Below are 41,591 nucleotides of genomic sequence, written 5' to 3' on the forward strand. Positions count from 1 at the left end.
GAAAAATGCGTACTTCAACAGGTAACATCAACGTGATGAAAATCATCCAGAAAAACAGCGTACGACAAGGAAAGCGGAACCAAACAATGGCAAAGGCTGATAGCATTGAAACCGTTATTTTGCCTATTGTAATCACTAATGCCATAACGGTACTGTTAAACAGCATTAGCCCAAACGGAGCGCTATTTGCCGAAACACCATTTTTCCAAATATAACTCATGTTTTCCCATAAATGGCGATCAGGAATTAAGGTAATTGGCGTTTCGAATACAGCTTGGTTGTCCAATGTTGCGGCGACAAAGGCGACATATAATGGAAACAATACGGCAAGTGTGCCAAGAATTAGTATTGTGTGGCTGAAAATAGTCAGCCCGCGACGATTCTCAATCATTGGTAGCGCACCTTACGTTCGATAAAACGAAATTGAACAATTGTTAAGATAATCACCAAAAACATCAGAATGACAGATTGTGCAGCTGAGGCAGAAAGGTCTAATCCAGAAAAACCTTCGCGATAGATTTTATAAATTAGCGTGGTGGTTGCTTGCATTGGTCCGCCGCCAGTCGCTGCATCGATAACCGGAAACGTATCGAAAAAGGCATACACCAGATTCACTACTAACAAAAAGAAGCTCACTGGTGCAATAAGCGGGAGAGAAATGCGGAAAAATCGACGTATTGGCCCTGCACCATCAATGGCAGCGGCTTCAACGAGTGAACGAGGTATTGATTGAAGCGCAGCAAAGAAAAATAGAAAGTTGTAGCTGATTTGCTTCCATACTGACGCTAATACTACGAGAAACATAGCTTGGCCGCTATTTTGTGCGTGGTTCCAGTGATAACCCACCTGCTCAAGCGCATGCGTAATAAGGCCACGCCCGGGACTAAACAAGAACATCCACAGCACCGCAGCAATGGCTGGTGCGACAGCGTATGGCAGTAGCATTAATGTTTGATAGAAACGGCTACCTCGAATGACATAATCCACTAATGCAGCAAAGAGCAGTGATACCAATAAACCACTACCAGCAACTAATCCGCTGAAAATCATTGTGGTGTAGAAAGAGTCGAGATAATAACTATCATGGAATAGTTGAATGAAGTTATCGAAACCGACAAATTCGCTGGAAAAACCAAATGGGTCAATATTCTGCAAAGAGTACCAAAGTGCTTCAGCAGCTGGCCAAATAAAAAAGACCACCGTGATAATCAACTGTGGCAAAACGAGTGCATAAGGCAACCAACGGGAGCGGAACACAGGACGAGATGATGACATATAATGGCTCAACTTGTTTTGAATCAGGTGATGCTTTGTTCTTCAACCCAAAAATCTCGAATCATCCCTCTTCTTTAAAAAGAGGGATGAGGTAAAGATGATTACGAATTACTGGGTCGACTTTTCGAAGCGGCGTAATAATTGATTACCACGCTCAACTGATGAATCTAAAGCTTGTTGCGGTGTTTTTTTACCGATCCACACGGCCTCTAATTCTTCATCAACAACAGTACGAATTTGTGGCATGTTCCCTAAGCGTAAGCCTTTGGTATATGGCAATGGTGGTTTATTCAACATTTGGCGTGTTGCAGTATCAGCACCTGGGTTTTTATCGTAGTAGCCTGATTGGCGAGTTAAATCATAAGCGGCAGTCGTAATCGGTAAATAACCAGTTTTTTGATGCCATTCAGCTGCATTTTCAGGTGTGGCTAAAAATTGCATAAACTCAGCGACACCTTTATAGGTTTCTGGGTCTTTACCGCCCATAACCCATAAACTAGCACCACCAATAATGGCATTTTGTGGTGCGCCTTTAACATCGCCATCATATGGCATCATGCCCACACCAAAATCAAATTTTGCATGTTTACGAATATTCGCTAATGAACCAGAAGATGCGGTGATAATAGCGCAATCGCCATTGTAGAATTTTTCAGTAGATTCATCTTTACGGCCTAAGTAACTGAAATCACCTTTCTTATTCATATCTTGAAGTAATGCGATATGTTTTACTTGTTCCGGTTTATTAAATTCGAGCACTGCATCCGTTCCATCGAAGCCATTATTTTTAGAGGCGATTGGCAACCCATTCCATGCACTGAAGTTTTCAATTTGAATCCAGCCCTGCCAGCCGCTTGCATAGCCACATTTCATACCTGATTCGCGTAATTTAGCACTGTAATCAGCGAGATCTTGCCATGTTTTCGGTGCTTGTTCGGGATCTAATCCTGCTTTTTTGAAGGCTTCTTTATTGTAATAAAGTACAGGCGTAGAACTATTAAAAGGTTGAGAAATTAAATGACCCGTTTTTGCATCACTGTAATAGCCAGAAATAGTGGGTACGAATTGGGATTCATCAAATTCGATGCCTGATTCTTGAAACACTTCATAAATTGGTTTAATCGCTTTTGAAGCCATCATTGTTGCAGTACCAACTTCATACACTTGCAATATTGCAGGCGCATTTCCAGAACGGAATGCGGCAATACCCGCAGCAAGATTTTGGTCATAGCTACCTTTATAAGTCGGCACAATTTTATAATCAGGATGTGTTTTATTGAAACGAGAGGCTAGGGAGTTAACTTCCTCACCGAGTTCTCCTTCCATTGAATGCCAGAAGGGAATTGTGGTAACGGCTATCGCTTGACTGGCAAAAGCCAAACTCAGCGTGAACGCTAAAGTTGAGTGTCGTAACAATGTCATTTAAGTTTCTCTCTTTTGTGCCGTGTGTGCTAAATCGCAAATAATATGTTCGTTAAATCACGGTACCATGAGCGAATGACAGAAATATTGCTGAGATGTGACAGAATAATGACGGTGAAATGAATGCAATGTCTCAGAGATAGTAATGTTTTGTATCGAATGAGACGGTAAAATAGGCTGTGAATTTAAGTTGATTATGATACTTTTATTAAATTATTGAAGTTATGTCTCTATTTAATGTTGCATAATACATATTATCAATATAGCGTTGTGCTAAGTGTTCGACTTGTATTGTTATTATATCTTTAAATGACGATTAACTATTCTTTAAATGATATCCAGATTATCTTTTGGTTTTAATTAATTGCTTTTAAATCGCTGAATAATTGTTAGATATATATGAAGTATGACGAGTATAATTAGTAAAAACGCGTTATAGTATTCACAGTAAATAAATTTTTAATTCATAAAATGATGACTAAAATTATCTTGAACCTAAACTTAATTCGAAAATACCGTCTCATAATTAGCCTAAGTATAGTGACTTTTATGTTGACGGGATGCTCACAAGTCCACTCACCATTGTTTCCAATGCTGGGCGCTTATTTTCCTTATTGGATGCTATGTGTCCTTATTGGGCTCGTTGGTACTCTACTTGTGCGCGTATTGCTTATTTACTTGGATATTGATGATAAATTGCCATTACCCTTAGTATTTTACTTTTGTGTTTTATTATCAATTACCTTAATAGTTTCCTTACTTTATTTTTCTTATTAAATGATGAATGCAAAAATCAAAAAAAAGTAGCCGTTATAATCACATGCGTTGTGTTCGTTATTTTGTTGCTTCTATTGTGGAAAAAGCTTGAATCAACAACGCTTAATCCGTTAAGTGAAGACGCAGTGATTGACGCCAACAAAATTAATATCTCTTCTATTGTGCCGGGGCGAATTATCTCTTTTCATGTCAAAGAGAACGCTAAAGTCAATAAAGGGGATTTACTCTTCACTATTGACCCGACCATGTATGCACTTAGAGTGAATCAAGCAAAAGCAGAGCTACTCATTGCAGAGGCAGGATTAAAAGATAAGAAGAGAGTCATTGTTGCTGAGACATCTAATTCTGAAATTGCCGAAGAGCAAATTAGTCGAGCGCGCGTTAACTTGGCTTTAGCTACGCAATCCCTTAATCGATTAGAGCCTTTGTTAGCTAAAGGGTTTGTGACCGCACAACAAGTCGATGATGCAAGAACATTGAAGCGTGATGCCGAAGTTAGCCTTAAACAAGCGTTAAAACAAAATGTTGCCTCTGAAGCGTTAATTAATAATACCGATTCTACAGAAGCGCTTGTTGAATCATTAAAAATCTCGCTTGCAATGGCTGAGTGGGAATTAGGTAATACTGAAATTAGAGCGCCGAGTAATGGCTATATTGTTGGGTTGACTGTGTCACCGGGTGAATTTGTACTTTCTGGGCAATCTGTCTTTACGTTAATTGATACCGATTCATGGTATGCCTCCGCTTATTTTAAAGAAACAAGCTTGAGCAATATTAAAATAGGAAGTTGTGTTGTTGTTTATTCAATGATTGATAATAAGCAGCCTCTGAAAGGTAAGGTTCAAGGGATTGGTTGGGGGGTGATGTCGACGGATTTATTGAATATACCGAGAGATTTGCCTTATGTGCCTAAGGCATTAAATTGGGTTCATGTTGAGCAACGTTTCCCTGTGAGAGTCATTATTGATAGCCCACCAGAATATTTAATGAGAGTTGGCGCAACAGCAACGGTTAATATTGTGTCTAAAGATGATGACTGCTAAAGCTTCCCTGGTTATTAAACAAATACAGCAAGACTTGTTGCCATTCAAATTCCGAATGGCGACAACATGGCGAATTGCATTGCTCTGCGCATTAATGGCAGGAATTGCGATGTTATATGAAATTCCAGAGTCTGCGATAAGTTGTTACCTGATTATTTATCTGGTTAAAACGAATGCCGTTGAAAATATCTTAATATCAGTTGGTGTGATTATTTTATGTTCTTTGGCGGTTTTTATTGTTTTTGTGCTTTTTAATCTGACGATTCAAAATGTCGTATTAAGATTTTTTTTAATGGCGTTATTTTCTGGCTTATTTATGTATTTATCTTCAGCCAGTAGTCTTGGTGATGTTGGTAACTTAGTTGCCCTCGTTATCGCCTTCTTAATGACATTAATTGATGATGTGCCGCTTGCTGATGTGGCAACTAGAGGCCTGCTATATGCGTTATTAATGGCAGTATCACCGATGCTATTAGTGATTATCTTTAATTATTTTTTTGGCATTAGCCCTAAAAAATTATTAATGAATAAATTGTCTGAGCGGTTGATGACGGCCAATCAATTTTTTTTAGGGAAAAAAGTCAGTCAACTTGAGATAAGTGAAGTACTGAGTACACAAACAGAATGTAAACGCTATCTGATGATGATGAAGCTACTTTACCTCAGAGGAAAGCAGGAAATTCTGATGCTTGAAAATATGGTTGATAATTCGTATGAAGTATTGATCATGTCACTGACTCTTCCAGAAGATACTCCTACCTCAGTGCGGCTAGCATTATCTGAAAAATGTAAATGTGTTGCAGAATATTTTTCAAGTAATGATTTGAAAAATATACAAACTTTAGTTGAACATCAACCTGTTAAGTCTGGCTCTAATAAGTTTATCGATGACTTTGAGCAACTATTATTTAAACAAAAGATTATTGTTCCGATAAAGAAAAAGAACCCTTTTTTTGTTGATGATGCCTTTACCAATCCGAATCATAAGTACTTTGCGATTAAAACAACCTGTGCTGCGATTCTATGTTATCTGTTTTATGACTATTTTGAGTGGCAAGGTATCCATACCGCGATGATCACTTGCTATGTCGTGGCATTAACATCAGTTGGTGAAACCGTCCATAAGCTAACATTACGCATTATCGGTTGCTTAATAGGTGCGTTGATCGGGATAATTTCATTGGTTTATATTATTCCGAATCTATCGGATATATTTCAGCTGATGGTGTTAATTTTCTTCTGTATGCTGCCTGCAGCCTGGGTTGCTGTTGGAAATGATCGAATTTCCTATGCTGGTGTACAAGTCGGGCTAGCTTTTTTATTAACGGTATTGCAGGGCTTTAAACCGAGCTTTGAGTTGGATGTTGCCTCTGACCGAATTTTAGGTATTTTGCTTGGTAATATTGTGATGTACATCATATTCACTAAGGTATGGCCAGTCAGCATCATGAATACGATTTATAAACAGCTGAAATCCATTTTAGATAATTTTGCTGACCTCAAGTTTTCATCAAATAAAACAGAAACAGAAGCACTTGATTTGGTTTCATCCATTAATGAAGGGATCACTAAATCAAAAGACGATATTAACTTGCTGATGTTTGAAAAAATGAATCCGGTACAACAGAAAGAACTCATATTATCGTTTAAAAAAATAATGAACGAAATGTCGAGTGATAGCTATCAGGGTTATGCGCAAAAATTTATGCCATTCCCTGTCGCAGGGGGATCATTTATTGATTTAAACAACCTGTCAGAGAATGACTTTAAACAAAATATTTTAAATACCGTATTGGCAACATTACCGGCTCAGGAAAAAGAGTTGGTAATCCGAAAATTAATCAGTGAAAAGTGATGACTATGATGCGATTAAATATGGGTGATAACAAAAAATTCTTATTAGCCCCTTTATTCTGCTTATTTCTGGTTGGTTGTGTCGATACTAGCCGTTCATTTATGCAAAATGCTCAGCAGCCATTGCAGTATGACAATGCAAAATATATGTCTTCGCCGGAAGAGAATCTCTATACCAACGATAAAGAAACTATAAAATCAAATTATGGATTGGCTGATTTAATTGATGTTGCGCAGAACAATAATCCTGAAACGCGTATTGCTTGGGAGCTTGCAAAGAAAGCAGCAACCAATATAGGTATGGTTGAAAGTACTTATCTACCAGTTATTACTGCAACTGCATTGAGTGGGTACCAAAAAGGAAAGATAAACTTACCACGTAATGAGCTAGTGGATAAAGTTGAGGTTTCGAATCGCTTTTTTGTTCCTGCTCTAACATTTCAGTGGTTGCTGTTTGATTTTGGCCAACGAGACGCATTAGCTAAAGCGGCAAAACATGCTTCATTAGCGAGTGATCTTAACTTTAATATCATGCATCAAAAGGTCATTCATGATGTATCTGTAGCGTATTATAGTTATGGAGCAGCACAGAAAAAAAACAAAATTACCCAAGAGTCGCTGGTAAGAAGTCAGGATGTGTTATATGCCGTTGAACAAAAACGTGTTCGAGGTTTAGCGACTGTGCTTGATGTTGCATTAGCAAAACAGCAAGTGGCACAAATGGAGCTTCAAGTTGTATTGGCTAAAAATCATGAAAAAGATCAATACCAATTCTTACTTTCTGCCATTGGTATGTCACCGTTCCAAACAATTAATATTGAATATACTGATGAAGGTGCTCTACCTGATGATAGTGCGCCATTAACGCATGATATGATCAAACAAGCGCTTTCACAGCGACCAGATGTTTTGGCCAATTATGAATTAGCGCAAGCTGCAGTAGATACTTCTCGCTCGGTTGAGTCGACCTATTTTCCAAGAGTCTATTTAGCAGGTGCTGTGGCTGGTGGAAGTAATAGTTTAGGTGTACAAAATTTACCGGATATTAATCAGAGTACATCATCAACTAATATTTTTATTGGCGTTAGTATCCCATTATATGAGGGTGGTATTCGACAAGCACGAATGAAAAATGCGCAGTCAGATATCTTTATTGCTCAAGAAAATTTGAGAAAAAGCCAAGATGTCGCTATTAGAGAAATAACGGTGACAGAAAACGCCTTAAAATCTGCGCTAGAAGCAAATAAAGCAGCGAAGAACTTAATTGATACAACGGAATTAACCTACACGGCCAGCGTTGAATTCTATCGAAATGGATTAGGTACTGTGACGGAAATGAATGCCGCTGAAATTGTCCTGCTTAATGCAAAAATAGCCTATATTGATTCGCATACTGCATCATTGGTTGCTGCGGTTGATTTAGCCTTTGCGTTAGGGGATATTGAAAAGGCATTACCGAATATTGAAGCTTATTGAATCGAATTGTTAGCAAGGAGGTGAGGAATCACCTCCTATTAAATAAATGCTTATGCAGAAATCTCAATTTTTTCGAAAACAGGCTGAGTGGCATCTTTAAATTGCATAAACGAATATTCTTGATAATTAATGTCGCTATAGCTTCGGATATAGACCACTCCGTTGCTTAAATCCGTTAAGCAAGTCCAAACGGTATATTCAGTTTGTCTTTCTGATCCGCTCGCGTTACTTTCACCTAAAGTGTCCACCGAAATATTTTTTGTTCGGTCAAACTGATTCATAATATGCGCAATGGTATAAACAGCTTCTTTTGACGAATTAGTTTTCGGAGCAAAGGTCGTATAAAACGCAGCGCGAATAAAACGCCCAACTGCGGTATCGGATGATGGTAGGCTTGTTGTCGCTATTCCACTATCAGGTTGTACAACATCGATATTTGCAAAGCGAGCTGCTGATATATCGACATTAGAAAGATGGGTATAGTTATTTAAGTTGGTTAAATGCCACGGGAAGTTAGGTCCATTAGTCAAGACACGAGTAGGGTTATCAAATACACGTAATTTTCCCTCTACAGCTTCAACAACAATACTTCCGCCTGTTTTATCATAAAAGGCATAATGGAAGGGTGATGTTAAATTCCCAAAATTTTCTAATAGTGGTGACCAAAAATAACCATTTTCAATAGCTTGCTTAACTTCCTCAACATTGGCAAAACAAGATAATGCCCACCCGCCGATAGCGGTTACCGGAAGTGATTTTTCATAATATTCAGCTTCAATTGGGGTTAGTTCAGAATTATTAAGCATGTTTGCGCTAAATGTAAGTCCTGCGCTGTTAACTGCTTGCAAGATATTATGGTTATCGCCATCAAAATAAATATCAGTGGTAATCGCAAGCATATCAAATTTAGAACTGTAGCTCAGGCCATTGCTACCATCAGGTGCTTGTTTTTGAAAAAAAGTATTTTTAGGATAATAACTTATCCATGAAGGCAAATTTTCTGTTAATTCAAGCGTTCTTCCTTGATAAATATTCTTTTGATTATCTGTTATGGCTAAACTAGTACACATTTTTTAAGCCTCTTGAAGTGATGTAGCGCTGAAATATGGTGATTACTTGTTATTATTACTTGTCGATTATTTTAATAAGAATATGCACACCAATCTATTGATAAATAATACAATAAATTTATTGTAATCACAAAACCAAACGGCTAAAAGTTGTTCTATTTTTTCTCGCTATCTAAAACCCCCATTATTTAGAGAGCAGAATATCCAGTCGAAATTAGATATTTTTTTGAGTTATAAAGAAATAGAGTTATTTAGATAAAATTAATGGGAAAGATAATTTAATTTTAGTCGGTATTAGTTTATACGGCTTTTATTTTGCCATATACGTCCATTTAGCAAATTAACGAACATATTATTTTGGGGTTGATAAAATAACGTATTCAAAAATAAAACAGCTCACCCATAATTAGCGGGTGAGCTGGAAATTCTAACTGTTATCGTTCAGAGGAATATATCCGTAACGGATAGTCTCAGGTTGTTCTAGCTGAATTTGTGTTACTGCAAGTTGCGTATTGGCGATTACTCGGCCATCACGAATTGAATAACGTACAGGGACTTGGCGGCGTACCGCATCAAATCCATTGTCGGCCGGAAGAATAAGCAGACTTGCACGTTTTCCTTCACTTACGCCATAATCCTGTAAATTCAAAGTACGTGCGCTGTATTCACTAATTAATTTTAACCCATCATTAATCTGACCATAGCCCATCAATTGGCAAACATGCAGCCCCATATGCAGGACTTGAAGCATATTGGCTGTGCCTAACGGATACCATGGGTCAAAGACATCATCATGCCCAAAACAGACATTGATATCCGCAGCAAGCATCTCTTTAACGCGAGTTATTCCACGGCGCTTTGGATAGGTATCAAAACGACCTTGTAAGTGAATGTTCACTAACGGATTTGCAACAAAGTTAATTCCCGACATTTTCAATAGACGGAACAGACGAGAGGTATATGCCCCATTATATGAATGCATTGCTGTGGTATGGCTTGCGGTAACACGAGCACCCATGCCTTCGCGGTGAGCGAGTGCAGCCACGGTTTCGACAAAACGTGATTGTTCGTCATCAATTTCATCGCAGTGCACATCAATTAAGCGGTCATATTTTTGTGCAAGAGCAAAGGTTTTATGCAGTGATTCTACGCCATATTCACGGGTAAACTCAAAATGTGGGATCGCACCGACGACATCGGCACCTAATCGCAGTGCTTCTTCTAATAAAGCTTCACCATTTGGATAAGACATGATGCCTTCTTGTGGAAATGCAACAATCTGTAAGTCTATCCAAGGGGACACTTCTTGTTTTACTTCTAGCATCGCTTTGAGTGCTGTCAGCGTTGCATCAGAAACATCAACGTGAGTTCGAACATGTTGAATACCGTTGGCAATTTGCCATTTTAATGTCTTCCAAGCGCGAGTTTTGACATCTTCATGAGTCAGTAATGCTTTACGTTCCGCCCAACGCTCAATGCCTTCAAATAAGGTACCGGACTCATTCCAACTTGGTTGGCCTGCGGTTTGTGTGGTATCCAGATGAATATGTGGTTCGATACAGGGAGCAGTCACAAGACCGCCTTCGCCATCTAAGCTATCCGGCAGAACTTCGCCTACAGGTTGAGGAACGATAGCTTTAATCTTTTGATTTTCAATATCGATACGCCACAAGCCATCACGCTCCGGTAAGCGGATATTTGAAATATGTTTTAAATTCTTATTAAGCACGGCTCATCTCCGAGTCTGTTGCACGACGGCGGTTAAATAATGGATTGAGAATAGCGTAACATACAGCTCCGCCAAGTACGGCATTGATAGGTACAATACCTGGAAGCCAGCTACCTGCAATTACGCCTACTGCGACGGCGAGTATAGCGCTAATGTTTACATCACGCATTTTACTCAAGTCAAACGCCGCATAGCGGTGACGATACATTAAGTAATCAGCAATAATAATTCCGCCAATAGGTGGAATTGCAGCAGATAAAAATGTTAACCAGCCGACAAAATTGTTATAGAGCCAGAGTGCGAATAGTGTACCGACCAGCCCATTTACGACAGATAAAGTTTTACTGGATAGACCGGTAATATTGGCAAATCCTAAACCGGAAGCGTAGAGGGCGTTATCATTTGTTGTCCAAATATTGAGACCCAATACGATAATTGCAGGTAATAAAAGACCTTGTGCAATCATCACATCTGAAATATCAGCCATCCCTAGTGATGCGGCACCCGCTGCTCCAAAGATAAACATTAATGAGTTACCAAGGAAAAAGGCGATAAGTGCCGTCAGTACAGCGATTTTCGGTTTTCGCCCGAAGCGCACAAAGTCCGCAGTCAATGTTCCCGCACTAATAAATGAACCGACCACCATAGCTAATGCGAGATTGAAATCGATAGGCTGGGCCGGAATGACATCTTTTAGAACACTTAAACCACCAACATCAGTCACTGCCATATAAACAGAGTAGCTGCCAAGTATACCAATGGCTGGTACAGCGATAATTGAAAGAATGGTAAGTGCCGATATCCCGAAGAAAACCGTTACTGTCATCAATATTCCAGAAATTCCTATTATCCAATTGATATCTAAACCTGTTGCTTTACTCACGGGAACGGCAAACATAGCAACACCAACCCCAAACCAGCCGACTTGTGTACTGCCAAGTAAAAAAGAAGGGAGCCATGAACCTCGAATGCCGAAGGAGTAACGAGCGAGAAGGTGAGTTGTTAAGCCTGTTTTAGAACCAATATAGCCAAGAAAAGCGGTGTAAATACCAAGAATGAGATTACCGATGAGAACTGCGAGGAAGAAATCGTTAAAGCTAAGACCAGTACCGAGAGTGCCACCGGTCCACATACTTGCGGAAAAGAACGTTAAACCTAACATAACAAATGTTAATGCTAGTCCGCCTTTTCTCGCGGATATGGGGACAGGCCCATGACTATAATTTTTATCGCTGGACACAGCTGACTCCTATTTTGCTTTTCTTAGACAAAAAAATCCGACGCAGTTTATAGCCATCAAAATAAAAAGCAAACGTTTTCGTATACTGTTAAAAATAATTAATCATTGCTGGTTTTTTCATCAGATCTATGTGGTTTTTCTCAGTAAACTTATGTTTAATTATTATATAATCAGGATGTTAATTCTTAATATAAATTATATTCTTAATTTTAAAGATACTATAAATATATTCAAAGAGATGAGGTGGCATTGGAATTAAATGATGTTTTGTAGGAGTTTAAAGATATTATAAAATTAAATTATTGACGTTTCATTGATTACTTCTGATTTTAGATTGATTGTTAGTATTGTTATTTATAATGGTAAATAAAAATTTCAAAACTAATATATTGATGATTTTTTACTAAAGCATTATAAATGGTCAAAAATATTTTTTATTATCATGTTTTTAATGCTCGTTTTAATATAAATCACATAGTAAATTAATGTATAAAGGGAAATAATATCTCACGATATTCTGCAATATGAGCAAGTCATATATAAATTCCAATAGGCACATCTTTATAACTAATTGATTATAAATAATATATATATAGGGTATCAAGCAATTTCATTATTTTTGCCAAATACCCTCTATTTCTTTGATCTCAGCTTAGGATATGTTTACTTATTAGCGCGAAAATAATCTTCTGTATGGTGAGAGGGTATATCGGTGAAAAACGGAATACAGTTGCGGATTAAAGGCAAAGTACAAGGGGTTGGTTTTCGGCCTTATGTATGGCAACTTGCTCATCAATGTCATCTTAATGGAGATGTTTGCAATGATGGTGAGGGTGTTCTGGTTAGATTATTAGCCAGCGCAGATATTACCGAGTTTACTCAATTATTATCTCAACATTGCCCTCCATTGGCGCATATCGACAGTATTCAACCACAGTCGTTTGACTGGGATGAATTACCTGAAAAGTTCTCGATAAGGCACAGTGGAGCTGGGCGGATGGATACGCAGGTGATCCCCGATGCGGCAACTTGTGGCTCTTGTCAGCATGAATTATTTGAACCTGCTAATCGTCGCTTCAATTACCCATTTACCAACTGTACCCATTGTGGCCCACGTTTTACCATTATTCGCCAGATGCCCTACGATCGACCTAATACCGCCATGGCTGATTTTCCATTGTGTCCCGAATGTCACCAAGAATACGAATCGCCAGCAGATCGCCGTTTTCATGCCCAGCCGAATGCCTGCCCTGTTTGTGGCCCTGAAATTGAACTCTGTGATCAAACAGGGCATGTTTTAGCCATAAAGCAGGCGGCTTTAGAGCAAGCAGCTCAGTGGTTGCTGCAAGGAAAACTCGTCGCCATTAAAGGGCTAGGAGGATTTCATCTTTCTTGTGATGCCACTAACGATGAAGCAATACAGCAGTTACGATTACGCAAACATCGACCAACAAAGCCGTTAGCCGTGATGATCCCATCAGTTGAATGGTTAGAAGAACATAATGGTGAGGTTAATGATGGTTTATGTGCTTTGTTAAAAAGTGCCGCAGCACCGATTGTGTTAGTCAAACAGTGGGAGAATAGCGGTTTAAGTGATCGAATTGCACCGAAATTACGCGAGTTAGGTATTATGTTGCCATCGAATCCATTACAGCATTTGTTGATGGCGATGGTGAAACGTCCACTCATCATGACATCGGGAAATGCTTCAGGTAAACCTCCCGTTTTAATCAATCAACAAGCGCGAGTTGATTTAGCCAATATTGCGGATGTATGGCTGATACACAATCGCGACATTGTCCAACGTGCGGACGATTCATTAGTTCGTTATCACAATGGTCAGGCAGAGATGATACGTCGTGCGCGGGGCTATGTACCTGATGCAATTAATTTACCTGCTGGATTTGAGAAATCTCCTGCGATATTGGCGCTGGGGGCAGATTTAAAAAACACATTCTGTTTGCTGCGAAATCAAAGCGCCGTTATGAGCCAGCATCTTGGCGACCTTGATGACGTCGATATTTTTCAGCAATATCAAAATTCGATTGCGTTATTTGAATCAATTTACCGCTTCACTCCATCAGTATTTGTCAGTGATATGCATCCAAATTATGTCAGTCATCGGTATGCTAATCAGCTGTCTGAACAGCTGGAAATTCCATTAATTCAAGTTCAGCATCATCACGCGCATATTGCAGCGGTTATGGTTGAGCATGGTATTCCATTGGGTGATGAAAAAGTGATTGGCATAGCACTTGATGGTTTAGGATATGGGGATGATCATCGTCTATGGGGTGGCGAATGCTTACTCGTTGATTATACAACTAGTCAATATTTAGGTGGGCTTCCTGCGGTGGCTATGCCCGGTGGTGATATAGCGTCTCGTCAACCATGGCGAAATTTGTTAGCCCATTTACAACGCTTTGTGCCTGATTGGCAAAACCAAGAGATTGCTTCTGTTCTTTCACCTTACCCTTGGCTCACGTTACAAAAAGTGATTGAGCGAAAGATCAATTCTCCCTCCGCATCTTCTACCGGGCGGTTATTTGATGCCGTTGCGGCTGCATTAGGTATTTGCACCACAGAAGTGAGCTGGGAAGGCGAGGCGGCTTGTCAACTTGAAGCATTAGCATCTAGTTGTGTACTTACTGAGCACCCCGTAACGTTACCTTTAATTGGCCAACATTTTGATTTAGCAACCTTTTGGCAGCAATGGCTAGATTATCAAGCGCCAGCCGCGCAACGTGCTCAGGCTTTTCATCAAGCATTAGCCCAAGGTTTTGCTGACCTTGCACAACAAGCGGCTTGTCAGCATAACGTTAATCGGGTGGTTTTATCGGGTGGGGTAATGCATAACCAGTTGCTGAAAAAGTTGCTGATCGAAAAATTACAGCCATTGGATGTGCTATATGCGAGCCAACTACCAATGGGAGATGGTGGGTTAGCATTGGGGCAGGTTGCTATTGTTGCAGCTAAGCTTAATAACTCATCATGTAATTGAGATGATTAATCCTTTCTGTATTGTGATTTTGTACCTATATCGATGGGATGTTGATCACCGGTTTATATTTTATAAAATTAACAAAATAAGAATTTTGATTTTTTGATATTGATTCGCATTAGCTTTATTTTTTATAATTCAAAAAATAATATTTATTAATATATCAAGAGTTACTAATTAGATATCGAAAAAAGTAGAAACTATTAAGGTGTCTTTTTATTAAAATACTTCCCATTAATAATTCATTATTGAGGTAACAAGCTTCTCTCAATTAATTTATTTTGAACCAGAGCTGAATCGATTTTCCTATTGAATATATAAAAAATACCTGCTTATTTTATTTCCTGTTGATAAAGATCAAATATTTGAAAATAAGGAGGATTAGGATTGTTTCCAATATTCATATGCCTCGAATGATTCAAGTTGCATCTAGGCGACAAGTGAAGCTATTCCTATAAAAAATTCTGGGGGAGCATAAATAACTATGTGACTCAGGTAGCTGAAGGTCATCAACAACGATACGATTTGAAGAATTATGGGTATATACCCATAACTATAGGAAAACCGAATGACAGGGGATAGCGCTTTTGTTTCGCCTCATGGCATCAATCGCCGTGATTTTATGAAATTATGTACAGCATTAGCAGCAACAATGGGACTTAGTAGTAAAGCCGCCGCTCAAATGGCTGATGCAATTAGTGATACAGACCGTCCCCCTGTTATTTGGATTGGCGCACAAGAATGTACAGGCTGTACTGAATCATTACTCTGCTCGACTCACCCAACTGTCGAAAACTTAATTCTCGATACCATTTCTCTTGAATATCATGAAGTGCTATCCGCTGCCTTTGGCGAACAAGCGGAACAAAATAAGCATAATGCGGTTGAAAAATATAAAGGTAAATACGTGCTTGTTGTTGATGGCTCTATTCCATTAAAAGATAACGGCATCTATTGCATGGTTGCGGGTAAACCGATTGTTGAGCATATTCGTGAAGTCGCCGAGCACGCAGCCGCAATTATCGCGATTGGTTCTTGTGCTTCATGGGGAGGGGTTGCCGCCGCGGGGAGTAACCCAACCGGTGCTGTGGGTCTTAATGAAGTTATAAAAGATAAAACCGTCATTAATATTCCGGGCTGCCCTCCTAATCCACACAATTTTTTAGCGACAGTTGCTCATTTAATTACCTTCAATCGTCCACCAAAATTAGATAATAAAAACCGTCCATTATTCGCCTATGGGCGTTTAATTCATGAACATTGTGAACGTCGCCCACACTTTGATGCCGGTCGTTTTGCCAAACAATTTGGAGACGACGGCCACCGTGAAGGCTGGTGTTTATATCATCTAGGCTGTAAAGGGCCAGAAACCTATGGTAACTGTTCAACCTTACAATTTTGTGATGTTGGCGGTGCTTGGCCTGTTGCTATTGGTCATCCTTGCTATGGCTGCAATGAAGAAAATGTCGGTTTCCATAAAGCTATCCACCAGCTAGCAAATGTTGAAAATCCAACACCACGAGTCAATAAACCAGATGTAAACAATCGTGAAGGCGGTGAAATTTCGTCAACAGCCGTTGGCTTGATTGGTGGCGTTGTTGGTCTTGTTGCGGGTGTCAGCGTGATGGCTGTGCGCGAGTTAGGGCGCCAAAAACGTCACAATGATACAGACTCGCGGGAGGAATAACCGTGAATAGACGAAATTTCCTTAAACTTTCAGCTGGAGGCGTGTTATTGACGGGAACGGCTTCACCGTCTCTTGCCGCCGCGGAAAATAGACCTCCGATCCCTAACTCCCTTGGCATGCTTTATGACTCTACGTTATGTGTGGGTTGTCAGGCATGCGTCACTAAATGTCAGGAAATCAATAATCCAAAGCCAAACCCAGTTGGGGAAAAAACTTGGTCTAACAACGACAAGCTCACACCCTATACCAATAATATCATTCAGGTTTGGCGCAGTGGTAGCGGCGTAAATAAAGATCAAGAAAAAGACGGTTATGCTTACATTAAAAAACAGTGTATGCACTGTGTTGATCCTAATTGCGTTTCAGTCTGCCCCGTTTCTGCCCTAAAGAAAGACCCCAAAACCGGCATTGTTCACTATGATGCGAGTATTTGTACTGGATGCCGCTATTGCATGGTGGGTTGTCCGTTCAATATTCCCAAATATGCTTACGACGACAAATTTGGTGCGATCCATAAATGCGAGCTGTGTAACCAAAAAGGGGTTGAGCGCTTGGATAAGGGGGGCTTACCCGGTTGTATTGAAGTGTGTCCGACAGGTGCAGTTATTTTTGGAACTCGTGAAGAATTACTCACCGAAGCACAGAAGCGTTTGATGTTAAAAGTTGGTGAAGATTACGGTTATCCAAGACAAACCCTGCATACAAACGATCCCAACATGATCAAAGTTCCTAAATATGAAGCGCATATTTATGGGGAGCTCGAAGCGGGTGGCACTCAAGTCATGGTGCTCTCTGGCGTACCTTATCAGCATCTTGGATTGCCCGAACTGGATACGTTATCAACGGGGGCGCGTTCTGAGCATGTTCAGCATACCTTATATAAAGGGATGATTTTGCCATTAGCGGCATTAGCCGGTTTAAGTTTCTTGGTGCATCGCAATACGAAGAAAAAAGATAACGAAGGAGATGATCATCATGACGACGCATCATAAAGAACAGCCACTTGGTGGGCGTTTAGTGAGTTGGCCAGTGATTGTTTTTGGGCCATTCATTGTGATCTGTATTTTTTTCATTATTAAGCGCCTTATTTTTGGGTTGGGTTCCGTTTCTGATTTAAATGGAGGCTATCCGTGGGGAATATGGATTGCATTTGACTTACTGATTGGTACGGGATTTGCCTGTGGCGGCTGGGCATTAGCATGGGCAGTGTATGTTTGTAATCGAGGGGAATATCATCCATTGGTTCGCCCTGCATTATTGGCCAGTTTATTCGGCTATTCTCTTGGTGGATTATCGATTGCGATTGACGTTGGTCGTTACTGGAATTTGCCTTACTTCTATATTCCCGGATTTTTTAATACTAACTCGGTGCTGTTTGAAACCGCGGTTTGCATGACGATCTATATCGGAATTATGGCACTGGAATTTGCTCCGGTGTTGTGCGAACGATTTGGTTGGAAGGTTTCATTAAAACGTTTGAACAAAGTTATGTTTATTATTCTTGCATTTGGGGCATTACTGCCAATGATGCATCAATCATCAATGGGTTCACTGATGATTGCCGCTGGATACAAAGTGCATCCAATCTGGCAAAGCTATGAAATGTTGCCAGTATTATCGCTGTTGACTGCCTTTATTATGGGATTCTCAATTCTTATTTTTGAAGGTTCTTTATTGCAAGCCGCATTAAAAGGACAAGGCGCTGATGAGCGGCCATTATTTATCCGTCTAACCAAAATCCTTCAAGTATTTTTAGTGCTGTTTTTGCTCTGTCGTTTTGGTGAGTTGATTTATCGCGGCAAAATGCACTATGTGATGGCGTTTGATTTCTATTCAATCATGTTTTGGATTGAAACCGCTTTATTCCTCTTCCCGTTACTGATTTTTCGCATTTCATCCTTCGGTAACGACTCTCGATGGCTGTATATCAGTGGCATCAGCATGCTGATTGGCGCCGCAATGTGGCGGATGAATTATTCGCTGGTAGCATTCAATCCTGGCAATGGTTATGACTACTTTCCTACCGCGGAAGAACTATTAATTTCAATCGGTTTTGTGGCCATCGAGGTATGTGCCTATATCTTGCTGATACGCCTGCTACCCATTATTCCTGCATTAAAAAAAACTAATTTGAATCATTCTCAGGCCCGAGGTAAAGCATGAGCCAACGTATAACAATTGATCCTGTCACTCGCATTGAAGGCCACTTACGCATTGATTGCGAAATTGAAGATGGAAAAGTCACTAAAGCGTGGGCTTCTGGCACCATGTGGCGCGGCATGGAAGAGATCGTAAAAGGTAAAGATGCGCGTGATGCATGGATGATTATGCAGCGTATCTGTGGCGTATGTACCACGGTACACGGCATTGTATCGGTTCGTACCATTGAAAGCGCACTCAATATTGACGTGCCAGTAAATGCGCAATATATCCGTAATATGATTTTGGCTGCACACACCATCCAAGATCATATAGTGCATTTTTATCAGTTATCTGCACTGGATTGGGTTGATATTACTTCGGCGCTTAATGCCGATCCCAATAAAGCCGCAGAGATATTAAAAGGCATATCGACATGGCCGTTGAATAGCCCTGAAGAATTTACCCGGGTACAAGAAAAGATAAAGAGCTTAGTGGCAAGTGGTCAGCTGGGTATTTTCGCCAATGGTTATTGGGGACATCCTGCGATGAAATTATCGCCGGAAGTTAACTTGATTGCTGTCGCTCACTATTTACAAGCGCTGGAGTGCCAGCGTGATGCCAACCGTATTGTTGCATTACTTGGTGGAAAAACGCCGCATATTCAGAATTTAGCGGTAGGTGGTGTGGCTAATGCGATTAATCTCGATGGTGTTGGTGTGCTGAATCTTGAACGTTTGATGTATTTGAAGTCATTTATCGACCGTTTAGGCGATTTTGTCGAGCAAGTTTATAAGATTGATGCCGCTGTTATCGCCGCAGGTTATCCAGAATGGCTCGACGTTGGGCGAGGTGCCAAACATTACATGTGCATGCCTGAACTACCGATGGATGGCAAAAATGGCAGTTTCTTACTACCGGGTGGCTACCTAGAGAACGGTGATTTTAGGACTTATCGCCCCATCACCAGCCATACTGACGAATACCTGATTAACGGAATTAAAGAAAGTAGTAAGCACGCTTGGTATCAAGAAAATGAGCCTCAGGGCCCTTGGGAAGGAACCACCAAACCTAATTACACGGGTTGGGATGACGATGGTAAATATTCTTGGGTTAAAGCGCCGACGTTTTATGACAAAACCGTCGAGGTGGGACCGCTCGCTGACTTGTTGTGTAAACTTGCGGCAAAACATGAACCGACAGAAAAACACTTTAATGACGTGGTTAATCTGTACCAAACTCTGACGGGTAACAGCATCAGTGTTGATCAACTTCATTCAACTCTGGGTCGTATTATTGGCCGTAGCGTGCGTTGCTGCGTATTAAATGAAACGTTATCTATTCAATGGCAAGCGCTAGTCGATAACATTGGTAAAGGCGATTTCACCACCTTTGTTAAACCCAATTTTCCCGAAAATACGGTGATTAAAGGGGTTGGCTTCGGTGAAGTGCCTCGCGGTTTACTCTCTCATTGGGTGGTGATCAAAGACGGTAAGATTGAGAACTACCAAGCGGTTGTACCTTCAACATGGAATTCAGGTCCTCGTAACTTCAATGATGAACCGGGCCCTTACGAACAAGCATTAGTGGGTACACCTGTTGCTGATCCGTCAAAACCACTTGAAGTTGTACGCACTATTCACTCCTTCGATCCTTGCATGTCCTGCGCAGTACATATCGTGGATATTGAAGGTGCTGAAGTCACTAAGGTTAAGGTGCTCTAATGCGTATTTTAGTCTTAGGAGTCGGCAATATATTGCTCAGTGATGAAGGGATTGGTGTGCGGATCGTCGAAGCTTTGGAAGCACACTACCACTTGCCCGAATGCGTTGAAGTTTTAGATGGCGGTACTGCCGGTATGGAGCTGATTGGTGCTATGGCCGATCGCGACCATCTGATTATTGCTGATGTGGTGTTATCAAGTCAGCAACCAGGTACTATTTTAGTGCTGCGGGATAAGGAAGTGCCAGCATTGTTTACCCGTAAAATATCACCGCATCAGTTAGGTTTATCCGATGTGCTTTCTGCGTTACATCTGACGGATGAATTCCCTCAACGTTTAACGCTGGTGGGAATTGTTCCCGAATCATTAGAACCTCGGATTGGTTTAACCACAGTGGGTCAATCCGCATTAGAGCCCGCATTGCAAAAAGTGATTGAAATACTGCGCAGTGAAGGCCTAGACATAGTCGCGAAAGAAGAGCGTTTATATGTCAGTTGAAATTAAGGGTTATGATCAAAGTCCGCAAGCAGATGTTCTTGCTGCGTTTGAACGAGTCTCAGAGCAATCGATGCACGACCTTTCATTCCTTCATCCATCAATGAATATTTACGCAAGTGAATTTGCATTGTTTGAAAATCAATGGATTGGCGTGGTGATCACACCGTGGATGCTCAGCGCTATGATCCTACCGGGGCCAAAGCAATATTGGCCTCATCGTACTGTTGGAGACAAGTTAGGGCTGGTACTGCCGTACGGTGAAATGACTTACACCGTGGGGGAATTAGAAGGATTAACACAATATCTTGCTTGTTCGCTCATGTCCCCGCTAGACCAAGGATTAAGCAGCGAACAGGGGAAACAACTGACAGATGATTGCCGTAGAATTTTGCTGTCATTACCGATAATTGACCCGAATACTCCTCGAAAACCTGAGCGTAGAGCCTTGTTTACTCGTCACTTAGGGGGCAGTGATGCATGAAGTTTCTCTGTGTCAAAGCACATTAGAAATTATTGAGCAGCAGGTTAAGCAGCATGACGTGAATAAAGTGACAGGCGTTTGGTTAGAAATCGGAGCGCTTTCTTGTGTAGAAGAAAGCGCATTTCGTTTTTGTTTTGATATCGCTTGCCGTGGAACGGTTGCGCAAGGTTGCCAGTTACACATTATTTATCATCCTGCTCAAGCGTGGTGTTGGGACTGCAGTGCAATCGTCGAAGTCAGTGAGCATCAATCGACGTGCCCCACATGCCAAAGCTTAAACCTCAAAATTGAGGGGGGCGATAGCTTGAGACTCAAGGAGCTAGAAGTGGAATAAATCTTATGGTTGTATCTTTTGGAATAATAGAATTTATCGCGACTGACTTTGAGGTTAATCAACCCATTTTGTTGAAATGATATTAAAATAATTTATAGGTATGCAGTCGGGAGTCAATCTTATGTGCAGTACTTGTGGATGTGCAGCAGGCGAACGCCGAATCGAAGGCGAAGAACACGACCATCATCATGGGCATGATCATCATGACCATAGCCACCATGAACACAATCATCATCACCCACATGATCACAGTCATGATCACAGCGATCACCACGAACATGATCACGAAGATCATCATGCTCATGATAATAAAGGGCAAACAGTTATTATCCATCACCATTATTATCATCAGGGTGATGTGCATAATCATTACCATCAATATGAACCCTCTTCACATGAGGGATCAGTAATAACGCATCCACATAAACATGTTCATGCGAGTGCAAAAAACACATTCCAGCCTGAAGGTGAGCATCATGACCTCGATTATGGTCATGGTGAGGCAGGAACTCATGCCCCCGGTATCAGCCAGAAGCGGATGCTACAAATAGAGATGGATGTACTAGGCAAAAACAACCATCTTGCTGAACATAATCGCGAACAATTTAACGACAAAAATATTTTGGCGCTGAATCTGGTTTCTAGTCCCGGATCCGGTAAAACCACCTTACTCACGGAAACATTATTGCGTCTGCGTGACAAAGTGAATTGTGCTGTTATCGAGGGCGATCAACAAACCACCCATGATGCTCAGCGTATTCGCGAAACGGGTGTTCCCGCTATTCAGGTCAATACCGGTAAGGGTTGCCATTTGGATGCCCAGATGATCCATGATGCTATGGAACGTTTAGATTTAGATAACAATAGCTTATTGTTTATCGAAAATGTCGGTAATTTAGTTTGCCCTGCCAGTTTTGACTTGGGTGAACGGCATAAAGTTGCGGTGCTATCTGTCACTGAGGGGGAAGATAAGCCTCTGAAATACCCGCATATGTTCGCAGCAGCGGATATTATGATCCTCAATAAAATCGATTTACTGCCTTATTTACATTTTAATGTTGAAGCTTGTATTGCTTATGCAAAACGTGTGAATCCGAATATTCAAGTGATCCAGCTCTCCGCAACTCAGGGAGAGGGTATGGATGCATGGCTAGCTTGGCTGGAGACACAGTTATGTGCCTAGGCATCCCCGGTAAAATCATAGCGGTGGGTGCAGACATTCACCAATTGGCTCAAGTTGATGTCTGTGGTGTGAAACGCGATATTAATATTGGGCTAATTTGTGAAGGTGACACCGCTGATTTACTGGGCGAATGGGTACTGGTACACGTTGGTTTTGCGATGAGTATCATTAATGAAGACGAAGCTCAATCCACACTCGATGCGTTAATGGCCATGAGTCAGTTAGCGCAGGAAGTGGATGACTTCAGTAGCTTGAACTCAGGAGCGACAGATGCAGTATGTCGATGAGTTTCGTAACCCTGCTTTGGCTAAAGTTTTACTGAATCATATCCGTCAGCGAGTTTCAGAAATACCCAGAGCAAAGCAGCGTCCATTGCAGTTAATGGAAGTGTGTGGGGGACATACCCACGCTATTTTTAAGTTTGGTATCGACCAACTGTTACCGCCTGAAATCGAATTTGTGCATGGGCCGGGTTGTCCGGTTTGCGTATTACCCATGGGAAGGATTGACGGCTGTATCGAAATCGCAGAGCGCCCTGAGGTAATTTTCTGTACTTATGGCGATGCCATGCGTGTTCCCGGTAAAAATGGCTCTTTGTTAGATGCCAAGCGCCGAGGTGCTGATGTTCGCATTGTCTATTCTCCGTTAGATGCGTTAGCGCTTGCAGAACAAAACCCCGAGCGGCAGGTTGTCTTCTTTGGCTTGGGATTCGAAACGACAATGCCGAGCACAGCGCTCACATTGCAACAAGCACGCCGCCGTCAGCTTAAAAATTTCACCATCTTTTGTCAGCACATCACGATTATCCCAACCTTGCGTCGCTTATTAGAACAACCTGATGTTCGTATCGATGGTTTTCTCGCACCCGGCCATGTCAGCATGGTGATTGGCTCACATCCTTATCAATTTATTACCGAAGAATTTTCTAAACCGCTGGTGGTCACGGGATTTGAACCCCTCGATATTTTGCAATCTCTCGCAATGCTAGTCGATCAAATCGCTGATGGGCGCTGTGTCGTTGAAAATCAATATAAACGTATCGTGGCAGACGAGGGCAATCTTCTGGCCTTAAAAGCGTTAGATGATGTTTTTGAACTGAAAGAAACCAGCGAATGGCGCGGGCTGGGTGAGATTGCAGGTTCGGGAGTTCAGCTCACCCATGACTATCAAGTTTTCGATGCGGAACAACGTTTTCATATTCAGCCGCACCAAGTGGCTGATGATCCACAGGCTCGCTGTGGTGATGTATTAACGGGACGATGCAAACCGAACCAATGCCCATTATTTGGCAAACGTTGCACACCACAAACCGCATTTGGTGCACTAATGGTTTCTTCTGAAGGCGCTTGTGCTGCCTATTATCAATACCGCCGGGAGGCATAAATGAGTATGAATGCCAATGATGTTGTCACCATGGCACACGGTAGTGGTGGTCTGGCAATGCAGCAGCTAATTGAACAATTATTTTTGCAGGCTTTTGCCAACAAAGCGTTGAATGAGCGAGAAGACCAAGCGCGTTTATCGTTAGCAGAATTAACGGCACTGGGTGATCGACTGGCTTTTAGTACTGATAGTTATGTCATCGACCCGATTTTCTTTCCCGGTGGCAATATTGGCAAACTGGCTGTTTGCGGCACAGTAAATGATGTCGCGGTTAGTGGCGCTATTCCTAAATATCTATCCTGTGGTTTTATTCTAGAAGAAGGCTTCCCGTTATCTGAATTGCAGATCATCGTCGAGTCGATGGCAGCCACCGCTGCGGCAGCAGGTGTTGAGATAGTGACGGGAGATACTAAAGTGGTTCAGCGTGGTGCAGCCGATAAAATTTTTATCAATACTGCGGGAATTGGCGTGATCCCGACCGATATTCTTTGGGGAACAGATCAAATCCAGCCGGAAGACAAAGTGATTGTTAGCGGCACACTGGGCGATCACGGTGCGACTATTTTGAATCTTCGTGAGCAATTAGGGCTTGAAGCGGAACTGAGTAGTGATTGTGCAATATTAACCCCATTGATTGCACCTTTACGTGAGATTGAAGGCGTTCGCGCATTACGGGATGCAACTCGAGGTGGTGTGACCGCGATTTTACATGAATTTGCTCAAGCAAGTGGCTGTGGAATTTCTATCAATGAAGCGGATTTACCCGTCTCTTCTGCCGTGCGAGGGGTTTGTGAATTATTAGGTTTAGAGCCTCTAAACTTTGCTAATGAAGGTAAATTGGTGATTGTGGTTAAACCTGAGGCAGAAGCACGCGTACTGACTGCATTACATCAGCATCCACTCGGTATTCATGCTGCGACCATCGGCAGCGTAACGACGAATAAGCAAGTTAAATTAGTGGGAATTTTTGGTGCTGCGCGATTATTAGATTTACCACACAGTGAGCCACTTCCACGGATTTGTTAAGGTTTTATATTGATACCCGCCATACTTCAACTTGCATCATTGTTGACGTGTGCCTAGTGACCCAAGTCAGATAGTTTATCGAAACTGAATGGGATAGCTTCGCAGATCGCCTAGATTCATCTTGAATTATTTTGTGTATACAAAAGAACAAAGCAAAACAAAATAAATAATAGAGGGATGTATGATCAAGAAAATCGTTATTGTCATGCAAGCTATTTGCTTGCTCGGCCTTTCCGTACACGCACAAGCTATCGATTCAGCCACCAGCCAAACTTTACGCCTCGCTATCGGCGCTGAGCCGACTGAAGGTTTCGACCCCATGCTGGGTTGGAGCCACGGCAGCTATTTGCTGCTACATAGCCCGCTATTAAAGCAGAATGCAGATTTGTCTTGGCATAGCTATATGTTAGAAAACTACCAACATAGCGAGGATGGCAAAGAGTGGATATTAACCCTCAAAGAGGGGCTGAAATTTTCAGATGGCTCACCACTTGGTGCCAAAGATATTGCTTTTACATACAACAATGCTGCCGCAAGCGGCGGTAAAGTGGATATGGGGAACTTTGCGAAGGCAGAGGTTATCAACCCTCTGACGGTAAAAATGACTTTATCATCCCCGCAAAGTACCTTTATTAATGTATTAGGCTCATTAGGGATTGTTTCCGCTGATAAATATGACGCCAAAAAGTATGCTCATAACCCAATAGGGGCGGGTCCTTATCGTTTAGTGGCTTTTCAACCAGGTCAGCAACTGATTGTTGAACGTAATCCTTACTATGCAGGGCCGAAAAATAATTTTGATAAAATGGTGTTTGTTTTCCTCGATGAAGATGCCGCATTTGCTGCCGCGCAAAGCGGTCAGTTAGATATTGTTCGTATCCCCGCCGCAGTTGCTACTCATGCTGATAATGTGAAAAACATGAAATTAACCGAACGCTATAGCGTTGAAAATCGCGGCATCTCTTTCCCAATTCCACCTGCTGGGGAAAAAGATGCGCAGGGTAACCCTATCGGCAACGATATCACCGCTGATGTGGCTGTGCGTAAAGCGATTAACTATGCCATTGACCGCAAATTACTCGCGGAGTCAGTACTCGAAGGCTTTGCGATTCCCGCGTATACAGGTGTTGAGGGTTTACCGTGGAATAATCCACAATCATCATTCAAAGATGGCGACCTTGAAAAAGCCAAAGGCATACTTGAAGACGCTGGATGGAAATTAAACAAAGACGGACTAAGAGAGAAAAACGGCATCGTCGCTAAACTGACATTATGGTATGCCAGTGGCGATACCACGCGTCGCGATTTAGCACAAACAATCCGCGCGAGTCTTAAACCTCTTGGTATCGACATGGATTTAAAATCTGGCAGCTGGGAAACGGTCGAGCGCAATATGCATGCCAATCCAACCTTGTTTGGTTGGGGAAGCTTAGATCCGATGGAACTGGTGCACAATTACAGTAGTAAAGCCGCTGGCGTCGGTTTCTATAACGCAGGTTACTACAAGAACACGGCTGTCGATGAGCATATTGAACAGGCGCTTCGCCAACCAGACCAAGCCGCCGCGATATCACTGTGGCAAAAAGTGGATTGGGATGGCAAAACGGGGACGGGCATTCAAGGTGATGCAGCATGGGCGTGGTTAATGAACATTCAACACCTTTATCTATTGAATAAATGCGTTGAAATAGGCAAAAGCGCCCCAGAAATTCATGGCTCTTGGTCTGTGCTCAACAACGTTGATGAATGGGCATGGACCTGTCAGTAATGCGCTCGACAATCGGGCTTTTATTGCGATTTATCTGTTTACTAACGGTAACCGCAGCGGGTATTTTCATTCTTTTGAGCTACTCGCCTATCGATCCGATTAAAGCCTATATTGGTAATGATTTAATGCATGTTCCCCCAGAGCAATATCCGCTAATTGCGGCTCGCTGGGGGCTTGATCAGCCGTTATGGGTGCAATTCTGGCGCTGGTTTTCCCAAATGTTACAAGGGGATATGGGCTACTCCATGCTGTATAACACCCCAGTTATACAGGTTATTTCAGAGAGACTGTTTCCTTCGTTGGCTTTATTAGCCTCGGCATGGGTATTTTCGGGTGTGGTTGGTTTTGCATTAGGTTTAATTGCAGGACGTTATTTACATCGTTGGCCAGATAAAATTATTTCGATTTTCGCCTACTTGCTTGCCTCTATTCCTGTATTTTGGATAGGTTTACTGCTGTTATCTTTATTTGCCGTTTCACTGCATTGGGCGCCTATTTGTTGTGCGTGGCCAATCGGTTTAGATGAACAAACGGCAACCCTTCCTCAGAAATTACATCATCTCGTGTTACCGGTTGTGGCGCTCGGCATGTTAGGTGTTGGTACCATTGCTCTGCATACGCGCTCAAAAGTTGTTGAAGTCATGAACAGTGAATTTATCCATTATGCTCAAGCTCAAGGAGATAAAGGCTGGTCGATGATGCGCTTTCATGTTCTAAAACATGCAATTACGCCGGCGATTTGTTTACAATTTGCTTCTGTGGGCGAATTGCTGAGCGGGGCGCTTTTGGCTGAAAAAGTTTTTGCGTACCCCGGATTAGGGCAGGCAACGATAGATGCGGGGCTACGAGGTGATATTCCATTATTAATGGGGATTGTTATGCTGTGTGCCACGTTGATTTTTTTCAGTAACGCCATCGCAGAGGTGTTACTAAGAAAGGTCAATAAGGGAGTGATTAGAACATCATGACCTATAACCCAAATCGCGCTTTATTAAAATTAACGCTTTCATTACTGTGCCTAGTTCTATTAGCCAGTTACGCGTTTTGGCTATCATCTAACGATATCGATATGAACTTGCTCTCGCGTTATCAAGCGCCTTCGTTTGCACATTTATTTGGTACCGATAATTTAGGGCGCGATTTATTCGAAAGAACCTTTCAAGGTCTTGCGACTAGCTTACAGATAGGATTAATTGCGGCATTCTCTAGCGGATTGATTGCTTTGCTGATGGCTGGGCTATCATCATTCAATAAAACAATGGATTACCTTGTTCGTGGCGTGATTGATGCATTATTAGCGTTGCCGCATTTATTATTGTTAGTCCTTATTTGCTTCACGCTAGGGGGCGGTAAATTTGGGGTGATTTGGGCGGTGGCGCTCACTCATTGGCCTAAGTTAACGCTGATATTGCGCTCAGAATTACTGCGGGTACAGCAAGCCGATTATATTATGTTGTCTTGTCGCCTCGGAAATAGTGCATTTTATCGGATGCGGCATCATTATCTGCCGATGATTTTACCACAATGGATGGTAGGGACTTTATTAATGTTCCCTCATGCTGTTCTGCATAGCGCGGCTTTAAGTTTTCTTGGGTTTGGTCTTTCACCTCACGAGCCTTCGTTAGGTATATTGCTGTCCGAAGCATTACGTTATCTCAGTACCGGATCATGGTGGATGGTGGTCTTTCCGGGGATCGCCTTAATGGGATTGGTATTGCTATTTGATCAGTTTGCAAAGGCTGCTCAGCAATTATGGTTAAAGAGAGCATCATGCTGAAATTTGATAGTTTATCTATTGATGTGGCGCAGTTTCGTTGGTTAGGCAAAAAGCGTTGGTCTCCTTTATTGCAAGATATTTCCTTGGATGTCCAACCTGGCGAAATGGTTGCGCTTGTTGGTGGTAGCGGTGAGGGTAAAAGCCTATTACTGCAAAGTGTTTTAGGATTGCTACCCGATAATATGCGCTGTCATGGCAATATCGTTTTAAATGGTCACGAACTGACTGAGCAAACCAAGCCGAAGCATCGAGGAAACTCTTTGTGTTATATCCCGCAAGCTGTGAGTGCATTAAATCCACTGATTCGAATCGGTCCTCAGCTAGAACGGGCCGCGGTACTCAGCGGGCAACATATCAAAATGCATGATATAGCTCTGCATTTACAGCAATATAATTTACAGGCTGATCTGGTAAATAGTTATCCAAATCAACTATCAGGGGGGATGGCTAAGCGTGTGCTGGCTAGCAGTGCAACCCTTTCCCAAGCTGAGTATATTTTGGCTGATGAAATATCCTCTTGGTTAGATGATGAACATACCGTTCAACTGCTGGGGAATATGAAATCACTGTGCCGTGAAGGACGCGGTATTTTGTGGGTGACTCACGATTTGGCAATGGCGGTTCGTTTTGCCGATCGTATCGCCCTGTTACGCAATGGCATGCTAGAAGAAGTATTAAGTAGCCAAAAATTAAAACAAGGTGGCGGTGGCCAGTGGTTACAATCCCTATGGCATGCATTACCTGAACATCAATTTATGGCGATGAAATGATGGAAACAGACGGTGTGTTAGAGGTTCAAAATCTGCGTATTGAACAAAGTGGTCATGTGCTCTGGGATAATCTATCTTTTGTGTTGAGAAGACATGAGCGTCTGGGTATTTCCGCGCCAAGTGGCTTTGGCAAAACAACATTAGGGAGAGTACTAGCTCAATGGCAAGCGCCTGTTCAAGGAACAATTCTATTTGAGGGAAAACCATTAAAGCAAACAGGTTATTGCCCGATACAGTTGATCCCTCAGCACCCTGAAAAGAGCTTCAATCCTCATCGAACCGTTGGTGCAAGCTTACATGATGCATGGAAACCCAATCCCGGTTGGCTAGCGCAGTTTTCGATTAAACCTGAATGGTTAGAGCGACGTCCTAACGAACTTTCTGGGGGAGAGCTTGCCCGTATTGCCTTGTTAAGAGCACTGGATCCGCGCACTAAAATACTGATTGCGGATGAGATCACGGCGCAATTAGATGCTCACCTGCAAAAAGAAGTTTGGCAGATATTAATCAAGCTTTCTCAAGAACGTTCTCTGGCAATGATTATCTTTAGCCACAACAAAGCGTTATTAGATAAAATTGCTACTTCCGTTTGGACTGTAGGATAGGTGATTTAATGTTGGGACTTAACGTAATTTAAGCCCCAAACAATTATCAATTAAGCCTGTTGACGAGTGGCCGCCAAGACGATTTCTCGGATACACACATTTTGTGGCGTGGTATACGCAAAGCGGATCGCATTAGCGACATCATCCGCTGAAAGTACAGTCCCACCCATCTCTTGTTTCCAATCTTGATAACCTGATTTGATATTTTCATCAGTTGTGTGGCTGAGCAATTCAGTTTCTACTGCACCTGGGGCGATAGTAATGACCCTGACCCCGTGCGGTGCAAGTTCTTCTCGCAGATTTTCCGATATACCATGCACCGCAAATTTGGTGCCTACATAAGCAACGTGGTTTGGAAATGTTTTACGACCAGCAACTGAACCGATATTGATGATAGTACCACTTTGACGTTCAACCATACCTTCAGTAACGGCATGTACCCCGTTGAGTAACCCTTTAACATTGACGTCTAACATCTGATCCCATTGTTTAGGATCTTGCGTTGCAGCATTCCCCAATAACATAACACCTGCATTGTTGATCAATGCATCTACGGGACCAAAACGTGCTTCAGCTTCTTTGATAGCGGCGGTAAAAGCCTCTCTATCAGTGACATCAACAGATTTGCAGAGACTATCTGGTAAATTTAAAGCCTGCATAGGTTCAATACGACGAGCTAGCAATAGCAGGGAATGGCCTTCATCAGATAGGATTTTAGCCGTTGCAAGACCAATTCCAGAGCTGGCACCAGTGATAACAACTAAGGCTTTTTTTGCGTTTTGCATCTTGCTCTCCATATAATTAAAATTAATACCAAAACAATGTGTAGACTATATTTCATCCTATAACTACATTAAAATGGTTTATTTCTCTCACAGACATAAATTAATTCTATGGATTGTCGTCAACTCAATGCCTTTATCGCTGTTTTTGAAGAAAGAAATATCACTGCCGCAGCTCGTCGACTTTTTTTGACGCAACCTGCACTATCTTCAACGATTAAAATGCTTGAGGAAAGCCTCGGCACCGCACTATTCAAGCGACTACCGCGTGGCGTAGAAGTTACGGAAGATGCTAGAATTCTCTATCCCCATGCGCAACGTATGGTGGCAGAGATGGAAGCATTAACACATAGCTTCAAAAGAGAACGCCATCGACAATCCCTTCAAGTTGGAATTGAGCACGATATTGCTAATAGCCAAATAAGCCATTTTCTTCAACAGATCCATGATCCTGAATTTAATCTGTTAATCTCGCTTGAGTCAGGCTGTAAAGGCGATCTTCGTTTAGGTTGTGAAGAGCTGCGCTGTGAAGATGAACTATTCTTGCCACTCAATATTGAGCCATTTGTATTAGCGATCCCCGCTGATCATTCACTCGCGCAGCGCGAGACAATCACAGCTGCTGATTTACATTCAGTGTGCTGGGTAATGTGCCCTGAGCTTTCATGGCATCAACGCTTTTTGCCAATTTACGGTGCGAGCGCTCACTCTCCTGCGGCAAATACAGGCTCATTTTCCCTCGCACTCAACCTTGTTTCTCAAGGATTAGGTGTTGCAATTGTTCCCGAATCTTTAGCACTAGAACATACACAAATCGTCATTCGCTCCTTGCTAGATCATGGATTATCAAGGCGTATAGGGATCTGCTATGCGGTTCAGTCCCTTTCATCGCCTGCCGTAGAGCAATTGTTACAGCATTTAATTGAATAATATATATCAATCAAATGACGTCGACACTTTTGACGATGTTATCTATTTTGTCGTCAGTAGTTTATTATTCAATGCAATAAATTTAAATTTAGTTTAACAAAATCAATTGGTTAATTGATTCTCTATTGATGGTGAAAATTGGCACAAACCCTGCATTAGCTACCTTGATAAGGCGGTGTTAGCCGCTATACCCAAATTAAGCCAAGATGCCTGTAGGCAATAAACCAAGCGATAGATTCGAGTCATCGCTTGGTTTCAAACATGTGTGAGGCAGCTTGAAGTATGGCGGGTGTAAATGAAAATATAGGAGCAATGTCGATGGAAAAAGTCATCACAGTCTGCCCGTATTGTGCCTCGGGTTGTAAAATAAATCTGAAGGTGGAAAACGGGAAGATCATTGGCGCAGAAGGTGCTAATGGTCACACCAATGAAGGGGAGCTCTGCCTGAAAGGCTATTATGGCTGGGACTTCATTCATGACACTAAAATTTTAACGCCTCGCTTAAAAAATCCAATGATCCGCCGTCAGCGTGGTGGAAAACTCGAAGTCGTTTCTTGGGAAGAAGCGATTGAGTTTGCAAGCTCTCGCTTACTGGCCATCAAAGAAAAATATGGACCAAAAGCGATCATGACCACCGGCTCATCGCGTGGTCCGGGTAATGAAGCTAACTTTGTGATGCAAAAATTTGTTCGCGCAGCTGTCGGTAGTAATAATATCGACTGCTGCGCACGTGTCTGACACGGCCCTTCGGTTGCAGGTCTGCAGCGTTCGGTCGGTAATGGCGCAATGAGTAACTCAATTGTTGAAATTGAGGATACCAAATGTATTTTTGTCTTCGGTTATAATGCCGCAGACTCACATCCTATTGTCGCTCGCCGTATATTAAAAGCGAAAGAGAAAGGAGCACAGATTATTGTTTGCGACCCGCGTTATATTGAAACAGCGCGTATTGCAGATATTCATTTACCATTGAAAAACGGTTCTAATATTGCGTTACTTAATGCATTAGCTTATGTGATCATTGAAGAAAATCTGTATGACCAAGCCTTTATCGAAGCCCATACCGAAAAATTCGATGAGTATCGTCTGTTAGTCGCACCTTATACGCCAGAATCCGTTGAAGAAACCACAGGTATTAAAGCCGAAGATATTCGTAAAACGGCTCGTATGTATGCGAATGCGGAAAATGCGACTATTTTGTGGGGAATGGGCGTCACTCAATTCTATCAAGGGGTGGAAACCGTTCAGTCACTGACAAGTCTTGCTCTATTAACGGGTAACTTAGGTAAACCACATGTTGGTGTTGGCCCTGTTCGTGGTCAAAACAATGTGCAGGGCGCCTGCGATATGGGCGCATTGCCGAATACTCTTCCGGGTTATCAGTATGTGGATGATAAAGCGGCGCTTGAAAAATTCGCTAAGTTCTGGGGCATTGAAAAAATGCCGGATGAAAACGGTATTCCGCTGAGTGAAGTTCCACACTTTATCGATGAAGGTATCTTAAAAGCGCATTACGTGATGGGGGAAGATCCGCTCCAAACAGAACCGGATCTAGCTACTATTCGCCGTACTTTCGACAAACTAGAGCTGCTGATTGTTCAAGATATCTTTATGACCAAAACTGCCGCGATAGCAGATGTGATTTTCCCTGCAACCTCGTGGGGGGAACATGAAGGTGTTTATACTTCAGCTGACCGTGGATTCCAACGTTTCTATAAAGCGGTTGAACCTGTTGGTGATGTGAAGACAGACTGGCAAATTATTAGCCTGATGTCCACCGCAATGGGATATCCGATGCACTATAACAACACCAAAGAGATTTGGGATGAGCTACGTGAGCTTTGCCCTATCTACTACGGTGCGACATACGAAAAAATGGCGGGTCTTGCCTATATTCAATGGCCATGTCGCACATTGGAAAGTGAAGGTACTGAATACCTCTACGAAGGCGGGAATTTTGATACGCCGAATGGTAAAGGTCAGTTCTTTACTTGTGATTGGCATCCACCTATCGACAAAGTCAGTAGCGAATACCCGATGGTTCTCGCAACTGTTCGTGAAGTGGGGCACTACTCTTGCCGTTCAATGACCGGTAACTGTAAAGCATTGGCTGCACTGGCTGATGAACCTGGCTTTATTCAGCTTAATACCTTTGATGCGAAAGCGCTGGGTATTAAAGACCAAGAGTTGGTGTGGGTATGTTCTCGTCAAGGTAAAGTTATCACGCGTGCAAATATCAGTGAGCGCCCAAATAAAGGTGCTGTTTATATGACTTACCAATGGTGGATTGGTGCATGTAATGAGTTGGTGGCAGAAAACCTCAGCCCAATTACCAAAACACCGGAATATAAATACTGTGCTGTTCGCGTTGAGCCGATTAAGGATCAGCAAAAAGCAGAACATTACGTTGTGCAGGAGTATACGGCGATTAAACGTCGTTTACGTGACGCCGTAGCCGGCGTTTAATTTCCTCATCATCGTAATACGATAAAAACCAATGGTTCAGCGATGGGCCATTGGTTTTTTTATGTTTAATTATAAAGCTGAACGGATTGTTGATGAGGAAATAACAAGCAATTTGTCTATAACAAAAAAATATAGCCGAAACCATACAACAAATTGGAGGCTTGATTTGGCATAAGAATAATATCCCAACTATTCTTATGCTCTTCACGCGACACTGAGGCTAATTATAATAGTAAACATCGCATTTACAAACAGGATAGAAACGTCTTCTGCCTATAAATTAGATAATAACCATTAAATTCCCTTACGTTACATCTCTAATTGATAACATCCAACACAGCATTGAATGCCCCAATATGCTTCCTTAAGGTCGCTTGCACTCGACGTTATTTCATTCTGTTACCTTACAATACATTTTGTTTCTAGTTCAGCTGGTTAATAACGCTCATTATGCGTATTTATGACCGCATAAAGACAATTAATGAAAACAATTGCTGACTTAACCAGTAATCTTTATAATTTAAACAATATATTTAGGATATGGTAGCTTAACTTTAAGCTAGCAATCAATTGCATTCACGATTTGATGTGCTGCGGGTTATTTTTGAGTGCCATTTTTTATCAATCCAGATTGATTTGTCAGAACAGTATTAGAGTATTTTAACCTTATGGGCCTTGGGTGACGGCTAAGGGCGGTAGCGTATCAAAATATCAGAAATGCTTTACTCTCTAAGCTTGATCGAATACATCACCTCGCCGCCGAATTGTTTCGGGAAAATGAATCAAAATGCCAATTGCCTTTGCTTAAATAAAAGGATCATCGAATGAAAATTTACCGCCCATTATGGAATGAAGGCGCATTGCTCTCCCCACAACAATTTCAACAACAAGCTCAGTGGGAAGCATTCACAAATCAAGGTGTTTCCGGTTTATCCACCCCTTTTACTTGGGGAGTAGAAAAAGTTGAACTTGATGAGTCACTTTTGTCGTCGGGTCGTTTGCAAGTTCACCAATTAAGGGCATGGTTACCTGATGGGACATTGGTGGATACGCAAGTCAGTGATATCACGCCTGAGCCCCGAGAGTTACATTCGGATCCGTTATCCCAAACAGACAGTCTTGTGCTTGTGTTGGCTTTGCCACTTCTCCAGCAAGGGATCGTCAATGTGCAGAAAAAAGGCACTTTTTCAGAACGTGCGTTACGCTATCAGGAAGAGTGGGTCAATGTGCCTGATGTGTTTGGTCAGGATGATGAATCCATGGCCGTTGCCCGTTTTAATATTGCTGTCCGTTTTCAACATGAAAATAATGACGCATGGCAAACGTGTCCCATTGCTCGCTTGATACGTGATGGTCAAAGTGGTTGGGCAATGGATAGAACATTTATTCCCCCGATGACCCAATTTTCTGCCAGCCAAGAACTACAAGAACGGTTAGCGTTGCTGAACCGACAAATACGCTCCCGTTGCCAACGACTGATGGCCATGCGCCGTGAGAGCAATGAACGTTTAGCTGATTTTGCCGTCGCCGATGTTTCCTTATTTTGGTTGTTAAACGCCTTAAACTCCCATGCGAATGTTCTGATGAATTATGAACGCTACCCACAGCGCCACCCTGAAATCATTTGGGCTGAATTGACGCGTCTGGCAGGGAGTTTATTAACCTTCTCGTTAGAACATGACCTTGCAACTATTCCTGCCTATGTCCATGACTCTCTCGAAAATACGTTCCCACCGTTGTTTGACTTGCTGAGCACCTTGTTAGAAACCAGCTTGCCTTCTCGTGTGATTGCACTTGAAATGACACACCCAGATCCACAAACGTGGAGAGCGTCATTGCATGATCTAAGACTCAGAGAGGAAGCGGATTTCTATCTGTCGGTTCGTTCCGATAAAGCCGCCTGGGAGATTGCCGAAAAATTCCCGACACTGTGTAAAATCGGTGCGCCTGATACCGTGAGCACGCTATACAGTAAAGCTTTAATGGGTATCCCTCTCACTCCAGTCGATCGTGTTCCCGCCGCGTTACCTGTCCGTATGGAAAATCAATATTTTGCTCTCGATATGAACTCACCAGCGATGCATGAAATGCTGGAAGAGGGCGTCTGCATGCTGTATGTCCCTTCCTTATTTGGTTTCTTAGAATTAGAACTATTTGCGGTATTACGCTCATGAGTCAATACATTGATATCGACAAGCTCATGGCAAAAACCTGGCTGATGGTGACTCAGCTAAAATATGGTCGGTATAACCCGGATTCAGAGTCCCTTTACAACAGGTGTTGTCAACAAATTGATGCGGTGAAATGTGCATTGGAGCAAACAAAACTGTCCCCCGAGAATATTGAGCACATTATCTATGCTCAATGTGCATTATTGGATAAAACTGCGATGGAACAATTGGCTCGGGGGGATGGTGAAGGGGAAGGGGATGAATTCTACGCTTGGCGAGTTGCACCCTTGCAAGCCCGCTATTTTTCATCGCTGGATGCAGGGGAAGCGTTATGGGATCGTATTAAGTCGGTGTTAGGACAAATTGCCCCTGATGATGCCGTATTAACCTGTTTTCACCGCGTCATAATGCTCGGTTTTAACGCTCACGAGGCAACAGCAGAAGCGCTGACTCCGCAACAGAAAGTATTAATGGATAAACTGGCTGCACATATTTCACTGTCACAACCGGCATTGCCGTTAGTTATCCAGCATCAGCAAAAATCCAGTCTAAAATTGATGCGCTCTTTCGGATTTTGGATCGCGTTGTTGCTTATTGGTATTACCGCCATCACTTGGGGCGGTCAAACATGGCTCAATCAATTGTTGTCAGTAGTGTAATCGCCTCGATTTTACTTTCACTTCGTGTCCATTTCTGAGGGAATAGAATATGCCTAATTCAGTCATCAATGCATTAACACAAACTGTGAAAAACGCAGTTTCTCATGCCCGTTATCACTTAGCGGTTCAAGACTGTCCTGATTTCTTAGATGTACTCAGCTTTGAGTCTGAAGAGGCCCTCAGTCAACCTTGGCGATATGAAGTGACAGTAACATGCACCAATGTGCATATCACTCCTGAGCAGATGTTACTGAAGCCGGGAACATTTACCTATCAAACCCCATTATTACCCGGTTTTCCTAATCAATCGATACGAACGGTGTATGGGGTTATCAGTGAATTCAAACACCTGAAAACGTCTACGGATGAAACACGGTACAGCTTGGTATTAATGCCACGTATTGCCTTACTTCAGTACACCAAACGCAGTGAAGTGTATTTAAATCAATCGGTCATGGAAGTGGTTGAAAAGGTACTGCGCCGTCATGGTTTGGAGGGGGCAGACTTTGAGTTTCAGCTTTCTCGTGAATATCCGGTCAGAGAACTGATTACCCAGTGGCGGGAAACGGATTTAGCCTTTATCCAACGACTGCTTGCCGAAGTCGGCATTTATTGGCGCATGGAAATGGACACTCAATTAGAATTGGATAAAGTGATTTTCCATGACGCCCAAGAACACTACCTGTTTGGCGTTTCACTGCCTTATCGCCATGAATCAGGTATGAGTGACAATGGGCAAGACAGTGTCTGGGGATTGCAAATTTCGCATCAAGTGGTCAGTGAGGGGGTCGCAATCCGTGATTATAACTACCGTCAGGCATTAACGCCTCAAGATAGCACTGAAGCGATTTCAGGGTTTGAGGGAGTCACTACAGGGGAAGTGTACCACTATGCGGAACCTTTCTTGACCGTAGGCGATATTGCTACCTCAGAAAGTGGCGCTTTTTTTGCTCAGCTACGCCATGAACGTATTCTTAATGCCCAATCATGGGTATCGGGACATTCAACCAGCCCAATGCTAGCACCTGGACAAGTTTTAGAAATATCAGGTGTCTTTCCTCAGCTGGCGAAAGACGGTGTGTTAATCACCCAAATTCGCCATTGGGGTGCTCGGGATTCTAGCCTTCAGGTGCAGTTTACTGGGCAACTCTACCGTGAAGCCTTATGCTTCCGAGCCCCTTTACTCACACGACCGGTCATTGCCGGTACGTTGCCCGCGCGAGTGGAAAGTAGTGAAAAAAGTGATAGCTACGCGTGGCTCGATGAATTCGGGCGCTATCGAGTGAAATTGGATTTTGATAGAGAGCAGTCGGAGGCTGGTTTCGCTTATTTGTGGCTGCGTTTAGCCAAGCCCTATGCTGGAGACACCTATGGTTGGCATGCCCCGCTGCTGGATGGAACTGAAGTTTCTGTACAGTTTGATGGTGGTGATCTCGATCGACCATATATCGCTTATGCGCAGCATGACTCTGAACATCCAGATCACGTAACACGCGATAACCATACCCGCAATGTGCTGAGAACCCCGACCAATAACAAACTGCGCATGGAAGATAAGCGTCAGGAAGAACATATCAAACTGGCGACGGAGTATGGCAAGACCCAACTCAATCTAGGTCACTTGGTTAATGCGCAGCGAGAACAGCGCGGAGCAGGGTTTGAATTACGTACTGACGAACACGGTTCTATTCGCGCAGGAAAAGGGTTGTTTATCAGTGCAGATGAACAATCAAAAGCACAAGGGGACGTGCTGGACATGACCCAAGCCGTGCAGCAACTTCAACAAGCTAACCAACAGATGCAAACGTTGTCACAAACAGCGGAAAAAGCCAGTGCACTCGCCGCCGATGTTCAATCGCAAATCGACCTCTTAGATTCTCGCTTACAGCAGTTACAATCTGCCGTGTTACTTGCCAGTGCGCCGCAAGGGATTGCATTAACGTCCGGTGAACACCTTCAATTAAATAGTTTAGGTAATACGATGGTTAACGCAGGGCAGCATCTTGATATGGGTGCGATGCAAAACTTATCCGTCGCTGTTGAAAAAGCCTTAGGGTTATTTGCTCACAAAGAAGAAGTGAAAATCATTGCAAACCAAGGCGCTGTGGAAATCAGTGCGCAACACAATACAATGGATTTATTCGCCCAGCAGCAAATCACCATCACCAGCAGTGAAGATGAAATTGTGATATCGACACCCCATACGCTGACCCTTAACGGCGGCGGCTCATACCTAAAGCTGAGCGGTCAAGGTGTTGAACACGGTTCTTCAGGGGATTACATCATCAAAGCTGCGAATTACCTTGTTCCAGGATCTGGAAGCGATATCGCATGTGAAACGTTACAGTTTGATGTGACGGACATTGAAACTCAGAAGTTAGTGTCTAATCGCGCATTGCATGATTAAGGGATACATTAATGAAAATTGTCATATTTCTAATCAGTTTATTTGTTTCTTTTCATTCATTGGCTTTAGGTAAGGGAAGTGCAACACCTGAAACAACGGTATTGAATTTTTATACTGAATATCTTTTGGAAAATAATGAAGATATCCAGGCTGAGTTAAAGAAAAATGAAAAAGCGATGTTAATGTATGTATCTCCCAACTTAATCAATGAGCTCAAAAAGGAATACTTGAACGCGGATTATTTTGTTGATGCACAATCTTTTTGTCCAGATTGGATAAGTAATATAAAAGTTAATAACGTTAAGGTTAATAATAAAAAAGCAACTTTAAGACTTGAGTTAGGGGCTCTTCCAAATATTTCTAGATATTCCATAGAGTTAAAATACAACAATGAGAAATGGAAGATAACTTCAGTAAAACCCGATAACAATAATAGCCCTTATTGCAATGAGTTGAGGAGCATCAAATGATCAATATGGATGTTACAATAAAAAAAATAAATCAAAATGCTATTGAGATTCAAAAAAGCTTTGCTTTCGGTAAAGGCGAATGTGCTAAGTATGTCAAGCTTGCACTTATCCATGGAGGAGCTTCAATAGAAAACTCAGGAATACGCTCAGCTAAAGACTACGGTCCATGGTTAATTGAAAATGGATTTACACCTGTTCCCGGTGCTAAAGCACAAAAAGAGGGCATTAGTTATTCGCTTTTAGGTCAGCAAAAAGGCGATATTGTTATTATTGAGCGACTCAAAAAACCAAATAAACCTGAAAGTATTCATGGGCACATTGCGTTATTTGATGGAAAACATTGGGTTTCTGACTTTGTGCAACAAAGAGGCTTTTATCCAAACCAAGAGTATCGAGATGAAGGAACTTCATTTGTTTTATACCGTTATTCTGGCAACCAGTCCGTAGAAGAAGAAAAAGAAGAAAAATCGGGTGCCAAACTAATAAAAATTGTGTATCCCATCCCGAAGAATGAACGTGGTCAAGAATTTTCAAACCTAGATGAAATCATGGCGCATGTGAGCGGGGAATCAACAGGAAATTACTTGTTGGGTCGTAATGGGATGTGGCACAGCGGTATCCATATTACCAATGCCACGACGCCATGGTGTGCCTTAAGCGGGAATGCCATCACCGAAAAGGCAAATTTCCCTATTCCTTATAAAGGACAGCAAGCCATTCGCTGTATGGCGGATGGTGAAATCGTTGCCTACCGAATGAATCAAGACTATTTACCTTTGGGCTGGAAAGCGGGAAACTTAAATTTATCCGGTTCCTTTGTATTGGTACGCCATTATATTCAACCAGGTGAAACTCAAAAGAGTGGGCTGCATTTTTATACACTATATATGCATCTGGCACCTTATTCCGCCTATAAAGCCAATCCGACATGGATTGTGCAAGATACGTTGCCGACTTACTTACCCGAGTGGAAAGCGGTTGCAGGCACGAATGCTTATAAAGACCAAAACAAATTAGATTCGCTACCAAAAGGTTCTATCATCTCTTGGGATAAACATGATAGTCAACGTCAACTGAGAGCAGCTAATGGGAGACTGTATGGCTTGGTGACGATTGAAAAATTAGCCAGCACATCAAAATTAAACGTCGGAGACCAATGCTGGACGTTGGTGGATAACAATAATGTTTTACCTGAGAGAGAGCCGAGTTGGTGGAAACAGTTAGCCAGCCCTGCTAAAGAAATGATGCAATTTGATAAGGTGGTCAGTTTAACGACACCAATTACAATAAAGGCGGGTGACAGCATCGGTCATATGGGCTTCTATCAAGCGCCGAAAGAACAAGGGATTGATTCGCGTTATCAAGTGCATATTGAGTGCATAAGTTCCGATGAAAATTTACCGCAGTTTTTGCAGAACCCTGACAAGGTCGGCCACGATAAGCCC

General features: G+C 42.2%; 34 protein-coding genes and 1 pseudogene (1 of these 35 running past the window's edge). 28 read left to right on the forward strand and 7 right to left on the reverse strand.

Features of this window, described 5'->3' with window-relative positions; all coding sequences use genetic code 11:
- The 3 genes from ugpE to ugpB all read right to left on the reverse strand — a co-directional run.
- Window positions 1–391, reverse strand: the start of a protein-coding gene (ugpE, locus tag OOA_RS12005; RefSeq protein WP_008912417.1) for a sn-glycerol-3-phosphate ABC transporter permease UgpE. The gene continues 455 nt to the left of window position 1, outside the view; the window shows 391 of its 846 coding nt (coding positions 1–391); the start codon lies at window positions 389–391; its stop codon lies beyond the left edge, outside the window.
- Window positions 388–1,275 (reverse strand): sn-glycerol-3-phosphate ABC transporter permease UgpA, encoded by an 888-nt coding sequence (ugpA, locus tag OOA_RS12010; RefSeq protein WP_008912418.1) that lies wholly within the window; start codon window positions 1,273–1,275, stop codon window positions 388–390. Before ugpA ends, ugpE begins: the two co-directional genes overlap by 4 nt.
- A gap of 108 nt (window positions 1,276–1,383) precedes the next feature.
- Window positions 1,384–2,697 carry a sn-glycerol-3-phosphate ABC transporter substrate-binding protein UgpB gene (ugpB, locus tag OOA_RS12015; protein WP_008912419.1) on the reverse strand — a complete coding sequence of 438 codons (1,314 nt, stop codon included), beginning with the start codon at window positions 2,695–2,697 and terminating at the stop codon, window positions 1,384–1,386.
- A gap of 618 nt (window positions 2,698–3,315) precedes the next feature.
- Between ugpB and OOA_RS20895 the strand changes: the two genes are divergently transcribed.
- From OOA_RS20895 to OOA_RS12030, 4 genes are read left to right on the forward strand one after another with little or no spacing between them, the layout of a single operon-like run.
- On the forward strand, window positions 3,316–3,474 hold the full coding sequence (locus OOA_RS20895; protein ID WP_236611243.1) for a hypothetical protein: 159 nt from the start codon (window positions 3,316–3,318) through the stop codon (window positions 3,472–3,474).
- A 35-nt stretch (window positions 3,475–3,509) separates the two neighbouring features.
- Window positions 3,510–4,517 carry a multidrug transporter subunit MdtN gene (gene mdtN / locus OOA_RS12020; RefSeq protein ID WP_040691548.1) on the forward strand — a complete coding sequence of 336 codons (1,008 nt, stop codon included), beginning with the start codon at window positions 3,510–3,512 and terminating at the stop codon, window positions 4,515–4,517.
- Window positions 4,504–6,372: an FUSC family protein gene (locus tag OOA_RS12025; RefSeq protein WP_008912421.1), complete on the forward strand. Its 1,869-nt coding sequence runs from the start codon at window positions 4,504–4,506 to the stop codon at window positions 6,370–6,372. The genes mdtN and OOA_RS12025 overlap by 14 nt, the downstream gene beginning before the upstream one ends.
- Window positions 6,373–6,377: 5 nt before the next feature.
- Entirely contained in the window at window positions 6,378–7,847 is a 1,470-nt protein-coding gene (locus tag OOA_RS12030; RefSeq protein WP_040691552.1) for a TolC family protein, read from the forward strand.
- A 50-nt stretch (window positions 7,848–7,897) separates the two neighbouring features.
- On the opposite strand, the gene OOA_RS12035 is transcribed toward OOA_RS12030, so the two are convergent.
- From OOA_RS12035 to codB, 3 genes are all read right to left on the reverse strand, one after another.
- Window positions 7,898–8,917: a linear amide C-N hydrolase gene (locus tag OOA_RS12035; RefSeq protein ID WP_008912423.1), complete on the reverse strand. Its 1,020-nt coding sequence runs from the start codon at window positions 8,915–8,917 to the stop codon at window positions 7,898–7,900.
- A gap of 427 nt (window positions 8,918–9,344) precedes the next feature.
- Window positions 9,345–10,646: a cytosine deaminase gene (locus tag OOA_RS12040; protein ID WP_008912424.1), complete on the reverse strand. Its 1,302-nt coding sequence runs from the start codon at window positions 10,644–10,646 to the stop codon at window positions 9,345–9,347.
- Complete coding sequence (gene codB, locus OOA_RS12045; protein ID WP_008912425.1) at window positions 10,639–11,886, reverse strand: cytosine permease; 1,248 nt, start codon at window positions 11,884–11,886, stop codon at window positions 10,639–10,641. Before codB ends, OOA_RS12040 begins: the two co-directional genes overlap by 8 nt.
- 712 nt (window positions 11,887–12,598) lie before the next feature.
- Between codB and hypF the strand changes: the two genes are divergently transcribed.
- The 17 genes from hypF to OOA_RS12130 all read left to right on the forward strand — a co-directional run bounded on the left by hypF (window position 12,599) and on the right by OOA_RS12130 (window position 30,261).
- Window positions 12,599–14,887: a carbamoyltransferase HypF gene (gene hypF, locus OOA_RS12050; RefSeq protein WP_008912426.1), complete on the forward strand. Its 2,289-nt coding sequence runs from the start codon at window positions 12,599–12,601 to the stop codon at window positions 14,885–14,887.
- Between the two features lie 568 nt (window positions 14,888–15,455).
- Complete coding sequence (gene hybO / locus OOA_RS12055; RefSeq protein WP_008912427.1) at window positions 15,456–16,574, forward strand: hydrogenase 2 small subunit; 1,119 nt, start codon at window positions 15,456–15,458, stop codon at window positions 16,572–16,574.
- Window positions 16,575–16,576: 2 nt separating this feature from the next.
- Window positions 16,577–17,566: a hydrogenase 2 operon protein HybA gene (gene hybA / locus OOA_RS12060; protein ID WP_008912428.1), complete on the forward strand. Its 990-nt coding sequence runs from the start codon at window positions 16,577–16,579 to the stop codon at window positions 17,564–17,566.
- Window positions 17,550–18,737, forward strand: a complete 1,188-nt coding sequence (gene hybB / locus OOA_RS12065; RefSeq protein WP_008912429.1) for a Ni/Fe-hydrogenase cytochrome b subunit — start codon at window positions 17,550–17,552, stop codon at window positions 18,735–18,737. Before hybA ends, hybB begins: the two co-directional genes overlap by 17 nt.
- A complete protein-coding gene (hybC, locus tag OOA_RS12070; protein WP_008912430.1) occupies window positions 18,734–20,437 on the forward strand; it encodes a hydrogenase 2 large subunit in 1,704 nt (567 codons plus the stop codon). Before hybB ends, hybC begins: the two co-directional genes overlap by 4 nt.
- Entirely contained in the window at window positions 20,437–20,934 is a 498-nt protein-coding gene (locus OOA_RS12075; RefSeq protein ID WP_008912431.1) for a HyaD/HybD family hydrogenase maturation endopeptidase, read from the forward strand. Before hybC ends, OOA_RS12075 begins: the two co-directional genes overlap by 1 nt.
- Window positions 20,924–21,415: a hydrogenase-2 assembly chaperone gene (gene hybE, locus OOA_RS12080; RefSeq protein ID WP_008912432.1), complete on the forward strand. Its 492-nt coding sequence runs from the start codon at window positions 20,924–20,926 to the stop codon at window positions 21,413–21,415. The genes OOA_RS12075 and hybE overlap by 11 nt, the downstream gene beginning before the upstream one ends.
- A complete protein-coding gene (gene hypA / locus OOA_RS12085; RefSeq protein ID WP_008912433.1) occupies window positions 21,408–21,749 on the forward strand; it encodes a hydrogenase maturation nickel metallochaperone HypA in 342 nt (113 codons plus the stop codon). Before hybE ends, hypA begins: the two co-directional genes overlap by 8 nt.
- Window positions 21,750–21,870: 121 nt before the next feature.
- Window positions 21,871–22,932, forward strand: a complete 1,062-nt coding sequence (hypB, locus tag OOA_RS12090) for a hydrogenase nickel incorporation protein HypB (RefSeq protein ID WP_008912434.1) — start codon at window positions 21,871–21,873, stop codon at window positions 22,930–22,932.
- A complete protein-coding gene (hybG, locus tag OOA_RS12095) occupies window positions 22,923–23,219 on the forward strand; it encodes a hydrogenase maturation factor HybG (RefSeq protein ID WP_008912435.1) in 297 nt (98 codons plus the stop codon). Before hypB ends, hybG begins: the two co-directional genes overlap by 10 nt.
- Entirely contained in the window at window positions 23,203–24,315 is a 1,113-nt protein-coding gene (gene hypD / locus OOA_RS12100; RefSeq protein ID WP_008912436.1) for a hydrogenase formation protein HypD, read from the forward strand. Before hybG ends, hypD begins: the two co-directional genes overlap by 17 nt.
- Entirely contained in the window at window positions 24,316–25,341 is a 1,026-nt protein-coding gene (gene hypE / locus OOA_RS12105; protein WP_071524236.1) for a hydrogenase expression/formation protein HypE, read from the forward strand.
- A gap of 205 nt (window positions 25,342–25,546) precedes the next feature.
- Entirely contained in the window at window positions 25,547–27,109 is a 1,563-nt protein-coding gene (locus OOA_RS12110) for an ABC transporter substrate-binding protein (RefSeq protein WP_236611244.1), read from the forward strand.
- Window positions 27,094–28,077 (forward strand): ABC transporter permease subunit, encoded by a 984-nt coding sequence (locus OOA_RS12115; protein WP_201764594.1) that lies wholly within the window; start codon window positions 27,094–27,096, stop codon window positions 28,075–28,077. The genes OOA_RS12110 and OOA_RS12115 overlap by 16 nt, the downstream gene beginning before the upstream one ends.
- The gene (locus OOA_RS12120; RefSeq protein WP_008912440.1) at window positions 28,074–28,886 is read left to right on the forward strand and encodes an ABC transporter permease; all 813 of its coding nucleotides are present in this window, start codon (window positions 28,074–28,076) and stop codon (window positions 28,884–28,886) included. Before OOA_RS12115 ends, OOA_RS12120 begins: the two co-directional genes overlap by 4 nt.
- The gene (locus OOA_RS12125) at window positions 28,880–29,656 is read left to right on the forward strand and encodes an ATP-binding cassette domain-containing protein (protein WP_008912441.1); all 777 of its coding nucleotides are present in this window, start codon (window positions 28,880–28,882) and stop codon (window positions 29,654–29,656) included. The genes OOA_RS12120 and OOA_RS12125 overlap by 7 nt, the downstream gene beginning before the upstream one ends.
- Before the next feature lie 14 nt (window positions 29,657–29,670).
- Window positions 29,671–30,261, forward strand: coding sequence for an ATP-binding cassette domain-containing protein (locus OOA_RS12130; RefSeq protein ID WP_040691557.1), 591 nt, complete (start codon window positions 29,671–29,673; stop codon window positions 30,259–30,261).
- Between the two features lie 50 nt (window positions 30,262–30,311).
- Here the strand turns inward: OOA_RS12130 and OOA_RS12135 are convergent, their stop codons facing one another.
- Window positions 30,312–31,046, reverse strand: coding sequence for an SDR family oxidoreductase (locus OOA_RS12135; RefSeq protein WP_008912443.1), 735 nt, complete (start codon window positions 31,044–31,046; stop codon window positions 30,312–30,314).
- Between the two features lie 108 nt (window positions 31,047–31,154).
- On the opposite strand from OOA_RS12135, the gene OOA_RS12140 reads away from it, so the two are divergent.
- The 7 genes and pseudogenes from OOA_RS12140 to OOA_RS20765 all read left to right on the forward strand — a co-directional run.
- A complete protein-coding gene (locus tag OOA_RS12140) occupies window positions 31,155–31,973 on the forward strand; it encodes a LysR family transcriptional regulator (RefSeq protein WP_008912444.1) in 819 nt (272 codons plus the stop codon).
- 318 nt (window positions 31,974–32,291) lie between these two features.
- On the forward strand, window positions 32,292–34,439 hold the full coding sequence (gene fdhF / locus OOA_RS12150; protein WP_083880285.1) for a formate dehydrogenase subunit alpha: 2,148 nt from the start codon (window positions 32,292–32,294) through the stop codon (window positions 34,437–34,439).
- Between the two features lie 824 nt (window positions 34,440–35,263).
- A complete protein-coding gene (gene tssK, locus OOA_RS12155) occupies window positions 35,264–36,613 on the forward strand; it encodes a type VI secretion system baseplate subunit TssK (protein WP_008912446.1) in 1,350 nt (449 codons plus the stop codon).
- The gene (gene tssL, locus OOA_RS12160; RefSeq protein ID WP_008912447.1) at window positions 36,610–37,269 is read left to right on the forward strand and encodes a type VI secretion system protein TssL, short form; all 660 of its coding nucleotides are present in this window, start codon (window positions 36,610–36,612) and stop codon (window positions 37,267–37,269) included. The genes tssK and tssL overlap by 4 nt, the downstream gene beginning before the upstream one ends.
- A 49-nt stretch (window positions 37,270–37,318) precedes the next feature.
- A complete protein-coding gene (locus OOA_RS12165) occupies window positions 37,319–39,676 on the forward strand; it encodes a type VI secretion system Vgr family protein (protein ID WP_008912448.1) in 2,358 nt (785 codons plus the stop codon).
- Window positions 39,677–39,687: 11 nt separating this feature from the next.
- Complete coding sequence (locus OOA_RS12170) at window positions 39,688–40,146, forward strand: DUF3828 domain-containing protein (RefSeq protein WP_008912449.1); 459 nt, start codon at window positions 39,688–39,690, stop codon at window positions 40,144–40,146.
- Window positions 40,143–41,591: pseudogene (locus OOA_RS20765) on the forward strand (hypothetical protein); the annotation flags it as partial. The gene OOA_RS12170 and the pseudogene OOA_RS20765, both read left to right, overlap by 4 nt.

The organism is Providencia burhodogranariea DSM 19968, from assembly GCF_000314855.2.
Lineage (GTDB): Bacteria > Pseudomonadota > Gammaproteobacteria > Enterobacterales > Enterobacteriaceae > Providencia > Providencia burhodogranariea.

Excerpts from the sequence above, each read along its gene's own strand:
- OOA_RS12165 (WP_008912448.1), top strand. The coding sequence starts at position 37,319 with ATGCCTAATTCAGTCATCAATGCATTAACACAAACTGTGAAAAACGCA.
- OOA_RS12170 (WP_008912449.1), top strand. The coding sequence starts at position 39,688 with ATGAAAATTGTCATATTTCTAATCAGTTTATTTGTTTCTTTTCATTCA.
- OOA_RS12140 (WP_008912444.1), top strand. The coding sequence starts at position 31,155 with ATGGATTGTCGTCAACTCAATGCCTTTATCGCTGTTTTTGAAGAAAGA.
- OOA_RS12025 (WP_008912421.1), top strand. The coding sequence starts at position 4,504 with ATGATGACTGCTAAAGCTTCCCTGGTTATTAAACAAATACAGCAAGAC.
- hypD (WP_008912436.1), top strand. The coding sequence starts at position 23,203 with ATGCAGTATGTCGATGAGTTTCGTAACCCTGCTTTGGCTAAAGTTTTA.
- OOA_RS12035 (WP_008912423.1), bottom strand. The coding sequence starts at position 8,917 with ATGTGTACTAGTTTAGCCATAACAGATAATCAAAAGAATATTTATCAA.
- OOA_RS12135 (WP_008912443.1), bottom strand. The coding sequence starts at position 31,046 with ATGCAAAACGCAAAAAAAGCCTTAGTTGTTATCACTGGTGCCAGCTCT.
- OOA_RS12120 (WP_008912440.1), top strand. The coding sequence starts at position 28,074 with ATGACCTATAACCCAAATCGCGCTTTATTAAAATTAACGCTTTCATTA.
- hypA (WP_008912433.1), top strand. The coding sequence starts at position 21,408 with ATGCATGAAGTTTCTCTGTGTCAAAGCACATTAGAAATTATTGAGCAG.
- OOA_RS12115 (WP_201764594.1), top strand. The coding sequence starts at position 27,094 with ATGGACCTGTCAGTAATGCGCTCGACAATCGGGCTTTTATTGCGATTT.
- OOA_RS12125 (WP_008912441.1), top strand. The coding sequence starts at position 28,880 with ATGCTGAAATTTGATAGTTTATCTATTGATGTGGCGCAGTTTCGTTGG.
- hybG (WP_008912435.1), top strand. The coding sequence starts at position 22,923 with ATGTGCCTAGGCATCCCCGGTAAAATCATAGCGGTGGGTGCAGACATT.
- ugpA (WP_008912418.1), bottom strand. The coding sequence starts at position 1,275 with ATGTCATCATCTCGTCCTGTGTTCCGCTCCCGTTGGTTGCCTTATGCA.
- hybO (WP_008912427.1), top strand. The coding sequence starts at position 15,456 with ATGACAGGGGATAGCGCTTTTGTTTCGCCTCATGGCATCAATCGCCGT.
- ugpB (WP_008912419.1), bottom strand. The coding sequence starts at position 2,697 with ATGACATTGTTACGACACTCAACTTTAGCGTTCACGCTGAGTTTGGCT.
- OOA_RS12110 (WP_236611244.1), top strand. The coding sequence starts at position 25,547 with ATGCAAGCTATTTGCTTGCTCGGCCTTTCCGTACACGCACAAGCTATC.
- hybC (WP_008912430.1), top strand. The coding sequence starts at position 18,734 with ATGAGCCAACGTATAACAATTGATCCTGTCACTCGCATTGAAGGCCAC.
- tssL (WP_008912447.1), top strand. The coding sequence starts at position 36,610 with ATGAGTCAATACATTGATATCGACAAGCTCATGGCAAAAACCTGGCTG.
- tssK (WP_008912446.1), top strand. The coding sequence starts at position 35,264 with ATGAAAATTTACCGCCCATTATGGAATGAAGGCGCATTGCTCTCCCCA.
- hypE (WP_071524236.1), top strand. The coding sequence starts at position 24,316 with ATGAGTATGAATGCCAATGATGTTGTCACCATGGCACACGGTAGTGGT.
- hypB (WP_008912434.1), top strand. The coding sequence starts at position 21,871 with ATGTGCAGTACTTGTGGATGTGCAGCAGGCGAACGCCGAATCGAAGGC.
- OOA_RS20895 (WP_236611243.1), top strand. The coding sequence starts at position 3,316 with ATGCTATGTGTCCTTATTGGGCTCGTTGGTACTCTACTTGTGCGCGTA.
- hybE (WP_008912432.1), top strand. The coding sequence starts at position 20,924 with ATGTCAGTTGAAATTAAGGGTTATGATCAAAGTCCGCAAGCAGATGTT.
- OOA_RS12075 (WP_008912431.1), top strand. The coding sequence starts at position 20,437 with ATGCGTATTTTAGTCTTAGGAGTCGGCAATATATTGCTCAGTGATGAA.
- OOA_RS12030 (WP_040691552.1), top strand. The coding sequence starts at position 6,378 with ATGATGCGATTAAATATGGGTGATAACAAAAAATTCTTATTAGCCCCT.
- hybB (WP_008912429.1), top strand. The coding sequence starts at position 17,550 with ATGACGACGCATCATAAAGAACAGCCACTTGGTGGGCGTTTAGTGAGT.